Source organism: Micromonospora sp. URMC 107 (assembly GCF_051386315.1).
Taxonomy (GTDB): Bacteria; Actinomycetota; Actinomycetes; order Mycobacteriales; family Micromonosporaceae; genus Micromonospora.
Genome location: NZ_JBPQTK010000004.1, coordinates 1 through 55,826 on the forward strand (window position 1 = coordinate 1; position 55,826 = coordinate 55,826).

General features: G+C 73.3%; 51 protein-coding genes, 1 tRNA gene and 1 pseudogene. 22 read left to right on the plus strand and 31 right to left on the minus strand.

Going from position 1 to position 55,826, the window contains the following annotated elements; genetic code table 11:
* Positions 1–59: 59 nt before the first annotated feature.
* Together ACSNN9_RS01320 and ACSNN9_RS01325 are read right to left on the minus strand one after the other, a co-directional pair.
* Entirely contained in the window at positions 60–671 is a 612-nt protein-coding gene (locus tag ACSNN9_RS01320; protein WP_436670784.1) for a DedA family protein, read from the minus strand.
* A gap of 98 nt (positions 672–769) precedes the next feature.
* Positions 770–1,453 carry a class I SAM-dependent methyltransferase gene (locus tag ACSNN9_RS01325; protein WP_436670785.1) on the minus strand — a complete coding sequence of 228 codons (684 nt, stop codon included), beginning with the start codon at positions 1,451–1,453 and terminating at the stop codon, positions 770–772.
* A 186-nt stretch (positions 1,454–1,639) separates the two neighbouring features.
* Here ACSNN9_RS01325 and ACSNN9_RS01330 point away from each other — a divergent pair, with 186 nt between their 5' ends.
* Positions 1,640–1,843, plus strand: coding sequence for a cold-shock protein (locus ACSNN9_RS01330; RefSeq protein WP_088961229.1), 204 nt, complete (start codon positions 1,640–1,642; stop codon positions 1,841–1,843).
* A gap of 51 nt (positions 1,844–1,894) precedes the next feature.
* Here the strand turns inward: ACSNN9_RS01330 and ACSNN9_RS01335 are convergent, their stop codons facing one another.
* From ACSNN9_RS01335 to ACSNN9_RS01355, 5 genes are all read right to left on the minus strand, one after another.
* Positions 1,895–3,274, minus strand: a complete 1,380-nt coding sequence (locus ACSNN9_RS01335; RefSeq protein ID WP_436670786.1) for an MFS transporter — start codon at positions 3,272–3,274, stop codon at positions 1,895–1,897.
* Positions 3,271–3,846, minus strand: coding sequence for an ArsR/SmtB family transcription factor (locus ACSNN9_RS01340; protein WP_436670787.1), 576 nt, complete (start codon positions 3,844–3,846; stop codon positions 3,271–3,273). The genes ACSNN9_RS01335 and ACSNN9_RS01340 overlap by 4 nt, the downstream gene beginning before the upstream one ends.
* Positions 3,847–3,975: 129 nt before the next feature.
* Positions 3,976–4,884 carry a hypothetical protein gene (locus ACSNN9_RS01345; protein WP_436670788.1) on the minus strand — a complete coding sequence of 303 codons (909 nt, stop codon included), beginning with the start codon at positions 4,882–4,884 and terminating at the stop codon, positions 3,976–3,978.
* Between the two features lie 147 nt (positions 4,885–5,031).
* Positions 5,032–6,726, minus strand: a complete 1,695-nt coding sequence (locus ACSNN9_RS01350; protein ID WP_436670789.1) for a CocE/NonD family hydrolase — start codon at positions 6,724–6,726, stop codon at positions 5,032–5,034.
* Positions 6,727–6,730: 4 nt separating this feature from the next.
* Positions 6,731–7,246: a MarR family winged helix-turn-helix transcriptional regulator gene (locus tag ACSNN9_RS01355; protein WP_436670790.1), complete on the minus strand. Its 516-nt coding sequence runs from the start codon at positions 7,244–7,246 to the stop codon at positions 6,731–6,733.
* Between the two features lie 170 nt (positions 7,247–7,416).
* On the opposite strand from ACSNN9_RS01355, the gene ACSNN9_RS01360 reads away from it, so the two are divergent.
* Positions 7,417–9,552: an MMPL family transporter gene (locus tag ACSNN9_RS01360; protein WP_436670791.1), complete on the plus strand. Its 2,136-nt coding sequence runs from the start codon at positions 7,417–7,419 to the stop codon at positions 9,550–9,552.
* A 186-nt stretch (positions 9,553–9,738) separates the two neighbouring features.
* Here ACSNN9_RS01360 and ACSNN9_RS01365 read toward each other — a convergent pair whose 3' ends face one another.
* Positions 9,739–11,136, minus strand: a complete 1,398-nt coding sequence (locus ACSNN9_RS01365) for a DedA family protein (protein ID WP_436670792.1) — start codon at positions 11,134–11,136, stop codon at positions 9,739–9,741.
* A 135-nt stretch (positions 11,137–11,271) separates the two neighbouring features.
* Here ACSNN9_RS01365 and typA point away from each other — a divergent pair, with 135 nt between their 5' ends.
* Positions 11,272–13,140 (plus strand): translational GTPase TypA, encoded by a 1,869-nt coding sequence (typA, locus tag ACSNN9_RS01370; protein WP_436670793.1) that lies wholly within the window; start codon positions 11,272–11,274, stop codon positions 13,138–13,140.
* A 79-nt stretch (positions 13,141–13,219) separates the two neighbouring features.
* Here the strand turns inward: typA and ACSNN9_RS01375 are convergent, their stop codons facing one another.
* The gene (locus ACSNN9_RS01375) at positions 13,220–13,885 is read right to left on the minus strand and encodes a class I SAM-dependent methyltransferase (RefSeq protein ID WP_436670794.1); all 666 of its coding nucleotides are present in this window, start codon (positions 13,883–13,885) and stop codon (positions 13,220–13,222) included.
* 65 nt (positions 13,886–13,950) lie between these two features.
* Between ACSNN9_RS01375 and ACSNN9_RS01380 the strand changes: the two genes are divergently transcribed.
* On the plus strand, positions 13,951–14,808 hold the full coding sequence (locus tag ACSNN9_RS01380) for a serine hydrolase (protein ID WP_436670795.1): 858 nt from the start codon (positions 13,951–13,953) through the stop codon (positions 14,806–14,808).
* A gap of 10 nt (positions 14,809–14,818) precedes the next feature.
* On the opposite strand, the gene ACSNN9_RS01385 is transcribed toward ACSNN9_RS01380, so the two are convergent.
* Positions 14,819–15,616, minus strand: a complete 798-nt coding sequence (locus ACSNN9_RS01385) for a tyrosine-protein phosphatase (protein ID WP_436670796.1) — start codon at positions 15,614–15,616, stop codon at positions 14,819–14,821.
* A gap of 114 nt (positions 15,617–15,730) precedes the next feature.
* Here ACSNN9_RS01385 and ACSNN9_RS01390 point away from each other — a divergent pair, with 114 nt between their 5' ends.
* Both ACSNN9_RS01390 and ACSNN9_RS01395 read left to right on the plus strand, forming a co-directional pair.
* Positions 15,731–16,828 carry a mandelate racemase/muconate lactonizing enzyme family protein gene (locus tag ACSNN9_RS01390; protein ID WP_436670797.1) on the plus strand — a complete coding sequence of 366 codons (1,098 nt, stop codon included), beginning with the start codon at positions 15,731–15,733 and terminating at the stop codon, positions 16,826–16,828.
* A gap of 58 nt (positions 16,829–16,886) precedes the next feature.
* Entirely contained in the window at positions 16,887–17,804 is a 918-nt protein-coding gene (locus ACSNN9_RS01395) for an NlpC/P60 family protein (protein WP_436670798.1), read from the plus strand.
* Between the two features lie 66 nt (positions 17,805–17,870).
* Here ACSNN9_RS01395 and ACSNN9_RS01400 read toward each other — a convergent pair whose 3' ends face one another.
* Both ACSNN9_RS01400 and ACSNN9_RS01405 read right to left on the minus strand, forming a co-directional pair.
* Positions 17,871–18,872: a TerC family protein gene (locus ACSNN9_RS01400; protein ID WP_436670799.1), complete on the minus strand. Its 1,002-nt coding sequence runs from the start codon at positions 18,870–18,872 to the stop codon at positions 17,871–17,873.
* Between the two features lie 338 nt (positions 18,873–19,210).
* Positions 19,211–19,456 carry a hypothetical protein gene (locus ACSNN9_RS01405; protein ID WP_436670800.1) on the minus strand — a complete coding sequence of 82 codons (246 nt, stop codon included), beginning with the start codon at positions 19,454–19,456 and terminating at the stop codon, positions 19,211–19,213.
* A gap of 100 nt (positions 19,457–19,556) precedes the next feature.
* On the opposite strand from ACSNN9_RS01405, the gene ACSNN9_RS01410 reads away from it, so the two are divergent.
* Both ACSNN9_RS01410 and ACSNN9_RS01415 read left to right on the plus strand, forming a co-directional pair.
* Complete coding sequence (locus tag ACSNN9_RS01410; protein WP_436670801.1) at positions 19,557–19,850, plus strand: antibiotic biosynthesis monooxygenase family protein; 294 nt, start codon at positions 19,557–19,559, stop codon at positions 19,848–19,850.
* A gap of 137 nt (positions 19,851–19,987) precedes the next feature.
* Entirely contained in the window at positions 19,988–20,746 is a 759-nt protein-coding gene (locus ACSNN9_RS01415; RefSeq protein WP_436670802.1) for an SDR family oxidoreductase, read from the plus strand.
* 6 nt (positions 20,747–20,752) lie between these two features.
* Here the strand turns inward: ACSNN9_RS01415 and ACSNN9_RS01420 are convergent, their stop codons facing one another.
* Positions 20,753–21,613: a helix-turn-helix domain-containing protein gene (locus ACSNN9_RS01420; protein WP_436670803.1), complete on the minus strand. Its 861-nt coding sequence runs from the start codon at positions 21,611–21,613 to the stop codon at positions 20,753–20,755.
* A gap of 135 nt (positions 21,614–21,748) precedes the next feature.
* Positions 21,749–23,857 carry an excinuclease ABC subunit UvrB gene (gene uvrB, locus ACSNN9_RS01425; protein WP_436670804.1) on the minus strand — a complete coding sequence of 703 codons (2,109 nt, stop codon included), beginning with the start codon at positions 23,855–23,857 and terminating at the stop codon, positions 21,749–21,751.
* 299 nt (positions 23,858–24,156) lie between these two features.
* Between uvrB and ACSNN9_RS01430 the strand changes: the two genes are divergently transcribed.
* Entirely contained in the window at positions 24,157–25,617 is a 1,461-nt protein-coding gene (locus ACSNN9_RS01430; RefSeq protein ID WP_436670805.1) for a hypothetical protein, read from the plus strand.
* A gap of 4 nt (positions 25,618–25,621) precedes the next feature.
* On the opposite strand, the gene coaE is transcribed toward ACSNN9_RS01430, so the two are convergent.
* Positions 25,622–26,803, minus strand: coding sequence for a dephospho-CoA kinase (gene coaE, locus ACSNN9_RS01435; protein ID WP_436670864.1), 1,182 nt, complete (start codon positions 26,801–26,803; stop codon positions 25,622–25,624).
* A 129-nt stretch (positions 26,804–26,932) separates the two neighbouring features.
* Here coaE and ACSNN9_RS01440 point away from each other — a divergent pair, with 129 nt between their 5' ends.
* Together ACSNN9_RS01440 and ACSNN9_RS01445 are read left to right on the plus strand one after the other, a co-directional pair.
* Positions 26,933–27,466 carry a PadR family transcriptional regulator gene (locus tag ACSNN9_RS01440; RefSeq protein ID WP_436670806.1) on the plus strand — a complete coding sequence of 178 codons (534 nt, stop codon included), beginning with the start codon at positions 26,933–26,935 and terminating at the stop codon, positions 27,464–27,466.
* Positions 27,450–28,076, plus strand: a complete 627-nt coding sequence (locus ACSNN9_RS01445; RefSeq protein WP_436670807.1) for a GyrI-like domain-containing protein — start codon at positions 27,450–27,452, stop codon at positions 28,074–28,076. Before ACSNN9_RS01440 ends, ACSNN9_RS01445 begins: the two co-directional genes overlap by 17 nt.
* Before the next feature lie 181 nt (positions 28,077–28,257).
* Here the strand turns inward: ACSNN9_RS01445 and rpsA are convergent, their stop codons facing one another.
* Positions 28,258–29,853: a 30S ribosomal protein S1 gene (gene rpsA / locus ACSNN9_RS01450; protein ID WP_088999324.1), complete on the minus strand. Its 1,596-nt coding sequence runs from the start codon at positions 29,851–29,853 to the stop codon at positions 28,258–28,260.
* 296 nt (positions 29,854–30,149) lie between these two features.
* Between rpsA and ACSNN9_RS01455 the strand changes: the two genes are divergently transcribed.
* The 6 genes and pseudogenes from ACSNN9_RS01455 to ACSNN9_RS01480 all read left to right on the plus strand — a co-directional run.
* Positions 30,150–30,953 carry a class I SAM-dependent methyltransferase gene (locus ACSNN9_RS01455; RefSeq protein ID WP_436670808.1) on the plus strand — a complete coding sequence of 268 codons (804 nt, stop codon included), beginning with the start codon at positions 30,150–30,152 and terminating at the stop codon, positions 30,951–30,953.
* A gap of 56 nt (positions 30,954–31,009) precedes the next feature.
* Positions 31,010–31,375, plus strand: coding sequence for a Uma2 family endonuclease (locus tag ACSNN9_RS01460; protein ID WP_436670809.1), 366 nt, complete (start codon positions 31,010–31,012; stop codon positions 31,373–31,375).
* 47 nt (positions 31,376–31,422) lie between these two features.
* The gene (locus ACSNN9_RS01465) at positions 31,423–31,644 is read left to right on the plus strand and encodes a DUF2945 domain-containing protein (RefSeq protein WP_121400637.1); all 222 of its coding nucleotides are present in this window, start codon (positions 31,423–31,425) and stop codon (positions 31,642–31,644) included.
* Entirely contained in the window at positions 31,631–31,981 is a 351-nt protein-coding gene (locus tag ACSNN9_RS01470) for a DUF3140 domain-containing protein (protein ID WP_436670810.1), read from the plus strand. Before ACSNN9_RS01465 ends, ACSNN9_RS01470 begins: the two co-directional genes overlap by 14 nt.
* A 50-nt stretch (positions 31,982–32,031) precedes the next feature.
* Positions 32,032–32,781 carry an SDR family NAD(P)-dependent oxidoreductase gene (locus ACSNN9_RS01475; RefSeq protein ID WP_436670811.1) on the plus strand — a complete coding sequence of 250 codons (750 nt, stop codon included), beginning with the start codon at positions 32,032–32,034 and terminating at the stop codon, positions 32,779–32,781.
* A gap of 49 nt (positions 32,782–32,830) precedes the next feature.
* Positions 32,831–33,145: pseudogene (locus tag ACSNN9_RS01480) on the plus strand (MerR family transcriptional regulator); the annotation flags it as partial.
* 50 nt (positions 33,146–33,195) lie between these two features.
* On the opposite strand, the gene polA reads toward ACSNN9_RS01480, so the two are convergent.
* From polA to ACSNN9_RS01535, 11 genes are all read right to left on the minus strand, one after another.
* Positions 33,196–35,895, minus strand: a complete 2,700-nt coding sequence (gene polA, locus ACSNN9_RS01485; RefSeq protein ID WP_436670812.1) for a DNA polymerase I — start codon at positions 35,893–35,895, stop codon at positions 33,196–33,198.
* A 10-nt stretch (positions 35,896–35,905) separates the two neighbouring features.
* Positions 35,906–36,718 (minus strand): amino acid ABC transporter ATP-binding protein, encoded by an 813-nt coding sequence (locus ACSNN9_RS01490; protein WP_436670813.1) that lies wholly within the window; start codon positions 36,716–36,718, stop codon positions 35,906–35,908.
* Positions 36,715–37,695 carry an amino acid ABC transporter permease gene (locus tag ACSNN9_RS01495; RefSeq protein WP_436670814.1) on the minus strand — a complete coding sequence of 327 codons (981 nt, stop codon included), beginning with the start codon at positions 37,693–37,695 and terminating at the stop codon, positions 36,715–36,717. The genes ACSNN9_RS01490 and ACSNN9_RS01495 overlap by 4 nt, the downstream gene beginning before the upstream one ends.
* A 2-nt stretch (positions 37,696–37,697) precedes the next feature.
* Complete coding sequence (locus ACSNN9_RS01500; protein WP_436670815.1) at positions 37,698–38,612, minus strand: ABC transporter substrate-binding protein; 915 nt, start codon at positions 38,610–38,612, stop codon at positions 37,698–37,700.
* Positions 38,613–38,645: 33 nt separating this feature from the next.
* Positions 38,646–39,356: an ABC transporter ATP-binding protein gene (locus ACSNN9_RS01505; protein ID WP_393002382.1), complete on the minus strand. Its 711-nt coding sequence runs from the start codon at positions 39,354–39,356 to the stop codon at positions 38,646–38,648.
* The gene (locus ACSNN9_RS01510; RefSeq protein WP_436670816.1) at positions 39,346–40,191 is read right to left on the minus strand and encodes an ABC transporter ATP-binding protein; all 846 of its coding nucleotides are present in this window, start codon (positions 40,189–40,191) and stop codon (positions 39,346–39,348) included. The genes ACSNN9_RS01505 and ACSNN9_RS01510 overlap by 11 nt, the downstream gene beginning before the upstream one ends.
* Positions 40,184–41,293, minus strand: a complete 1,110-nt coding sequence (locus ACSNN9_RS01515) for a branched-chain amino acid ABC transporter permease (RefSeq protein WP_357868571.1) — start codon at positions 41,291–41,293, stop codon at positions 40,184–40,186. The genes ACSNN9_RS01510 and ACSNN9_RS01515 overlap by 8 nt, the downstream gene beginning before the upstream one ends.
* On the minus strand, positions 41,290–42,240 hold the full coding sequence (locus ACSNN9_RS01520; RefSeq protein WP_436670817.1) for a branched-chain amino acid ABC transporter permease: 951 nt from the start codon (positions 42,238–42,240) through the stop codon (positions 41,290–41,292). Before ACSNN9_RS01520 ends, ACSNN9_RS01515 begins: the two co-directional genes overlap by 4 nt.
* Positions 42,241–42,347: 107 nt before the next feature.
* Positions 42,348–43,508 (minus strand): branched-chain amino acid ABC transporter substrate-binding protein, encoded by a 1,161-nt coding sequence (locus ACSNN9_RS01525; protein WP_436670818.1) that lies wholly within the window; start codon positions 43,506–43,508, stop codon positions 42,348–42,350.
* A 259-nt stretch (positions 43,509–43,767) separates the two neighbouring features.
* Positions 43,768–44,934 carry a hypothetical protein gene (locus ACSNN9_RS01530; protein WP_436670819.1) on the minus strand — a complete coding sequence of 389 codons (1,167 nt, stop codon included), beginning with the start codon at positions 44,932–44,934 and terminating at the stop codon, positions 43,768–43,770.
* Positions 44,935–45,005: 71 nt separating this feature from the next.
* Positions 45,006–45,626: an ANTAR domain-containing response regulator gene (locus tag ACSNN9_RS01535; protein WP_357868559.1), complete on the minus strand. Its 621-nt coding sequence runs from the start codon at positions 45,624–45,626 to the stop codon at positions 45,006–45,008.
* 95 nt (positions 45,627–45,721) lie between these two features.
* On the opposite strand from ACSNN9_RS01535, the gene ACSNN9_RS01540 reads away from it, so the two are divergent.
* Both ACSNN9_RS01540 and ACSNN9_RS01545 read left to right on the plus strand, forming a co-directional pair.
* A tRNA-Leu gene (locus tag ACSNN9_RS01540) sits at positions 45,722–45,805 on the plus strand.
* Positions 45,806–45,837: 32 nt separating this feature from the next.
* The gene (locus ACSNN9_RS01545; RefSeq protein ID WP_436670820.1) at positions 45,838–46,587 is read left to right on the plus strand and encodes a transcriptional regulator; all 750 of its coding nucleotides are present in this window, start codon (positions 45,838–45,840) and stop codon (positions 46,585–46,587) included.
* Between the two features lie 58 nt (positions 46,588–46,645).
* On the opposite strand, the gene ACSNN9_RS01550 is transcribed toward ACSNN9_RS01545, so the two are convergent.
* On the minus strand, positions 46,646–47,824 hold the full coding sequence (locus tag ACSNN9_RS01550; RefSeq protein ID WP_436670821.1) for a trans-sulfuration enzyme family protein: 1,179 nt from the start codon (positions 47,822–47,824) through the stop codon (positions 46,646–46,648).
* 83 nt (positions 47,825–47,907) lie between these two features.
* On the opposite strand from ACSNN9_RS01550, the gene ACSNN9_RS01555 reads away from it, so the two are divergent.
* Together ACSNN9_RS01555 and ACSNN9_RS01560 are read left to right on the plus strand one after the other, a co-directional pair.
* Entirely contained in the window at positions 47,908–48,387 is a 480-nt protein-coding gene (locus ACSNN9_RS01555) for an Lrp/AsnC family transcriptional regulator (RefSeq protein ID WP_088999305.1), read from the plus strand.
* A gap of 83 nt (positions 48,388–48,470) precedes the next feature.
* Entirely contained in the window at positions 48,471–49,481 is a 1,011-nt protein-coding gene (locus ACSNN9_RS01560) for an LLM class flavin-dependent oxidoreductase (protein WP_436670865.1), read from the plus strand.
* A gap of 221 nt (positions 49,482–49,702) precedes the next feature.
* Here ACSNN9_RS01560 and ACSNN9_RS01565 read toward each other — a convergent pair whose 3' ends face one another.
* Positions 49,703–51,949: a cellulose binding domain-containing protein gene (locus ACSNN9_RS01565; RefSeq protein WP_436670822.1), complete on the minus strand. Its 2,247-nt coding sequence runs from the start codon at positions 51,947–51,949 to the stop codon at positions 49,703–49,705.
* 326 nt (positions 51,950–52,275) lie between these two features.
* Here ACSNN9_RS01565 and ACSNN9_RS01570 point away from each other — a divergent pair, with 326 nt between their 5' ends.
* Positions 52,276–53,709 (plus strand): pyridoxal phosphate-dependent decarboxylase family protein, encoded by a 1,434-nt coding sequence (locus ACSNN9_RS01570; RefSeq protein WP_436670823.1) that lies wholly within the window; start codon positions 52,276–52,278, stop codon positions 53,707–53,709.
* 141 nt (positions 53,710–53,850) lie between these two features.
* Here the strand turns inward: ACSNN9_RS01570 and ACSNN9_RS01575 are convergent, their stop codons facing one another.
* Positions 53,851–54,960 (minus strand): sulfite exporter TauE/SafE family protein, encoded by a 1,110-nt coding sequence (locus ACSNN9_RS01575; protein ID WP_436670824.1) that lies wholly within the window; start codon positions 54,958–54,960, stop codon positions 53,851–53,853.
* A gap of 320 nt (positions 54,961–55,280) precedes the next feature.
* Positions 55,281–55,751 carry an RrF2 family transcriptional regulator gene (locus ACSNN9_RS01580; RefSeq protein WP_436670825.1) on the minus strand — a complete coding sequence of 157 codons (471 nt, stop codon included), beginning with the start codon at positions 55,749–55,751 and terminating at the stop codon, positions 55,281–55,283.
* Between the last annotated feature and the right edge of the window lie 75 nt (positions 55,752–55,826).

Here is a 55,826-nt window from a genome sequence, read left to right on the forward strand (position 1 = left end):
CCGCTCCCCCGTGGGTCCCCCCGGTCTGCCCGGCGGCTTCCGCTCCCCCGTCGGCGGGGTCAGGCCCCGGTGACCGCGCGCAGTCGACGCCGCGTGCCCATCAGCACCGCACCCGCCAGCAGCAGGCCGACCGCCATGGTCACGAGCATGGGGCTGGACTCCCCCGGCAGCAGCCCGGCGAGCGACCGTGAGGCGGTGCCCAGGGCCAGGTAGAGACCGGCCCAGGCCGCCGCGCCGAGCGTCGCGCAGCCGAGGAAGCGCGGGTACGACATCCGCAGCCCGCCCGCCGCCAGCGGCAGCAGCGCGTTGAACACCGGCAGGAAGGGCGCGATGAGCACCATCCGGCCGCCCCCGCGCTGGAGGATCCCCTCCGCCGCCGCCCAGCGCGCCTCCCCGATCCAGTCGCCGAGGCGGCTGCGCCGCAGGCGGTCGCCGTACCGGCGGCCGGCGAGGAAGCTCAGCGACCAGCCGGCGAGACAGCCGGCCACGACGACGCCGAAGGTGGCGGCCCCGGTGGTCGGGCCACCCACCCCCATCGCGGCCAGGATCGCCACGTCGCCGGGGACCAGCACCCCGAGCAGCGGTACGGCGTCGAAGAGCATCACCACCCCGAGCACCCCCATGAGCAGGGTGGTGGGGAGCTCTCCGAGCTGGGTCAGCCAATCCGCCATGCCCCGTACGCTATGGCCGCCCGACCACCCGGGACATCGGGTCCGATCCCCCACCGCCCCCTGGTATCGGGCTCGGGGTCGACCCTGAGGCCCCGGGCTCACCGGGGACGCAGCACCTGCACCCGGCGCACGGGCGAGTCCACGGCGGGCTCGGTGGTCGGCACGGGATAGCTGGCCACCGTCGCCAGCACGCCCGCCGGCAGGTGGCCCCGCCCGGGGTCGCCGACCAGCACGTCGGCGCCCCTGGCGGCGGCCCGGCGCAGGAAGGGCAGTACCCGCGCCGCCATCGCCGCGTCGTAGAGCACGTCCCCGGCCACCAGCAGGTCCACCCCGTCGAGGTCGGAGTCGAGCAGGTCGCCGCCGGTGGCCGCGACCGTCACGTGGTTGGCCCGGGCGTTGACGGTGACGGCCGCGACCGCCCAGGGGTCGATGTCGTTCGCGACCACCCGCTCGGCGCCGGCGAGCGCGGCGGCGATCGCCACCAGGCCGGACCCGGCCGCGAGGTCGAGCACCCGGCGGCCGGCCGCGAGGTGGGGGTGGTCCAGCAGGTGGCGGGCGAGGGCCTGGCCCCCGGCCCAGACCGAGGCCCAGTACGGCGGGGGCAGGGCATGCCCGGCCTGCGCCTCCATCCGGGCCCACCAGACGATGGCGTCCTCGGCGAGGTGCAGCCGGACCTCCGGCACGAACGGGATGCGTACCAGCCGGAGCCGGTCCAGCCCGCCGCCGGGAGCGTCGATCTCCCGCTCAAGCTCTGTCAGCGCGTCGGCTGTGGCACCCCTCATCGGGGCAAGCATGCCCCAGCCGACCGGGCGCCGCGCGGCTTTCACATCGCCCGCCTCGAGAGTTCACCGCATTCCCTGCGGCACTTCGGCCAGCGAATCCGGGTCCGGGCGGTTACTCTCGGGGGAGTACCGGGCGATCATCGGTCGACGACCGAGGTTCACCCGCTTTGGAACAGGGAGAGATGCATGGCAACCGGCACGGTTAAGTGGTTCAACTCGGAAAAGGGCTTCGGCTTCATCGAGCAGGATGGCGGAGGGCCGGACGTGTTCGTCCACTACTCGGCCATCGCGTCGAGCGGTTACCGGGAGCTGAACGAGGGCCAGAAGGTCGAGTTCGAGGTGACCCAGGGTCAGAAGGGTCCGCAGGCGGACAACGTCCGTCCGCTGTAGATCCCGTGCCGGTGGCGGCGGCCGGCTGACGGCCGCCGCCGCAGCGCGTTTTCAGGGCCGCTTCGGCGCGGCGGGCAGGTCCCGTCGCCGCCGTAGCGGCCCGATCAGCAGGATCGCCGGGGTGAGCGCGAGCCAGCCCGTCATCACCGCGATCGCGGTGCCGGCCCCGTGGGCCGCGCCGACCGCCCCGGCCAGCACCGCCGCCAGCGGAATCGTGCCGTAGTTGAGCATCTGCATGCTCACGGTGACGCGGCCCAGCAGATGGTGCGGCGTGTAGGTCTGCCGGAAGCTGCCCTTGAGCACGTTGCCCACCGCCACCCCGAGGCTGACCAGCATCCCGCCGACCGCCGGCAGGGCGAGTCGGCCGCCGGGCCCGGCGAGCGGGATCAGCAACGCCGGCGGCCCGGTGAACGCCGCCGCCAGGAGCATGGCCCGGGCGGTGCCGAGCCGACGGCCGAGCAGGGTCGCCGACAGCGCGCCGACGATGCCGCCGAGACTCATCGCCGCGACCAGCACGCCCACCGGGGCCGGCGCGAGGCGCGCCTCCCGGACCAGGAAGACCACCAGGACCGCCTGGTAGCCGACCAGGCCGACGTTGCTGGCCGCCCCGAAGGCGGTCAGCACCCGCAGGTACGGGTCGCGGGCGACGAACCGGATCCCCTCGCCGATCTCCCGCCGCAACGACCGCGAGGGCCCGACGCGCTCGGGACGCCGCTCGACGGTGCGGATGCGCAGCAGGCAGGCGGCGGAGAACAGGAAGCTCAGCGCGTCGAGCAGCAGCGCGGTGACGGCGCCGGCGACCTGTGCGACCACGCCGGCGAGACCGGGGCCGAGCACGTAGCTCGCGGTCTGGGTGGCCTGGAGCTTGGCGTTGCCCTCCGGCACCTGCTCGGGGCGCAGCAGCACGGGCAGGTAGACCTGGTCGGCCGTCTCGAAGAAGACCCGGGCCAGGCCGGCGCCCAACGCCACCACCAGCAGCTGCGGCACGGTCAGCACGCCGAGCACGGCGGCGACGGGGACGCTGAGGAACAGCAGCGCGGAGACCAGGTCGCAGGCGATCATCACGGGTCGGCGCGGCAGCCGGTCCACCCAGGCGCCGGCCGGCAGGCCGACGAGCAGCCACGGCAGCCAGGCGGCGGCGGTGAGCACCGCGACGCCGAAGGTGCTGGCGTCGAGCACGGTCACCGCGACCAGGGGCAGCGCCACGGCGGTGACGTTGCTGCCGACGGCGCTGGCCGTCTGCCCGGCCCAGAGCAGCCGGAAGTCCCGGTGCCGCAGCAGTCCTCCACGGGGCGACGCGGCCGTTGCCGCCGGCTGACCGGCGGGCCGGTCGTTCCCGGGCCCCGCGACCGGACGGCGCGCGGTCGCGGGCGACGGGGCCGTGCCGCCGGCGGCACGGGTCGGCGGGGTGGCGCTGGCCGGCGGCGTCACGGCGTGGCCGGGATCCCGTAGGCGAAGAGGAAGACCGGCTCGCGTCTCTGCCCGTCGTCGGGCACGTCCCGGTCGCCCCACCGGGCGAGCAGTTCGTTCAGCTCGCCGGCCAGCTGGGCGAGCTCGGCGTCGGTCAGGTGCAGCCAGCGGTCGGTGGAGAACGGCCCCTCCGGCCAGGCGGCCTGGCTGGCCTCGTCGGCGGCGTGCCAGGCGCGGGCGAGGGCGACGTGCCGGTCCAGGTTGAGCGAGGTGGCGGCGTCGGCGACGGCCCGGCCGGCGGGGTCGGCGTCGAAGTCCGACTGGGACCAGCGCACGCCCCTGGTGACCAGGCGCCACCAGCGCTCCCGCCGGTCGCGGGCCAGCTCGGGGGCCTCCTCGACCAGTTCGGCGCCGGCCAGCACCTTGAGGTGGTGGCTGACGTTGGCCGGCGCCTGAGCGGTCCGCTCGGCGAGCAGGCCGACGGTGGCCGGGCCGTGCACCTTGAGCACGTCCATCAACCGGCGGCGCAGCGGATGGGACAACGCGGCGAGCACCCGCGAGTCGGTCACGTGGCGTACGTCCGGGTTCGTCATGCCGCCAGCCTGGCATCAGCAACGATGGTTGCGCAACAGTTATTGCGCAACCATCGTTGCTGAATTCGTCGGCTCGCAGTCGCTTCCGGCCTGGCCGCGTCCGCCGGAGGGCCGGCGGACGCGGCGGGGTCAGGCCGCCAGGCGACGGGCCAGCTCGTCGGTGACCTGCTGGGCGATGGTGGGCGGGATCGCCTCCGCGATCTGCTCCGGCGAGAGACCGGCGAGCACACCGGTGACGATCGCCTGCTCGTCGCTGAAGTCGCCCTCGGACAGGGCCTTGACCTGGGCGACCAGGGCCGGGTAGGCCCGCGCCATCGCGAGCAGGAGCATCAACGGCGACTCCGCCAGCGGCGGGGACAGCAGACCCGTCGTCCCGACGGGCGAGATCAGCCAGTTGCGCAGGTTCTCCAGGTCGGCGAGGACCTGGCCGACCGTACGGGTGGGCACTCCGGTGTTGTAGGCGAGCTTGTCGGTCTGTTCCATGTCGGACTCCTCTGCTGGCGGTGCGATCAATCCGATGGTCGTCAGGTAGCGGCGGAACAGCGGGGTCTGGTCCCGGTTCGCCTTGATCGAGTCGCGGAAGAAGCTGAAGTGGGTGTGCCACAGGTGGGAGCTGTCCCCGCTGGTCCGTTTGCGTAGGCGATCCCAACGTCGGACGACCTTGCCGTCCGGGGAGTAGATGATCTCGCGGATGTCCCGGCTGTCCGGGGTGCCGTCGGCGCACTGCGCGACGCACCAGGTGGAGAAGCTGCGCAGGTTGTGCGTACGGCCGCCGGCGCGGACCTCGAAGAGGCCGACGTCGAGCGCCGCCGCGTCGAGGGTCAGGCCGGCGGAGTCCCGGGGCGATTCGACGACGGAGTAGTCCCTGGTCACCACCCGGTCGGAGCCGCAGTGGTAGCCGCCCCGGTGGGCGGGGTCGCCGACGATGCCGACCTCGGCGGGTTCGAGGTCCTGACCGCGGACGGTGTCGGGGTCCACGTTGAGGTGGTCGAGCAGCAGGCGGCGGACGGCCAACAGGTTTTGCGGTGCCCGCGTCATGGGTCCCCCTTGCGGATGAGTCGGGGGCCGGACACGACAGTGACACCGCGTAGGCGGTGTGGGAGCCTCACGCGCGGGCCCGACCGAGTGGTGCACAGCGTCGGGCAGTGGCCCAACCATAGCCCCATCGATTGATGAATGCCCAGCTCAGGACGGCTTTTTTCCGCTGGGAGAAAGCTGTGGGGCCGGCGGCAAGATCGGCAGGACCACTGCGGACGGGCACTGTGGATCGTGCAGGATCTCCCGCCACCCGGCACGCAGTGTGACCGCCGTGCCGAGGGGCTCCCCGGTGCCGGGGTTGCGCGCGTAGCGGGGATGGGCGCCGCCGGAGACCTGCACCCGCAGCCGGTGCCCCGGCGCGAACCGGTGCGCCGTGGGCCAGAGCTCCACCGGCACGCGCACCACGCCCGCCGCGTCGGCGGGAAACCGGCCGGGCGCGACCCGGACCAGCCCGTCGCAGACGTTCCAGGACCGGCCGCGCCGGTCCACGTCGCACAGTCGCACGAAGACGTCCAGGTGGGACAGCTCGCTGCGCAGGTGGATCTCGGCGTGGACCGGGCCGATCACCTCGACGGGCGCGTCGAGCGGGGCGCTGGTGAAGGTGAGCACGTCGGGCCGGGCCTCGACCGGGCGGTTGTCCACCGGCCCGGCCCGCTGCGCGACGAGCAGCGGGCCGCCGAGCGAGGGCGTCGGGTCGGCCGGGTCGTAGTGGAAGCCGTCCGGCGCCGACGGGACCGGTGCGGCGGCGCCCAGCCCGCCCGCCGGGTGCAGGTGCCACCGTGTCGGCACCGCCGGGGGCGGCCAGTCGGGCAGGTCCCGCCACCCGCCACCGGCGCCACCGACGTGCACCCGCACGGGGGCGGTCGCACCGGCACCGGTCGACGCCCGCGGCAGCCGCCCGGCGAGGTGGACGTCCAGGTGGTCCAGCCCGTCGCGCAGCGCGGCGAGGAAGAGCCCGGGGCTGCCGTGGGTCCACGGCCCGACGGTCAGCCGGGGACGGGCGCCGGCCGCGCGCAGCGCCGCGAAGTCGCGCAACTGGGCCGGCAGGAAGATGTCGTGCCAGCCGCTCACCATCGCCACCGGCGCGTCGACCTCGGCGATCCGGTCGCCGAAGACGCGCGCCCGCCAGTAGTCGGCGTCCGGGGTGTGGTGGCGCAGCCACTCCTGGAAGAACGGCACGGTGACGCCGGTCGCCACCCGGTCCGCCTCGGCCAGTGGCAGATGGGCCAGCGCCGCGACCAGCCGGGGCTGGCCGCGCTTGAGTTCCCACTGCCGGGCCAGCCACGGCACAGTCTGCGCCTGGAGCAGCTCGGCCCAGGTGAGGACGGTGTCCAGGGCGAAGGACTCCCCGGCGTACGTCGAGTCGCGGGTGCCCGAGGCGGTCACCACCGCGACCATCGCGCGCAGTTCCTCCCCGGCGTCGGCGGCGAGGGCCCACTGCACGAAGCCCTGGTAACTGGCGCCGAACATGCCGAACGCGCCGGACCACCAGGGCTGGCGGCGCAGCCAGTCGAGGGTGTCGAGCCCGTCCTCGCGCTCGTGCACGAGCGGGGCGAAGGTGCCACCGGAGCCGAACGTGCCGCGGCAGGACTGGATCACCACGTGGAAGCCGCGTTCGGCGGCGAGCCGGCCGAGCAGCCGCATGGGGCCGCCCCGCCCGTACGGGGTGCGGATCAGCACGGTCGGCGCGCCGGGCAGGGCCGGGGCGTAGTGGTCGGTGCGCAGCGGCACCCCGTCGCGGACCCGCACCGGGATGCCCCGGGTGAGGGTGACCCGACGGGTGCGCGCGGGCGGCAACCGCAGCGCGGCGGTGGCGAGGCGGGTTGCCAGCCGGTCGAGCACGACGTCAGCCGTTCGCGCGCCGGGGCGGCTCGTCGCGGGCCGCGCGCACCGCGTCACGGTGCTCCCCCATCGAGGTGGTCATCGCGGTCATGAACCGGTGCACCACCTCCAGCTCGTCGTCGCTGAAGCCGGCCATCACGTCGTCGGTGCGCCGGCCCAGGGGGCGGAAGAAGTCCATCGCCAGCGCCGCGCCCCGCTCGGCGTAGTGCAGGAAGACCTTGCGCCGGTCGGCGGTGTCGCGGTCGCGGCGGATGTGCCCGGCGCGCTCCAGCCGGTCGATCAGGGCGGTGACCGAGCCGGACGAGAGGTTGAGGTGCTCGCCGAGGCGGCCGGGGGTGATCGGCCGGCCGGTCAGCTCGGCGTCCATCACCGCGATCAGCGCCTGCAGGTCGGTGGCGTTGAGCCCGTGCAGGCCGGCGAAGGCGTGCCCGATGTGCTGCGCGTCGACCGAGTAGCGCCGCAGCTCGGCCGAGATCTCGGCGACCAGCCGTTCGCGGCGCGTGTCGCGCCGTCGGTACATGCCGTGACCTGCCACGTCGGTCGCCGCCTCCTGCCGTCCGTTCCGGTTGCAGCATAGCTCAGCAGTCGATAATCTCGTTTATCAAGATACTCGGCTCTCGGCATTTTGCGTCGTGCGTGAAGTGCCGAGCGTCTAGGGAAGTTCCGTCGAGAGACCGTGAGGGCAGCCGAATGTCAGTGTTCACCCGCGTGGCCCGCGGACGCCTCGCCGCGTGGCTCACCGTCGTCGCCGCGATCGTCTTCGGGGCGGCGATCTTCGGGCTGCCCAAACCCGACAATCCGGCGCCCGCCTCGTCCACCGGCCTCTCCGTGCAGTGGCAGTCGACCCAGGTGGAGCGCCTCCAGGACCAGCTGCCGTCCCGCGACGTACAGGCCGCGATCGTCGTCGTCAGCCGCACCGACGGCGGTCCGCTCACCGACGCCGACCGTGGAGCCCTCACCGGCCAGTCCGGTGACCTCGGTCGGTTCGCCGTCGGCGGTCGCGTCAGCCCGCCGCAGGTCTCCCCCGACGGCACCGTCGCGCTCGTCGCCGTGCCGCTGTCCACCGCCGGCGGGCAGGAGGAGATCGCGGGCCGGATCGACCAGCTCCGCGCGTCCCTGGACGACGTGCCCGACGCGCTCAGCGTCGAGGTGACCGGCGGTCCCGCGTTCACCACCGACCTGACGAAGGTCTTCGAGGGCGCCGACACCACGCTGCTCGCCGTCACCGCCGCCGTCGTGGCGCTGCTGCTGCTCATCACCTACCGCAGCCCGTTCCTGTGGATCGTGCCGCTCGTCGTCGTCGCGGCGACGGAGCAGCTCACGCTGCGCGCCCTCGACACGGTCGTCCCGGCCTTCGGCCTCAACCTGCCCGGCGGCGCCGTCACCGGCATCGCCAGCGTCCTCGTCTTCGGCGCCGCCACCGACTACGCGCTGCTGCTCATCGCCCGCTACCGCGAGGAACTGCGCCGCGAGGAGGACCGCTTCGTGGCGATGCGCGCCGCGCTGCGCCGCACCGCCGAGCCCATCCTCGCCAGCGGCTCCACCGTCGTCCTCGGCGTGCTCACCCTGCTGCTCTCCGAGCAGGAGCTCAACCGCGCCCTCGCCGTGGCCTGCGCGACGGGCGTCGTCCTCGCCATGCTCTCGGCGCTGTTCGTCCTCCCGGCGGCACTGGTGATCTTCGGCCGGGGCCTGTTCTGGCCGTTCGTGCCCCGGGTCGGCGGGGAGGTCCGCGAGGGCCGGCTCTGGGGCCGGCTCGGCGCCGCCGTCGAGCGCCGTCCCGCACCGGTCGCGCTGCTCGCGACGCTGCTGCTCGCCGGGCTCGCCCTCGGCGGGCTCGGCATCCGCACCGGCCTTTCGGAGACCGAGCAGTTCCGGGTCAAGCCGGAGGCGGTCGCCGGCGCGGAGACCCTCGCGCGGTCCTTCCCCGCCGGGACGACCCAGCCGGTCGCCGTACTCACCACGCCCGCGGCCGTACGGGCCGTCACGGACGCCGCCGCCGGGACCCCCGGCGTCGCCTCCGCGCGCCCCGGCGAGGCCGGCGCCCAGGTCGCCCAGGTCGACGTCGTGCTGGAGGCCGAGCCCGGCACCGCCGCCGCGAACCGGGCCGTCGAGGCGCTGCGGGACGCGGTCGCGGCGGTTCCCGGTTCCGCCCCGCCCGCGGTCGAGGGCGCACCCGCCTTCGACGGCGCGGTGGTGGGTGGCGCCGTCGCGGCCACCTACGACGAGAACGAGGCCAACGGCAAGGACCTGCGGCTGATCCTGCCGATCATCCTGCTGCTCGTCGGCGCGGTGCTGGTGCTGCTCCTGCGCGGGCTGATCGCCCCGCTGCTGCTGGTGCTCACCGTGATCGCGTCGTTCTTCGCCAGCATCGGCGCGTCGTGGCTGCTCTTCGACCACGTGCTCGACATGCCGGCGCTCGACAGCGGTGTCCTGCTGCTCGCCTTCGTGTTCCTGGTGGCGCTCGGCGTGGACTACAACATCTTCCTCGTCACCCGGGCCCGCGAGGACGCCCGGCGCACCGGCACCCGCGACGGCATGCTCTCGGCCCTGCGGGTCACCGGCGGCGTCATCACGAGCGCCGGCATCCTGCTCGCCGCGGTCTTCGCCGTCCTCGGCGTCCTGCCGCTGATCCTGCTGACCCAGATCGGGATCATCGTCTGCATCGGCGTCCTGCTGGACACCCTGCTCGTGCGGACGGTCCTGGTGCCGGCGCTGGCGTTCACGCTCGGCGACCGCTTCTGGTGGCCGGGGCGGGTCGCGCGCGAGCCCGCCGAGGACGAGGACGACGCGTCGGCGGAACGTGGGTCGGTGCCCACCCGGGACTGACCGGTCCGCCGGAACACGGGGGTCGTGGCGGTGACCCGCCACGGCCCCCGCCGCTTCCGGCGGGGTTGGCGCCGACGGACCCGTGGGCGCGGACCGGTGGGCGCGGCGGGGACTCGACAGACCCGTGGGCGCGGCGGTCTGCCCCGGAGGCGCGGCGGACCGGTGCTCCGGTCGCCCGGGGTCGGCTCACGCGTCGGTGCGCACCGCCACCGGATCGGGCTCCGCCGCGTCGTCGCCCACCGCCCTGTCGCGGGTGGCCCAGGCGACCACGAACAACGCCGTCCAGGCGACCCCGAGCAGCACCGCCGTGGCGCTGCCGCTGGCCGTGCTCAGCCCCAGGTAGAGGCGGGCGCCGACGATGCCGACCACCCCGGCCGCCGCGGCGGTCCAGGCGGCCACCCCCACCGGCCAGCGCGCCCCCCGCGACAGCAGCCAGGCCAGGGTGCAGAGGCTGGCCGCCACCACGGCGTTCTGGGTCGGGAACGGGGCGGCGTCCCGGCCGTCCGGTCCGCCCGCCGCCGGCCCGGCCAGGTCGACCACCACGGCCAGCACCACCAGCGGCACGAACGCCCCGACCGTGCCCACCACGCTGAGCAGGTCCGCCCGCCAGGGCCGGTTCCGCCAGGCCAGCACCGCCGCGACGACGGCCACCAGCACGATCAGCGCCGATCCGCGCAGCGCCGAGACGACCGCGAGCGTGACGTCGACCGCCCCGGGCGTACGCCGGTCGGCGAACCAGTCGGCGATCGCGCCGTCGAGCACCGCCAGGCCGCTGTGCCGGACCACGGCCCCGAGCACCCAGGCGATGACGAGCCCGGCCACGAAGAGCAGCAGCAGGCCGGCGACCAGGTTGATCAGCAGCGTCCAGGCCGGCCCGACGTGCATGGCGAGCAGGAAGAACAGCACCCCGTACCGGCCGCTGAGCCAGCGCACCGGCCGCAGCCCCGCGGCCCGTGACGCCAGCGCCCGGGCCGGGTCCGGGTTGCGGCCCAGCCACCGCCCCGCCAGCACCACCGCGACCAGCGCGGCCACCAGCACCAGCACCGCCCCGGTGGCCCGCCCGAGCAGCCGGGAGACCGTCTCGTACGACTCCCCCGCCAGGTTGCCGACGAGCACCGAGCCGCCCACCCAGGTCACCGCACCGGCCAGGTTCCACGGCGCGAAGCGCCGGTACGGCATCCCGGCCGCCCCGGCCAGCCGGGGCACCAGGGTGCGGGCGAAGGCCACCCAGCGGGCGGTGAGCACCCCGCGCCCGCCCAGCCGGCCGAGCATCGCGTCCGCCCGGCTCCACCGTTCGTGACCCACCCGGGCACCGAGCCGGCCCGCGCGCAGCCGGGGCCCGTGCCGCCGGCCCGCCCGGTACGCGAGTGTGTCGCCGATCACGGCTGCAAGGATCATCACCAGCAGTGCCGGTACGAGTCGCAGCGTCCCCGCGTACGCTAGGAAGCCGACCAGCAACAGGGTCGCCTCGCCCGGCACCAGCAGACCGAAGATCACTGCGGTCTCCCCCGCGACGATCATCGCGGCGATCACATAGATCAGCAGGGGCGGCAGGCCCTGCAGCGAGGTCAGCAGGTCGTGCATCGGGCCCCCATTCCCACGGGGGTCAGCATGCCAGGCGCTGAAACGGTCGGAACATCAGTTTCGGCAGAGATCCGGGCCATCTGGGGGGAGACCCCGACGCGTGCCCCGGCAACCGCAGACAGGAGTATGGAGGGTATGCAGCTTCGCACCGACCTCCGCAACGTCGCCATCATCGCCCACGTCGACCACGGCAAGACGACCCTGGTCGACGCCATGTTGCGGCAGGCCGGCGCCTACGGCGCCCGCGGCGAGGTAACCGAGCGGGTCATGGACTCGATGGACCTCGAACGGGAAAAGGGCATCACCATCCTGGCCAAGAACACCGGCGTGCGGTACATGCCGGCCGACGGCTCCGACCCGGTGACCATCAACATCATCGACACCCCCGGCCACGCCGACTTCGGCGGCGAGGTCGAACGCGGCCTGACCATGGTCGACGGCGTGGTGCTGCTGGTGGACGCCAGCGAGGGCCCCCTGCCGCAGACCCGGTTCGTGCTCCGCAAGGCGCTCAAGGCCCGCATGCCGATCATCCTGGTGATCAACAAGGTGGACCGTCCCGACGCCCGGATCAAGGAGGTCGTGGACGACACCTACGAGCTCTTCCTCGATCTGGACGCCGACGAGGAGCAGATCGACTTCCCGATCGTCTACGCCTGCGCCCGCGACGGCATCGCCTCGCTGACCCAGCCCGCCGACGGCGCGGTCCCCGACGACAGCACCAGCCTGGAGCCGCTGTTCCGCACCCTGCTGGACACCATCCCGCCGCCCGCGTACGAGGAGGGAGCGCCGCTCCAGGCGCACGTCACCAACCTCGACGCCTCCCCGTTCCTCGGCCGGCTGGCGCTGTGCCGGGTGCGGCAGGGCACCATCAGCAAGGGTCAGACGGTGGCCTGGTGCCGCACCGACGGCAGCACCCAGCGGGTCCGCATCTCCGAGCTGCTGATGACCGAGGGCCTGGAGCGCAAGCCGGCCGACTCGGCGGGCCCGGGCGACATCATCGCGGTCGCCGGCATCCCCGAGATCATGATCGGTGAGACGCTGGCCGACGCGGAGGACCCGCGCCCGCTGCCGCTGATCACCGTCGACGAGCCGGCCATCTCGATGACCATCGGCACCAACACCTCGCCGCTGGTCGGCCGGGTCAAGGGCGCCAAGGTCACCGCCCGGATGGTCAAGGACCGGCTCGACAAGGAGCTGGTCGGCAACGTGTCGTTGCGGGTGCTGCCCACCGAGCGCCCCGACGCGTGGGAGGTGCAGGGCCGTGGCGAGCTGGCGCTGGCCATCCTGGTCGAGCAGATGCGCCGCGAGTCGTTCGAGCTGACCGTCGGCAAGCCGCAGGTCGTCACCAAGGAGATCGACGGCAAGACCTGCGAGCCGGTCGAGCGGCTCACCATCGACGCCCCCGAGGAGTACCTCGGCGCGATCACCCAGCTGCTGGCGACCCGCAAGGGCCGGATGGAGCAGCTGGTCAACCACGGCACGGGCTGGATCCGGATGGAGTGGCTGGTCCCGGCCCGGGGCCTGATCGGCTTCCGCACCGAGTTCCTCACCGACACCCGGGGCACCGGCATCCTGCACCACGTCTTCGAGTCGTACGAGCCGTGGTTCGGCGAGCTGCGCACCCGCAACAACGGTTCCCTGGTCGCGGACCGGGCCGGCGCCGTCACGTCGTTCGCGATGATCAACCTTCAGGAGCGCGGCCAGCTCTTCGTCGAGCCGACCACCGAGGTGTACGAGGGCATGATCGTCGGGGAGAACTCCCGCTCCGACGACATGGACGTCAACATCACCAAGGAGAAGAAGCTCACCAACATGCGCGCGTCGACCTCCGACGAGACCGAGAAGCTGATCCCGCCGCGCAAGCTGTCGCTGGAGCAGGCCCTCGAGTTCTGCCGCGAGGACGAGTGCGTCGAGGTGACCCCGGCCGCCATCCGGATCCGCAAGGTGGTGCTCGACCAGCAGCTCCGCGGTCGGGCCGCCGCCCGCCGCAAGCACGCCGGCTGACGTACGACGGCAGCCACCTCCGGAGCCCGGACCGCCCCGCGCGGTCCGGGCTCCGCCCGTTCCGGCCGGCCGCGGAAGCTTAGGCGGGACGGATGGCGAGGAAGGCGAACAGGTCGGGCACCGGGCCCGAGCCGGCCTCGGCCGTGCGGACCAGGGTCAGGCCGGCGCCGGTGACCGCGTTGAGCAGGTCGGCCAGCGGGACGTGCCACGCGCCGACGCGCACCCGCACCCCGTGCGGCGTCCAGGCCCGGAAGCTGCGCTCCCGCTCGGCGTAGCCGCCGTCGATCACGATCCGCTCCGGGTCGGAGCGGTCGGCGAACGCCCCGGTGAAGCACGGGTGCACTCCGACGTGGACGAACCGCCCGCCGGGCGCCAGCACCCGCGCGACCTCGGCGATCACCGCCGCGTAGTCGGGGACGTCGGTGTGGGCCAGCACGCACGCCACCGCCGGCACCGAGGCGTCGGCGAGCGGCAGCGCCGCCGCGTCGGCACGGGCCACCGGCAGGCGCGGCCGGGCGTGCCGCAGCTGCCCGGCGGACAGGTCGACCCCGACCGGCTCCCAGCCCAGCCCGCGCAGCTCCGCCGCCTGGAGGCCGGTGCCGCAGCACAGGTCGAGGCAGCGGCCGGGGCCGGGGCCGAGCAGGTCGCGGAGCCGGCCGCGGACCCGGGTCATGTAGTCGCTGGACGTGTCGGTGGCGAACGCCTCGTACCAGTCGGCGTGCGCGTCGTAGGCGGCAACCGTCATCCCCGCACGGTACGACCGATCGCCCCGCCCCGCCGCCCCGTCCGCGATCCGTTACGGTCAGCCGCATGACCTGGGACGAGCTCGACGCCCATCTGGACGGGGTGCCCGGCACCGTGTCGGCGTACGTGGGGCGGGTCGGCGCCGCCCCCGCCTGGACCCGGCACGCCGACGCGACCCACTACGCGGCCAGCACGATGAAGGCGGCGGTGCTCGTCGCGCTGCACCGCGCCGCCGAGGCCGGCACCCTCGACCTGGACGCCCCGGTGCCGGTACGCAACGAGTTCGACTCGGCGCTGCCCGGCGTGCCCCGGTTCTCCTGCGCCCGGCACTACGACAACGACGAGGCCGTGTGGGAGCGGGTCGGCGCGAGCGCGCCGCTGCGCTGGCTCGCCCACCGGATGATCGTCCGCTCCAGCAACCTCGCCACCAACCTGGTCATCGGCCACGTCGGACTGCCGGCCGTGGCCCGGGTGTGGAACCTCGCCGGGGCGCGGCACAGCGTCACCGGCCGGGGCATCGAGGACTTCGCGGCCCGCGAGGCGGGCGTCACCAACCTGGTCACCGCCGCGGACCTGGCCGCGCTGCTCGGTGCGCTGGCCGCCGGCGCGGACACCCCGGGTCCGCTCGCCTCGCCGGCCGGCTGCGCGGCCATGCTCGACGTGCTGTTCGCCCAGGAACACCGTGAGGACCTGGCCGCCGGGCTGCCCGATGGCACCCGCATCGCGCACAAGAACGGCTGGGTGCGCGGCGTGCGGCACGGCGCGGGGGTGGTCTTCCCCGACGACGCGCCGCCGTACGCCATCGTCGTCTGCACCACCACCGACCTCGCCGACGGCGGCCCCACGGGCGAGGACGAGGACGACGCCTGCCGGCTCATCGCGCGGGTGTCCGCCGCCGCCTGGGACGCCCGGCGCGACCTGTGACCCTGACGCCTCACCCCAGCAGGTGCGCCCGCAGCGCCGCCACGACGTCGTCGGTCACCCCGAGGCCGTCGCGCAGGTACGCCCCGAACGACCCGTGCACCCGGCGCACCTCCGCGTACGCGGCGTCCAGGTACTCCTCGCGCACCTCCAGCACCGGGCGCACCGCCTCGACGTCGAGCGCCGGCAGCCGGCGGCGCATCGCCTCCAGGATCACCTCCCGCAGGCTCTCGGTCAGCCGGTTGTTCGCCAGGTAGTCCGCCCGGATCGCGGCCTCGTCCACACCGAGCGCGCTGAGCAGCAACACCGTCAACCAGCCGGTCCGGTCCTTCCCCGCCGAGCAGTGGTAGACCAGCGGCAGGTTCTCCGCCCGGGCCGCCAGCCGCACCGCCGCACCGAAGTTCGCCCGCGCCGACTCCCCGCTGACGAACCAGCGGTAGATCGCCGCCATCGCCGCCGGAGTGCCCTGCTCCGCCAGGGCCTCGTACGCGCCCAGGTCGTGCCCGAGCAGCACCGCCGAGACGTACGTGAAGACGGGGTGCTCGGCGTCGTGCACCGGCAGGTGCACCACCCGCGGCTCGCCGGGCAGCCGGTCCGGCGGGGCGACCGCCGTCTCCGAGTGGTCGCGCAGGTCGACCACGCAGGCCGGGCCGAGCTTGGCCAGCACCGGCAGGTCCTCGTCGGTCAGCCGCCCCAGCGCCGGGGTGCGGATCAGTACCCCCGGACGCACCTTCCGGCCGTCGGCGCCGACCAGGCCGCCGAGGTCCCGCGCGTTCGGCGCGCCCACGAGGTCCAGGTCCCGCTCTCTCATGCCGGCACTCCACTCCGCTGCGTGCCGCCATCAGCCATCCGCACCGCTCCGATGATTCGCTCGCTCATGCTCGGCCTCCCCTTCGCCTGCCCGTGCCCATATAGGGTGCCGCACATGACGATCGCCGCGGTACGCACCCATCGGCTCTCCGCCCCCTTACACACTCCGTTCGTCACCGCGCTGCGCCGCACCACGACCGTGGAGACCCTGGTGGTGGAGGTCGTCGACGCCGACGGCCGGTCCGGCTACGGCGAGGCGCCGCAGGTGTGGCAGGTGACGGGTGCGTCGGTCGCCGGTTCCGAGGCGTGCGTCCGCGAGCTGATCGGCCCGGCGCTCACCGGTCGCGACGCCGACGACCTGGTGGCCCGCTGCACCGAGGTGCAGCGGGTGGTCGTCGGCAACGAGGCGGCCAAGGCGGCCGTCGACGTCGCGCTGCACGACCTGGCCGCGCGGCGGCTCGGCGTACCGCTGGTGCGGCTGCTCGGGGGCACGGCCCTGCGGGTGCCCACGGACGTCACGCTCGCCGCGGGCGACGCGGTGGACCTGGCGGCGGCGGCCCGGCAGCGGCGGGCAGAGGGCTTCGGCGTGCTCAAGTTGAAGGTCGGCACCGACGCCGCCGGTGACCTGGAGCGGGTCCGCGCGGTGCGCTCCGCCGTCGGCGACGGGGTCCGCATCCGGCTCGACGCCAACCAGGGCTGGACCCCGCGCGAGGCGGTCCGGGTGATCCGTGGCGTGGAGGACGCCGGGCTGGACGTGGAACTGGTCGAGCAGCCGGTCCCCCGCTGGGACCTGGACGGGTTGGCCTGGGTCAGCGACCGGGTGGACGTGCCGATCCTCGCCGACGAGTCGGTCTTCGGGGTCCGCGACCTCGTCGAGGTGATCCGCCGCCGGGCCGCCGACATGGTCAACGTCAAGCTCGCCAAGTGCGGCGGCCTGCACCCGGCCCGGACCCTGCTCGACCTGGCCGCCGCGCACGGCCTCGGCACCGTCGTCGGGTCGATGATGGAGAGCCAGGTGGGCATCGGCGCCGCCGCGAGCCTGGTCGGCGCCTACGGCACCACCGCCGTGGCCGACCTGGACGCCGCCTGGTGGCTGGCCTGGTCCCCGGTGCGCGGCGGTCTACGGTACGACGGCGCGACCGTCGTGCTGCCGGACGCGCCGGGCCTCGGCATCAGCTCCGTCACTGAAGCAAAGATGCAGACTGGTAGTTGATGCCTGTCGAAAACTTTCATATGGTCGCAAAGACATTGGGCGCGAGCTGGGGGTGGACGTGGAGCTGCAACCGGGCCGGGAGGCCGTGGTCCGGGTCGCGGTCGCGACCCTCTGGAGCTGCCCCGAGGCGGTGCGACCCGTCGACGGTCCCGCCCTGGCCCCGCGTACCGACATCGCGGCCTGGATCTCGGGCATGGACAGCGACCAGCAGGTCGGCGACTGCGTGCTGAGCCAGTTGCTGCTCGGCGAGCGGGTGCTCGTCACCGAGCTGCGCCCGGACGGTTGGGCCCACGTGGTGGCGGTCGAGCAGCCGGCCCCCCGGCTGCACCCGCGCGGCTACCCCGGCTGGCTGCCCACCGAGCAGCTCGCCCCGGTCGCCGCCACCGCCGACGCCGACCCGCTCGTGGTCGACGCCACCGTCACCGCGCTGCGCGACGCGCCGGGCGGCGCCGAGGTGCTCCCCGGGATCGTCCTGGGCACCCGGCTGGTCCCGGCCGGGCCGGCGGTCGACGGCTGGCAACCGGTGCACGCGCCGGGTCACGCCGCGCCGCTCTGGCTGCCGGGCGGCGACGCGGTGCCGGTGCCGACCACGCCCCCGTCGGCCGAGGAGGTGCTGGCCGTCGCCCAGCGACTCGTCGACGTCGTCTACATCTGGGGCGGGGTGTCGGCGTACGGCATCGACTGCTCCGGCCTGGTCCACCTGGCCTGGCGGCGGCTCGGCGTGCTGCTGCCGCGCGACGCCGACGACCAGGCGGCGGCGACCACGCCGGTGCCGATGGGCGCGGAACGCCCCGGCGACCTCTACTTCTTCGCCCGGCCCGGGCGCCGGATCCACCACATCGGCATCGTCACCGCCGACCCGCGCCCCGGCGACGACCGGCGGATGCTGCACGCCTGCTACGTCCAGCGCCGGGTGCTGGAGGAGCGGCTGCCCGACGAGCGCACCGCCACCCTGGTCGGCGTGCACCGGGTCTGACCCGCGTACGACGCGACGAAGGGGCGCTCCCGGTCGGGAGCGCCCCTTCGTCGCGTCGGGTACGCCTCAGTGGCGGGCGTCGGTGAGCACCCGCCGCCGGTCCCGGGAGGACTTGACCAGGCTGGCCACGGTGGCCACCGCGAGGGTGCCGAGGATGATCGTCAGCGAGAGCCAGATCGGGATGTGCGGGGCCCAGGAGACGTGCTCGCCGCCGTTGATGAACGGCAGCTTGTTGTCGGCGAGGGCCTCCAGCACCAGCTTGACGCCGATGAAGCCGAGCACCACGGCCAGGCCGTAGCTGAGGTAGATCAGGCGGTTGAGCAGGCCACCGAGCAGGAAGTAGAGCTGCCGCAGACCCATCAGCGCGAAGACGTTGGCGGTGAAGACCAGGTACGGCTCCTGCGTGATGCCGAAGATCGCCGGAATCGAGTCGAGCGCGAAGATCAGGTCCGTGGTGCCGATGGCGATCATGACGATCAGCATCGGGGTGAAGATCCGCTTGCCCTTCACCGTGTGGGTGGTCAGCTTGGCGCCGTCGTAGTCCCGGGAGATCGGCAGCGCCTTGCGGCTCCACCGGATCAGCAGGTTCTCGGAGAACTCGTCCTCGTCGGGCTCGCCCTGCCGGGCGAGGTTGATCGCCGTGTAGATCAGGAACGCGCCGAAGATGTAGAACACGAAGGAGAACTGGGAGATCAGCGCCGCGCCGGCCGCGATGAAACCGCCCCGCATGACCAGCGCCAGCACGATGCCGATGAGCAGCACCTTCTGCTGGTACTGCCGGGGCACCCCGAACCGGGCCATGATGATCACGAAGACGAACAGGTTGTCGACCGAGAGGCTGTACTCGGTCAGCCAGCCGGTGTAGAACTGCCCAGCCGCGCTGGCCCCGGAGGTCAGCCAGAGGCCGGCGCCGAAGATGAGGGCCAGGGCGACGTAGAAGCCGACCCAGAGGCTCGACTCACGCACGCTGGGCTCGTGCGGCCGCCGACCGACGATCAGCAGATCCACGAGCAGGATCCCGGTCAGGGCGACGAGCGTCCCCGCCCAGACCAGTCCGGACACGTCCAAGGTTCATTCCTCCGGCAGACACGCAACGACGGGCACACCGTACGCCCTCGGTGGGCACGGTGTGCCGGCGACGCTGACACTGGTGGCTGTCGGAGGTCTCTTCCGTCGCCGCCCGCGAGGGGCGGCGACCGACGGGCCGGGTCGCGCATCCAGGATCGGCGCTCAACCGTGCTGACGACTCCGTCGCGGGGGAATACTCCCCTCCTACGCCCGTCATTGTTGCCCATCGCGTCGAGCGACCGCAGCCCGGGCGGGCGGTGTCCTTTCCCACTCGCGAGCATCTATCGCGAACGGCGTGACGGGGTACACCCCCCGTAAGTATCCTAGGAGGCTAGGTGCTAGACGGCGTCGCTTGCCGGCTCCTGGCCCGGCGCCACCACGGGTCGGCCAGCGACCAGCCCGGCGCCACCAACGGGTCGGCCAGCGACCAGCCCGCCGCGAGCATCGCGTCGGCCAGCGACCAGCCCGCCCGCGAGCATCGCGTCGCAGGCGGCCCGCCGCCCGGTGGCGAAGCCCAGCAGCTCCGCCCGGGTGGTGCCGGTGCCCGCCACGGAGAACGCCGTGCCGGTGAGCCAGTCGACCATCCGCCTTCCCTTTCCGCGCGCCCACCCTGGATCCGCCCGGCCTGCGGGAACAGGCCCCCGCGGCGTCCGGCCCGCGTGGCGGCGTGAAAGGCTTCCGGGCATGGTGCTTGAGGTCGCGCTCATCGACGTACTGCCGGGACACGAGGACGAGTTCGCCGCCGCGTACGCCAAGGGGCATCCGGTGCTCGCCGGCACGCCCGGCTGCCGGTCGGTGCGGATGACCCGGGGGGTCGAGTCCCCGAGCCGGTTCGTGCTGCTGGTCGAGTGGGACTCGGTCGAGGCGCACACCGACAACTTCCGCGCCACCGAGCGCTTCGCGCAGTGGCGGGCGCTGATCGGCCCGCACTTCGCCAACCCGCCGCTGGTCGAGCACTTCGTGGACGTGCCGGTCTGAGCTGTCGCACCCCTGCCCTAGGGTGCGCCGTGCACGCGCCGGCCGCCGGTCCCGACGGGCTCGGGGGCGCCGGGCCCGGTTGCCGCGCGGCGATAACCGCTGGACCCCGGGCGCCAGGCCCCGGTTGACTGGTCCCCATGACGCAACGGGTGGCCCTCGTGACGGGCGTGAGTCGGCGCATCGGCATCGGCGCGGCGGTCGCCCGCACCCTCGCCGCGGACGGCTGGCGGCTGCTGCTCACCGGCCTGCCGGAGTTCGACGACGCCCAGCCCTACGGCGGTGATCCCGAGGGCGTGCCGGCCCTGCTGGGCGAGTTGGGCGACGCCGCACACGTGCGCGCCGACCTGCTCGACCCAGCGGCACCCGCCGACCTGGTCGGCGAGGCACTGCGCCGGCACGGCCGGCTCGACGCGGTGGTCGCCGTGCACGCGTACTGCACCGACACCCCGTTCGGCGCGCTGGACGCGGCCGAGATCGACCGGCACCTGCTGGTCAACGTGCGGGCCACGTTGTTGCTCGCCGAGGCGTTCGCCGAGGCCTTCACCGCCGGCGGGGGCGGCCGGCTGGTGCTCTTCTCCAGCGGCCAGCGCCTCGGCCCGATGCCACGGACCCTCGCCTACGCGGTCAGCAAGGCGGCGGTGGAGAACGCGACCTTCCAGCTCTCGCCGCTGCTGATGCCACGGGGCATCACCGTCAACTGCGTCCACCCCGGCCCGACGGACACCGGGTACGCCTCCCCCGAGGCGTACGCCGAGGTCGCGAAGCTCTTCCCGGGCGGGCGCTGGGGCACCCCGCAGGACGCCGCCCGGCTGGTGCGGTTCCTCTGCTCGCCCGACGCCGACTGGATCACCGGTCAGGTGATCGACTCGGAGGGCGGCTTCCGCCGCCACACGTGAGCGGGCTCAGTCGGCGGCGAGCCGGTCCAGCGCCGCGACCGTCTCCTGCGGGCCGAGGGCCGCGTCCAGCAGCCAACCGGTGAGCTGCTCGTAGCGGTCGACGTCGGCCGCCGTCACCAGGCGCACGTCGGTGGTCAGCGTCTCCAACATGACGGTGCGCGGGTCGGCCGGGTCGGGGAACGAGTAGCAGGAGTACGGAGTCAGCGGCTGCGCCCCGCCCCGCGCGGCGACGCCCCGGGGCAGCAGCCGGATCGTCACGTGCGGCAGGGCGGCCAGGTCGACCAGGTGCCGCAACTGCTCCCGCCACACCTGCGGCGGGGTGTCGCCGGCCTCGCAGGCGTCCTCGGCGAGCAGCGCCGTGTAACGGGGCGGGTCCGCCCGCCGCAGCACCTCGTGCCGCAGCGCCCGGGCGCGCACGTCGGCGTCCACGTCGAGGGCGGGGTCGAGCAGCTGGCCGGCGGCGAGCCGCAGCCGGGCGTACGCCGGGGTCTGGAGCAGCCCCGGCACGATCGCGGGCTGCCAGTCCACGATGCTCGCCGCGCCGGCCTCCAGCTCGGCGTAGGTGCGCTGCCGCTCGCCCATCTCCCCCAGCGCCTTCCACCAGCCCCGGCTGGTGGCGGCGTCGCGGGCGATGACGATGAGCGCGTCGCGCTGCGGCGGCGGCACCTCGTAGACGTCGAGCAGGTCGAGCACGTCGGCCAGGTCCGGCCGGCTCTGCCCCAGCTCGATGCGGGACAGCTTGGAGGTGGAGGCCCAACCCAGCCGGTCGCAGACCTGTTCCAGGGTCAGCGCCTCCCGTCGTCGCAGCTGACGCAACTCGGCGCCCAGCCGGGCGCGACGAATGACCGGACTCGTTGGCAACGGCATCCCCAGCCTCCCCACCGAGGGAGAGTAGCCAGGACGATCACTGAGCGCAATAGTCCGCTCGCGTACCGCAATCAGAGACCCGTCGCGTGTGCCGGCCGGCCCTCGTCGCCCCGGCGGGGCGCGGGCTCGGGGCGCCTACTTCACGCCCGTGGCGTCCATGCCGCGCAGCTCCTTCTTGAGGTCGGCCACCTCGTCGCGGATCCGGGCGGCCAGCTCGAACTGGAGCTCCCGGGCCGCGGCCAGCATCTGGTCGTTGAGTTCCTGGATGAGCTGGGCCAGCTCGGCCCGGGCCATGCCCTCCCGCGCGGGCCCGGCACCGCCGGACCGGCTCCGGCTGCGGGTCTCCTTGACCGGCGCCTTGCCCCGGGAGAGCTGCCGCACGGCTCCGCCGACGCGGCTGTTCTCGGTGTCCTCCGCCTCGCGGTAGATGTCGTCGAGGATGTCGTGGATCTTCTTGCGCAGCGGCTCGGGACTGATGCCGTGCGCCTCGTTGTGCGCGATCTGCTTGTCCCGCCGCCGGTTGGTCTCCCCGATCGCCTCGGCCATCGACGGGGTGATCTTGTCGGCGTACATGTGCACCTGACCGGAGACGTTCCGCGCCGCCCGGCCGATGGTCTGGATCAGCGACCGGCCGCTGCGCAGGAAGCCCTCCTTGTCGGCGTCGAGGATGGCGACCAGCGACACCTCCGGCAGGTCGAGACCCTCCCGGAGCAGGTTGATGCCGACCAGCACGTCGTAGTCGCCCTTGCGCAGCTCCCGCAGCAGCTCCACCCGGCGCAGCGTGTCGACCTCGGAGTGCAGGTAGCGCACCCGGATGCCGTTCTCCAGGAGGTAGTCGGACAGGTCCTCGGCCATCTTCTTGGTCAGCGTGGTGACCAGCACCCGCTCGTCGCGCTCGGTGCGCAGCTTGATCTCGTGCATCAGGTCGTCGATCTGGCCCTTGGTCGGCTTGACCACGACCTCCGGGTCGATCAGACCGGTGGGCCGGATCACCTGCTCGACGAACTCGCCCTGGGCCTGCTCCAGCTCCCACGGGCCGGGCGTGGCGGAGAGGAAGACCATCTGGCCCACCCGCTCCAGGAACTCGTCGAAGCGCAGCGGCCGGTTGTCGGCGGCGCTGGGCAGCCGGAAGCCGTGGTCGATCAGCATCCGCTTGCGCGACGCGTCGCCCTCGTACATGCCGCCGATCTGCGGGATGGTCACGTGCGACTCGTCGACGACCGTGAGGAAGTCGTCGGGGAAGTAGTCGAGCAGGCAGTGCGGCGGGCTGCCCGGCAGCCGGCCGTCCATGTGCATCGAGTAGTTCTCGATGCCGGAGCAGAACCCGACCTGCCGCATCATCTCGATGTCGTAGGTGGTGCGCATCCGCAGCCGCTGCGCCTCCAGCAGCTTGCCCTGCCGCTCCAGCTCGGCCAGCCGCTCGGCCAGCTCGGCCTCGATGTCGCGGATCGCCCGCTCCATCCGCTCCGGGCCGGCCGCGTAGTGGGTGGCCGGGAAGATCACCAGCCCGTCGACCTCCTTGACCACGTCGCCGGTGAGCGGGTTGAGGTAGTAGAGCTTCTCCACCTCGTCGCCGAAGAGCTCAATGCGGACCGCCAGCTCCTCGTAGGCCGGGATGATCTCCAGCGTGTCGCCGCGGACCCGGAAGGTGCCCCGGTTGAAGGCCATGTCGTTGCGCGTGTACTGGATGTCGACCAGCCGGCGCAGCAGCTGGTCGCGGTCGAACTCCTGCCCGACCGCGACCCGCACCGCGCGGTCGAGGTATTCCTCCGGGGTGCCCAGCCCGTAGATCGCCGAGACGGTCGCCACCACGATCACGTCGCGGCGGGTGAGCAGCGACATGGTCGCCGAGTGCCGCAGCCGCTCGACCTCCTCGTTGATCGAGGAGTCCTTCTCGATGTAGGTGTCGGTCTGCGGGATGTAGGCCTCGGGCTGGTAGTAGTCGTAGTAGGAGACGAAGTATTCGACCGCGTTGTGCGGCAGCAGCTCGCTGAACTCCTTGGCCAGCTGCGCGCAGAGCGTCTTGTTGGGCGCCAGCACCAGCGTCGGCCGTTGCACCCGCTCGATCAGCCACGCGGTGGTGGCGCTCTTGCCGGTGCCGGTCGCGCCGAGCAGCACGGTGTTGCGGTCGCCGCGGCGGACCCGACGCTCCAGGTCGTCAATCGCCGCCGGCTGGTCGCCGGCCGGCTGGAACTCGCTGATGACCTGGAAGCGGCCGTCGAGCCGGGGAATGTCGAGCGCCATGACCACCACGGTACGCCGGGGGTCCGACACCGCGACGCGACTACGCCCGGTCCGTGATCGGCTTCAATATTCGCATTGTGTGGCGCATCTCACCGGACTACGCTCTCCGTGTAGGCCGCTCGCGGCGGCCGACCGGGCAGGTGGCCAGGCCGTCACGGCCGGCCCGCCCCCGGCACAGGGGTCGCAGCACCCGGCATGCCCGGCGTGCGCACCCGACGTGGTCGCGCGTGAGGCGCTGACCGGCCGCCGCGAGCGCCCCTGCTCGTCACCCCACGGGGGCGAATCCCGTTCAACCTCCCGTGGAGAACTCCGCCGCCCGGACCGGCCCGACACCGCCGCCGGGCCCCCCGCCGCACGACGACGCCCACACCGGGGGCATCCCACGGGTGGTGACCGGCCGGCGGCGTACCGTCCTGCTGGTGCTCGCGGCCGTGGCCGTGCTCTCCGCCGCCGCGCTGGTCGTGGGGCTGCTCACCTGGGTGCCCGACCGCGCGGAGCGGCCGCGGGCGCTGACCGGCGCCGAGCGCGAGCGGCTGGCCGCAATGCGGGTCACCAACTACCGCGACCTGCGCGCCGGGGTGCGCCTGACGGCGGGCGCCGGCGCGGCGCGCACCGAACTGGTCGGCTGGGTCGACTGGTCCCGGCCGCTGGCCTACCTCGACGTCGGCGGGCCCGGCGCGGGCGCCGAACGCGGGCTGCTCCAGGCCACCCCGACGATGGTCCTGCTGCGTCCCGACCCGACGGCGGTGCCGACCCCCGCGCCACCCCCGCTGGTGCCGCCGGCGGACCGCTGGCGGCTGCACGACCCGCCCGCCGGGCGGGGGCTGGCCGCCGTGCTCGACCTGATCTTCCGCCTCGCCGCGGACCGCCCGGAGCCGCCGGCCGACGCCGCGCGCCGGATCGGCGGTGCCATGGTCGGGACGACCCCGGTCGACATCCTCCAGGCGCCGCCGCCCGGTCCGGGCGCGTCGGCCCCACCCTCGCCGCCGGACGGGCAGCCGCGCTACTGGCTCGACCACGACGCCCGGCTGCACCGGCTGGAAACCGCACTGGCCGGCGTCGGGCCGGTGACCGTACAGCTGAACCGGACCGACCGGCCCACGCTGCGGCCGGTCGACGCCCTCGGCGGCCGTCCCGGGCAGCCCCGCGCCCTGACCACCGCCGAGCGGGGCCGGCTGGACCGGTTGCCCGCCCGGCTCCGCGCCCGCGGCGGCGCCGCCGTGACCCTGACCGCGCCCCTCGCCGCCGCCACGAACCTGCGCGGGTCCGGCTGGATGAGCTGGAGCGGGCGGGCCGCGTACGTGACCGTCGCCGACCTCGACGTGCCGGACCGCCGGACGCTGCTGCGCGCCGACGGCACCGGCGTACGCCGGGTGGAGGTGCCGGCCGCCACGGTCCCGGGCGCCGTGGAGTCGCCGGGCCGGCCGCCGCTGCCGCCGCCCACCCGGGGCTGGCGCGCCGACCCGCAGCGCGCGGGCGAGCTGGGCGTGCTGCTCGACGCGGCGCTGCGGGCCGCCGCATCGACCGGCGGGCGGGGCGCGGCCCTGCGGGTGCGCGGCGACACCGTCGCCGGGAAGACCGTCGACGTGGTGGAGCTGCGCACTCCCCGGGGGCTGCTGCGCTACTGGATCGACCGGGCCGGCGCACTGCGCCGCCTGGAGCTGCGCACCCGCGCCGGCGCCTGGGCCCAGCTCGACCTGACGCCCGCCACGGTGCCCCGGCTCGCCCCGGCGCCCCGTACCCCGGCCGGGGGCCGCTGACCGGTCAGGGACGCCAGCCCGTCTGCGCCGCCCACTGCTCGGCGCGCAGGTGCTCCTCGTCGAACCACGGGTCCTTCGCCGTGGTCCAGGTGACGCTGTCCGGGGCGGAGGCCGCCAGCTCCCGCTTCAGCACCAGGTAGGCCGCCCGCTGGTCCGGGTCGGCACGCAGGTGGTCGCGCATCAGCAGCGCGTACCGCCAGCCGGGCGAGTCGACCGGGCGGACGTGCAGGTGCACGGGGCGGCCCGGGTCGGCGCTGCCGTGCAGGCGCTTCTCCCACCGGCCGCTGCCCGGCGGACGGGGGTTGTCCCACCACTCGCCGGGCAGGCGCGGGAATCCCGCCGCCGCGAGCCGTTCGGCCAGCGGCCCGTCCGCGTCGGCGAGGGTCGGGACGGTGAGCTGGATGTCGATCACGTCCTTGGCGGCGAGCCCCGGGACCGCGGTCGAGCCGATGTGGTCGATGCGCAGGTCGGCGGGGGCGACCGCGTGCCGGATCCGGGCGGCCAGCCGCGCGTACTGCTGCGGCCAGGTCGGGTCGGCCTCCGCCAGCACGACGCGGTCCGACCGGGCCGGCCGCCGCTCGCGCAGGTTCGCCTCGTAGGGCCGCAGCCGCTCGCGCCACAGCGCGTCGACCGCCGCGTGCAGGTCGGCGAGGCTGCCGTCGTTGGTCAGCAGCACGTCCGCCGCGGCCCGGCGCCGGGCATCGTCGGCCTGCGCGGCGATCCGCCGCTCGGCCTCCGCCCGGTCCATCCCCCGGTCGCGGGCCAGCCGCGCCAACCGGGTGGCCACCTCCGTCTGCACGACGACCACCAGGTGGTACGTGGGCGCGAGCCCCACCTCCACCAGCAGCGGCACGTCGTTGACGACGATCGCGTCGGGTTCCGCCGCGGCGGCGAGTTCGGCGGAGCGGGCCCGTACGCGGGGGTGGGTGATCGCCTCCAGCCGGCGGCGCGCCGTCTCGTCGGCGAAGACCAGCGCGCCCAGCGCGGCCCGGTCCAGGGCGCCGTCGGCGTCGAGGACCCGGTCGGAGAAGGCCGCGACGATCTCGGCCAGCCCCTCCGTGCCCGGCGCGACCACCTCCCGGGCCACCCGGTCGGAGTCGATCACCACCGCGCCGCACTCGGCCAGTCGCCTCGCCACGGCGCTCTTGCCGGACCCGATTCCCCCGGTCAGTCCCACCTTCAGCACGACACCAGTCAACCGGATCACCGTCGCGCCGCCGGCACCGGGGCACCTCGTCCGCGCACCCGCGGTGACTTACCGAACCCCCGGCGGCGTCCTCCCGCCGGAGTCCTATCCTAGTAATAGGATATGACCGTGGAGCTGACCCCCGCCGAGCTGACCGTGCTGGGCCTGATCATCGAACGCGCCCGGCACGGCTACGACCTGGAGCAGGTGATCGAGCGGCGCGGCATCCGACAGTGGTCCGACGTCGGGTTCTCCTCCATCTACTACCTGCTCGCCAAGCTGGAGAGGCGCGGCCTCGTCCACGTGCCCGAGGCCCCCGCCGCCCCGAAGTCCCGCCGGGTGTTCCACGCCACCGCCGAGGGCCGGGACGTCGCGGCGCGCACCGCGCTGGCCCTCATCGAGGATCCGCAGCCGGCCCGGCACCCGCTTCTCGTCGGGATCGCCAACCTGCCCCTGCTCTCCGACCGGGAGTACGCACGGGCGCTGCGCACCCGGTTGGCGCGGGTCGAGGCCCGCATCGGGGCGGTCCAGATGGCGCGGCAGGCGCAGGCCCCCCTCCCGCGACCGGCGCGCGAGGTGTTCTCGTACGCACTGAGCCTCCTGGAGGCAGAAAGGCAGTGGCTCGCCACCCGAGCCCAGGTGCCGCATGACGGAGAAGACTGACTTCAAGAGGGCCGCCGACGCCTACCAGGCCAGACGAGGCGAGTTCCGGCTCGTGGACGTGCCCGACATGCGGTACCTCATGGTCGACGGCCACGGCGACCCGAACACCTCACCGGCGTTCACCGCCGCCGTCGAAGCCCTCTACCCGGTGGCGTACAGGCTGAAGTTCGCCAGCAGGCGGGACCTCGGACGCGACTACGTCGTGCCGCCCCTGGAGGGCCTGTGGTGGGCCGAGGACATGGCCTCCTTCACCACGCAACGCGACAAGTCACGGTGGGACTGGACGCTGATGATCATGGTCCCGGACTGGGTCGGCCGGGACATGTTCACCGCCGCCGTGGAGCAGGCCGGGGCCCGCAACCGCCCGTCGCGGCTCGACGACATCCGGCTGGAGACGCTGTCCGAGGGGCGGTGCGTGCAGACGCTGCACGTCGGTTCGTTCGACGACGAGGCCGGGGTGCTGGCGCGGCTGCACGGGGAGTTCGTGCCGGGCAACGGGTTGCGGATGGTGGGCAGACACCACGAGATCTACCTCAGCGACCGCCGCCGGGTCGCACCCGAGCGGCAACGCACCATCCTGAGGCAACCGGTCGCCGCCGCGGTCCCGTAGGCGCCACGGCGGCCAACCCCCACCCGCGCGCTCCTCCCCGCCGCCCCGGCCGGCGTGGCGGGCCACCCGCCACGACCGCGAGCGCCCCGGAGGGCGGGCGACGCGGGGCGGGCAACGGCGACGGGCCCCGCCCCCGGCGATCTCGCGATCGCGGGGACGGGGCCCGTCGTCGTTCAGCGGGTCACTTGCCGCCGGCGAGCTTCTCCCGCAGAGCGGCGAGCGCCTCGTCGGTGGCCAGGGTGCCGGCCGGCTCCTCGGCCTGGCGGCTCGGGGCCGCGCTGGTCGAGGTGGTGGTGCCCCCACCGGTGACGGCCGGAGCCGGGTTGGCAGCGGCCTCGGCGTCGGCGGCCCGGGAGGTCTGCACCTGCTTGGTGTGGGCCTCCCAGCGCTGACGCGCCTCGGCGTACTGGTTCTCCCAGGTCTCGCGCTGCTTGTCGTACCCCTCGAGCCACTCGCCCGTCTCCGGGTCGAAGCCCTCCGGGTAGATGTAGTTGCCCTCGGCGTCGTAGGTCGCGGCCATGCCGTAGAGGGTCGGGTCGAAGTGCTCCTCGCCCTCGACGAAGCCCTCGTTGGCCTGCTTGAGCGACAGCGAGATCCGGCGGCGCTCCAGGTCGATGTCGATGACCTTGACCATGACCTCGGAGCCGACCTGGACGACCTGCTCCGGGATCTCCACGTGGCGCTCGGCCAGCTCGGAGATGTGGACCAGGCCCTCGATGCCGTCGTCCACCCGGACGAAGGCGCCGAACGGCACCAGCTTGGTGACCTTACCCGGCACGATCTGCTGGATCGCGTGGGTGCGGGCGAACTGACGCCACGGGTCCTCCTGCGTCGCCTTCAGCGACAGCGAGACGCGCTCGCGGTCCAGGTCGACGTCCAGGACCTCGACCTCGACCTCCTGGCCCACCTCGACGACCTCGGACGGGTGGTCGATGTGCTTCCAGGACAGCTCGGAGACGTGCACCAGGCCGTCCACGCCGCCCAGGTCGACGAACGCGCCGAAGTTGACGATCGAGGACACGACGCCCTTGCGGACCTGGCCCTTCTGCAGCTTGTTGAGGAACTCGGTGCGCACCTCGGACTGCGTCTGCTCCAGCCAGGCCCGGCGGGACAGGACCACGTTGTTGCGGTTCTTGTCCAGCTCGATGATCTTGGCCTCGAGCTCGCGCCCGACGTACGGCTGCAGGTCACGCACCCGACGCATCTCGACCAGGGAGGCGGGCAGGAAGCCACGCAGCCCGATGTCGAGGATGAGGCCACCCTTGACCACCTCGATGACCGAGCCGCGGACGACGCCGTCCTCGTCCTTGATCTTCTCGATGGTGCCCCAGGCCCGCTCGTACTGCGCCCGCTTCTTGGAGAGGATCAGACGACCCTCCTTGTCCTCCTTCTGGAGGACCAGGGCCTCGATGTGGTCACCAACCGAAACGACCTCGGCCGGGTCCACGTCGTGCTTGATCGACAACTCCCGAGAGGGGATGACACCCTCGGTCTTGTAGCCGATGTCGAGCAGGACCTCGTCCCGATCGACCTTGACGACGGTGCCTTCGACAATGTCGCCGTCGTTGAAGTACTTGATGGTCTCGTCGATCGCGGCGAGGAAAGCCTCCTCGGAACCGAGATCGTCGTGGGTGACCCGGGTGGCGCTCGAGGGGGCCTCGATGCTGCTCGTCATGTGGGCGGTTGCTCCGGTCGGATGGTGTGTCACAGCAGGCTGGTGTGTCGCGGTGACCTGTTCGCGCCAGCGGATCCGTCGCCGGGCACACCGAAAGATCATCGCGTGAGATCATGGATGTGGCTCCGCCAGTGGTCCCGGAGACCGCGCACCTGCTCCCTGCCGAGGCACACGATCCGCGAGCGCATCGTCTAGCCTACCCGCTGCATTACCACAGCGTGCAAGGCCTCCCGTCCTCTCGCCGCCTCGTCAGCTGCGAAAGCGGAGATATCGGGAGAAAGGCGTCGCAGGTGTCGCGTCCGTCACAGGGGCATCAGGGTGAACGGTAGCGCCGGGCGCCACGCCCTGCACCGCGGGGGTCGCCCGGCCCGCGGGGCCGCCGGGGCTAGCGTGAGCGCGTGGATGACGACAGCCGGGTGACCCGGCGCCGGGTCGGCAACGCCGAGGCCCGCCGGGCGAACCGCCGCTGGTGGGACGCCGACGCCGACGACTACCAGGCCGAGCACGGCCGCTTCCTCGGCGACCTGGACTTCGTCTGGTGCCCGGAGGGCGTGCGGGAGGCCGACGTACGGCTGCTGGGTGAGCTGGCCGGGCGGCGGGTGCTGGAACTCGGCTGCGGGGCCGCCGCCGCCGCGCGGTGGCTCGCCACCCGGGGTGCCCGGCCGGTCGCCCTGGACCTGTCCGCCGGCATGCTGCGGCACGCCGCGCTGGCGGCCGCGCGCACCGGCGTACGCGTGCCGCTGGTGCAGGCCGACGCCCTGGCGCTGCCCTTCGCCGACGCCGCGTTCGACACGGCCTGCACGGCCTTCGGGGCGGTCCCGTTCGTGGCCGACTCGGCGGCGGTCATGCGCGAGGTGTTCCGGGTGCTGCGTCCCGGCGGCCGGTGGGTGTTCTCGGTGACCCACCCGATGCGGTGGATCTTCCTCGACGACCCCGGCGAGGGCGGGCTGACGGCCGTGCACTCGTACTTCGACCGCTCCCCCTACGTGGAGCAGGACGAGGCCGGCGACGCCACCTACGTCGAGCAGCACCGCACGCTCGGCGACCGGGTCCGCGAGCTCGTGGGTGCCGGGTTCCGCCTGGTCGACCTGGTGGAGCCGGAGTGGCCCGAGGGACACGAGGGCGTCTGGGGGCAGTGGAGCCCGCTGCGCGGCCGCCTGTTCCCCGGCACCGCCATCTTCGTCGCGGAGAAGCCCGCCTGAGCGAGCCGGACAGTCGGTGCGACGTCCGCGACGGCCGGCGGGGTTACGCTGAGCCGGTGAGCGCCGGGCCGATCGCGACACCACCTGGCCCCTGGTGTCCGGACCCGATCCGGCAGCAGCGTGCCGACTACACGCTGGAGGACCTGCTCATGCCGGACGACGTCATCCTCGCGGTCGAGGTGGTGTCGCCCGGCACCCGCCGCACCGACCGGTTCGCCAAGCCCGGCGAGTACGCCGCCGCAGGCATCCCGTTCTACTGGCGGATCGAGCAGGACCCCGTCCACCTCTACGCCTACCGCCGGGGCGATCGGCTCGGGCCGGGCGGCGAGCGACAGTACGAACTGATCGCCAACAGCGCCGAACTGATCGAGCTGGCCGAACCGTTCGAGATCAAGCTGCCGGTCGCCGACATCACGCCGTAGCCCGCGGGTCGTCGTTTCGGCCCGTCGACGCCGGGTACGCGCGTCGCATGGCCGAGCAGAGCGAGTTCCGCAGAGGCGACCACGTCTCCTGGGCCAGCCACAGCGGCCGGGCGTACGGCGTGGTCAAGGAGAAGATCACCGAACGCACGCACGTACGCGGGCACGCCGTAAACGCGTCCCCGGACGACCCCCAGTACCGGATCCGCAACGACGACTCGGGGCGCGACGTCGCGCACCGGCCGGAGGTGCTGCGCCATGAGCAGGGGTGACGAGGACCGGGACACCTACCGGGAGTTCACCGAGGCGGTGAACATGAAGCCGGCCGAGCTGTCGAAGTGGCTGGAGACCGACGAGTCGAAGCAGGTCGGCTGGCACAAGGGTGGGCGCTCCGGCGGCGGCGAGTCGGTCGGGCACGAGTCCGGCCGGAAGATCATCAACCTGCTGCGGCGCAAGCGTGCCGAGCTCTCCGAGGGCGACTACCGGCACATGCGCAAGGTCGTCGGCTACGTCCGCCGGCACATGGCGCAGCGCCCCTCCGGCGACGTCCGCGACACGAAGTGGCGCTGGTCGCTGATGAACTGGGGCCACGACCCGCTCAAGCGCTGAGCTCGCCCGCTTGACCCTGCCACTGACGTCAGGGTCCGACGATCCGCACCATGAGTCGTGCGCAGCGCAGGATCGTCGTCGTCACCGGTGCGGGTACCGGCATCGGACGGGCCACCGCCCGTGAGTTCAGCGCCCAGGGCGCGCACGTCGTCGCGGTCGGCCGACGGGACGCGCCCCTGGCGGAGACCGCCGCCGGTGCCCCCGGCATCGAGCCGCTGGTCGCCGACGTCACCGCCCCCGGCGCCGCGGAGCTGATCGTCGACACCGTCACGCGGCGGCACGGCCGCCTCGACGTCCTGGTCAACAACGCGGGCGTCGCCGGCGGCGGCCCGCTCGGCTCCCTCGCCCCCGAGACGGTCGAGCGCCAACTGGCGACGAACCTCGTCGCGCCGCTCCTGCTCGCCCAGGCGGCGGTGCCGGCGCTGACCGACAGCCGGGGCGTCGTCGTCAACGTCACCACGTCGGTCGGGTCACGCGCCTGGCCGGGCAGTTCGCTGTACGCGGCGGGCAAGGCCGCCCTGGACTCGCTGACCCGCAGCTGGGCGGTGGAGCTCGCGCCGCGCGGGATCCGGGTGGTGGCGGTCGCGCCCGGCGCCATCGACACCCCGATCGGCGCGCACCAGGGGCTCACGCCGCAGCAGCAGGCCGAGGTGCGCCGGTGGCAGCTGGAGCGGACGCCGCTGGGACGCGTCGGCCGCCCCGAGGAGGTGGCGTGGGCGATCCTGCGCCTCGCCGACCCGGCGGCCGGCTTCGTCACCGGCGTCGTGCTGCCGGTGGACGGCGGCGCCGTGATCGCGTAGACGGCGTCGGCTGCCGGCCTGGTAGAAACGGTGCCCGGAGGTGCGGACCATGCTGATCGGCGAGCTGGCGGAAGCCACCGGCACCACCCCACGCGCGCTGCGGCACTACGAGCGGCACGGACTGCTCGATTCCCGGCGGGCCCACAACGGCTACCGGGTCTACGACGCGCGGTCGGTGGCCCGGGTGCGCAACATCCGCCACCTGCTGGCCGCCGGCCTGACGCTGGACGACGTGCGGACGTTCCTGCCCTGCCTGGACGGGGACGTCACCGCCGCCCCGCCCGCGCCGGCCGGCGTCCGGGTCGGGCTGGACCGGCTCGCGGTGCTCGACGCCCGCATCGCCGCACAGATCGAGATCCGCGACCGGCTGGCGGCGGCCCTGCGCGCGCCGTCAGCGGGGCGGGACGACGCCGGTCAGTGGTCGGCGCTGTTCCAGTCGCGTCCCTCGCCCACCGAGACCTCCAGCGGCACCGAGAGCGGGTGCGCCGCCCCCATCTCCCGCCGCACCAGCGCCTCCAGGGTCTCCCGTTCGCCCGGGGCGACCTCGAAGACCAACTCGTCGTGCACCTGGAGCAGCATCCGCGAGCGCAGGCCCGCCTCGCGCAGCGCCGTGTCGACGTGCAGCATGGCGACCTTGATGATGTCGGCCGCCGAGCCCTGGATGGGGGCGTTGAGCGCCATCCGCTCGGCCATCTCCCGGCGCTGCCGGTTGTCGCTGACCAGGTCGGGCAGGTAGCGGCGGCGGCCCAGGATGGTGGAGGTGTAGCCGTCGTGCCGGGCGCGGGCGACGACTTCCTGGAGGTAGTCGCGCACCCCGCCGAACCCGGCGAAGTAGTTCTCCATCAGCCCGCGCGCCTCCTCGGCGGTGATCCCGAGCTGCTGGGAGAGGCCGAACGCGCTCAGCCCGTACGCCAGGCCGTAGTTCATCGCCTTGATCTTGCGCCGCTGGTCGGCGGTGACCTCGTCGACCGGCACCCCGAAGACCGACGAGGCGGTGGCGGCGTGGAAGTCGGCGCCGGAGTTGAACGCCTCGATGAGCGCGTCGTCCGACGACAGGTGCGCCATGATCCGCATCTCGATCTGGCTGTAGTCGGCGGTGAGCAGGCACTCGTAGCCCTCCCCCACCACGAAGGCGCGACGGATCCGTCGCCCCTCCTCGGTGCGGATCGGGATGTTCTGCAGGTTGGGCTCGGTCGAGGAGAGCCGGCCGGTGGCGGCCACCGTCTGGTTGAAGGTGGTGTGGATGCGGCCGTCGTCGGAGACCGACTTGAGCAGCCCGTCGACGGTCGTCTTGAGCTTCGCCACGTCCCGGTGGCGCAGCAGGTGGGCCAGCACCGGGTGCGGGTTCTGCGCGTGGAGCCACTGGAGGGCGTCGGCGTCGGTGGTGTAGCCGGTCTTGATCTTCTTGGTCTTGGGCAGGCCCAGCTCGCCGAAGAGGATCTCCTGCAACTGCTTCGGCGAGCCGAGGTTGAACTCCCGGCCGACCGCCTCGTACGCCCCCTGGGCGGCGGCCTTCACCTCGGCGGCGAAGTGCGCCTCCAGCTCGGAGAGGTAGTGCGTGTCGGCGGCGATGCCGGTGCGCTCCATGCCGGCGAGCACCCGCATCAGCGGCAGCTCCACCCCGGCCATCAGCCGCGCCGACTGTTCGCCGTCGCGGGACAGCTCGGCGTCGATCGCGTCGGCCAGGTCGAGGGTGGCGCGGGCCTGGAGCATGAGGTTCTGCTCCGCCTCGCCGTCGTTGCCGAGCCCCTCCAGGGTGAGCTGGCCGGTCTCCGGGGCGTCGACCCGCAGCTCGCGGTGCAGGTAGCGCAGGGCCAGGTCGGTGAGGTCGTAGGAGCGCTGGTCGGGGCGGGCCAGGTAGGCGGCGATCTGGGTGTCGCGGAGGATGCCCTCCAGGCTCCAGCCGTGCGCGGCGAACGCCAGCACCGCCGGCTTGCTGTCGTGCAGCACCTTGGGCCGCCCGGCGTCGGCCAGCCAGGCCGCCAGGGCCGCCTCGTCGGTCGGCTCCAGGGTGGCGGGATCGCACCAGGCCGCCGCGCCGCCGGCGGTGGCCAGCGCCAGCCCGGTCACCGAGGCGGTGTGCCGGCGGTTGGGGCCCGTGTCGAGCTTCGCCGCCACGCCCACCGGGGTGTCGGCCGGCGCGTGCGTCTCCAGCCATCCGGCGAGCGCCCCGGGCTCGGTGAGCACCTCGCCGGTCAGGTCGAACCCGGACTCGGCCTCCGGCTCCACCGCCTCCAGGTACTGGTAGAGCCGGTCGCGCAGGATGCGGAACTCGAGGGTGTCGAAGACCTGGTGGACGGCCTCGCGGTCCCAGCCCTCCCAGCGCGCGTCCTCGGGACGCAGCGGCAGTTCCAGGTCGGAGACGAGACAGTTGATCTCGTAGTTGCGGATCACGTCGGCGAGCCGCTCGCGCAGGCTGTCGCCGGCCTTGCCCTTGATCTCGTCGGCCCGCGCGACGACCCCGTCGACCCCGCCGTACGTGGTGATCCACTTCGCGGCGGTCTTCGGGCCGACACCGGGCACGCCGGGCAGGTTGTCGCTGGTCTCGCCGACCAGGGCGGCCAGGTCGCGGTAGCGCTCCGGGGGGACGCCGTACTTCGCCTCGATCGCCGCCGGGTCCATCCGGGCCAGGTCGGAGACGCCCTTGCGCGGGTAGAGCACCGTGATCCGGTCGCCGACGAGCTGGAACGCGTCGCGGTCGCCGCTGCTGATCAGGACCGACATGCCCTGGTCGCGGGCCTGGCAGGCGAGGGTGGCGATGATGTCGTCGGCCTCGAAGCCCTCCTTCTCCACCACCGGGATGCGCAGCGCCGCGAGGACCTCCTTGACCAGGCTCACCTGGCCCTTGAAGTCGGTCGGGGTCTCGCTGCGGCCGGCCTTGTACTCCGCGTACTTCTCCGTGCGGAAGGAGCGGCGGGAGACGTCGAAGGCGACCACGATGTGCGTCGGCTGCTCGTCGCGCAGCACGTTGATCAGCATGGACGTGAAGCCGTAGACCGCGTTGGTCGGCTGCCCCGTCGTGGTGGAGAAGTTCTCCACCGGCAGGGCGAAGAACGCCCGGTATGCCATGGAATGTCCGTCGACGAGAAGCAGGCGCGGCGTCGTAGCTGTCACGGCAGCGACTCTAGCCGCCCGATCCGACACTCCGGGACACCGGCACGGGCGCGACCGCGACGGACGTCACCCGGCACGGTACGCCGGACTCGACCACGACGCCGCCGTCCATGAAGACCAGCGAGTCGCCGACCTCGCGGGCGAAGCCGATCTCGTGGGTGACCACGATCATCGTCATGCCGTCGCGCGCCAGGTCCTTCATCACGTCGAGCACCTCGCCGACCAGCTCCGGGTCGAGGGCGCTGGTGGGCTCGTCGAAGAGCATCAGCTTCGGCTGCATCGCCAGCGCCCGGGCGATCGCCACCCGCTGCTGCTGGCCGCCGGAGAGCTGGCCCGGGTAGTTGCCGAGCTTGTCGCCCAGCCCCACCCGCTCCAGCAGCGCGGCGGCCCGGTCCCGGGCGGCGGCCTTGGACTCCCGGCCCAGCAGCACCGGCGCCTCGGCGACGTTCTGCAGGGCGGTCATGTGCGGGAAGAGGTTGAACCGCTGGAACACCATGCCGATCGCCCGGCGCTGGGCGGCGACCTCGGACTCCCGCATCTCGTGCAGCTTCCCGCCGCGCTCGCGGTAGCCGATCAGGTCGCCGTCGACCCAGATCCGGCCGGCGTTGATCTTCTCGAGGTGGTTGATGCAGCGCAGGAACGTCGACTTGCCGGAGCCGGAGGGGCCCAGCAGGCAGCAGACCTCCCCGCTGCGGACCTCCAGGTCGATGCCCTTGAGCACCTCGATCGGCCCGAACGACTTGTGCACCTGCTCGGCCCGGACCATCGGCCCGGACTCCACCGCCGGCCCGCCGGCCTGCGCCGGCACCGTCAGCCCGGTCATGCGCCGTCCACCTTCCCCGTCGTGCCGCCGCTCTCCGCCGCGAGGCCCCGCAGCTTGGTCCTCGCCCGCCCGGTGCGCCCGACGCCCTTGGAGAAGTGCCGCTCCAGGTAGTACTGCCCGACCAGCAGCACGCTGGTCAGCAGCAGATACCAGATGGTCGCCGCGACCAGCATCGGGAAGACCTGGAAGGTCCGGCTACCGACGGCCCTGAGCTGGAAGAACAGCTCGGTGGAGACCGGTACGAAGGCCACCAGCGAGGTGTCCTTCAGCATCGCGATGGTCTCGTTGCCGGTCGGCGGGACGATCACCCGCATGGCCTGCGGCAGCACGATGCGGCGCAGGATCTGCCCGCGCCGCATGCCCAGCGCCTGGGCGGCCTCGGTCTGCCCCTCGTCCACCGACTGGATGCCGGCCCGGACGATCTCCGCCATGTAGGCGGCCTCGGAGAGGCCCAGCGCCAGCATGCCGGCGACGAAGCCGGTCAGGATCTCCACGGCGGAGAAGCCGAACAGCCGCGCCTCGAAGTCGTCGACCCCGAAGAGGGCGCCGATCTGCCGGTCGAAGGGCAGCCCGAACTCGATGCGCGCCCACAGGATGCCGAGGTTGCCGAAGAGGATCGCCAGCACCAGCCGGGGCACCGCCCGGAAGAACCAGGTGTACGCCCAGGCGACGCCGCGCAGGATCGGGTTCTCCGACAGCCGCATGATGGCGAGGACGACGCCCAGCCCGATGCCGATCAGCATGGAGGTCAGGAGCAGCGCGATGCTTCCGCGCACCCCCTCGATGATCGGCGGCCGGAACATCTCGTCGACCATGAACGACCAGTTGAACGCCTTGTTCGTCACCAGCAGGTGGACGAACATGGCCACCAGCACCCCGATCACGGCGACGGCGACCCACCGCCCGGGATGCCGCACGGGCACGGCGCGGATGGGTTCCGGCCGTGCCCGTTCGGGTGTGTCAGTCTCGACCGGCATGGTCAGCTGGTCGGGTTCAGCGCCGGGGTCGTGATGGCGCCGCCCTCGACGCCCCACTTCTTCAGCGCGGTCTCGTACGTGCCGTCGGCGATGACCGCCGCGACGGCCTCCTTCAGCACCTCGGCGAACGCGGCCTGGTCCTTCTTCACCGCGTAGCCGTACGGGGCCGACTCGTAGATGTCGCCGAGCAGCTCCAGCTGGCCGTTGCTCTGCTTCACCGCGTACGCGCCGACCGGGGAGTCCGCCAGCATGGCGTCGTCCTTGCCGCTGACCACCGCGGCGGTGGCGTCGCTCTGCGCCTGGTACTGGTCGATCGTGATCGCCGGCTTGCCGGCGTCGGTGCACTTCTTCGACCGGGCGGTGATGTCGTCGAGCTGCACGGTGCCGACCTGCACGGCGATCTTCTTGCCGCAGGCGTTCTCGCTGTCGACCTTGGCCGGGTTGCCGGCCTTGGTCGCCCACTGGGTGCCGGCGGAGAAGTAGCTGACCATGTTGACGGTCTTCATCCGCTCGGCGTTGATGGTGAACGAGGAGACGCCGACCTCGTACTTGCCCGAGTCCACGCCGGGCAGGATCGAGTCGAACGGGGCCGACTCGTACTCGGCCTTGAGGCCGAGCTTCTGCGCGACGGCGTTGAACAGCTCGATGTCGAAGCCGACGACCGTCTTTCCGTCGGCGTCGAGGAACTCCGCCGGGGCGTACGTCGAGTCGGTGCCGACCTTGAGCACGCCGTCGGCCTTGACGGCGTCGGGCACCTTCGCGGCCAGCGCCGAGTCGGCGGCGGCGGTGACGGTGGGGCCGGCGCCGGGCTGCTCGGTGCTGCTTTCCTTCTCGCCGCAGCCGGCCAGTGAGATGGCCAGCAGCGCGGCGCCGGTGACGCCGAGAACGGCCCGGCGGCCACCACTGATGAGGAACATGGGGTACTCCTTGCGATGAGGGGTGACGGCCGGTCAGGCCACGCCGAGGTAGGCCTCTTTGACCGCCGGGTCGTGCAGCAGCTCGGCGCCGGTGCCGCTCTTGACGATCCGGCCGGTCTCCAGCACGTACGCCCGGTGGGCCCGGGCCAGCGCCTGCTGGGCGTTCTGCTCGACCAGCAGGACGGTGGTGCCCTGCTGGTTGATCTCGACGATGATGTCGAAGATCTGCTGGATCAGCATCGGTGCCAGACCCATGGAGGGCTCGTCGAGCAGCAGCAGCTTCGGCCGGCTCATCAGTGCCCGCCCGACGGCCAGCATCTGCTGCTCGCCGCCGGAGAGGGTGCCGCCCTGCTGCTTGCGCCGCTCGGCCAGGCGCGGGAAGAGCCCCAGCACCCGGTCGAGGTCCTGGGCGATGCCGGCGCGGTCGCGCCGGGTGTACGCGCCCATGTCCAGGTTCTCCAGCACCGTCATGCCCGGGAAGATCCCGCGGCCCTCGGGGGCCTGGCACAGCCCTCGCCGGACCCGCAGGTCCGCCCGGAGCTTGGTGATGTCCTCACCGTCGAACCGGATGCTGCCGCTGGCGACCGGCCGGATCCCGGAGATCGCCCGCATCGTGGTCGACTTGCCGGCGCCGTTGGCGCCGATCAGGGCGACGATCTCGCCCTCGTCCACCGTCAGGCTGATGCCGTGCAGCGCCTGGATCCGCCCGTAGAGCAGGCTCACATCGTCGATCTCAAGCAGCATCGTCCGGCACCCCCAGGTACGCCGCGATCACCTTCGGGTTCTCCCGCACCTCGGCGGGCAGCCCCTCGGCGATCTTCTTTCCGAACTCCAGCACCACGATCCGGTCGGTGACCCCCATGACCAGGCGCATGTCGTGCTCGATGAGCAGCACGGTCACGCCGGTGTCCCGGATCTGCCGGATGAGCTGGAGCAGTTCCTCCTTCTCCGCCGGGTTGAAGCCGGCGGCCGGCTCGTCCAGGCAGAGCAGCACCGGGTCGGTGGCCAGCGCACGGGCGATCTCCAGCCGCCGCTGCTCGCCGTAGGAGAGGTTGCGGGCGAACTCGTGCATCCGCTTGCGGATGCCGACGAACTCCAGCAGGCGCTCGGCCTTCTCCCGGCTCGCGCGCTCCTCCTTCCAGTACCGCGGCAGGCGGAACAGCGCGGAGATGACGCTCGTCTTGTTGTGCGCGTCCGCGCCCACCAGGACGTTCTCCAGCGCCGTCATCTCCGGGAAGAGGCGGATGTTCTGGAACGTCCGCGCCATGCCCATCTTGGTGATCTGGTGCCGCTTCTTGCCGCTGATCCGCTGGCCGCGGAACCGGATCTGCCCCTCGGTGGGCTGGTAGATGCCGGTCATGGCGTTGAAGCAGGTGGTCTTGCCGGCGCCGTTCGGGCCGATCAGACCGAGGATCTCGCCCTTGTAGAGGGTGAAGTCCACCTCGTTCAACGCGACCACGCCGCCGAAGCGCAGCGTGACCTTGTCGACCTCCAGCAGCGGCTCCCGGGTGGAAACCGCCTCCACGGCCGGCGCGCCGGCCTGCGCCGGGACGACCGGCGTCTGCTCGGTGTCACTCACCGACGGTCACCTCCTTGCGGCGATCCTTGAACTCCGCCGCACGTCGTCGGTTGGGGATCAGACCCTCCGGCCGGAAGATCATCATGACCACCAGCACCAGGCCGAAGAACAGGAACCGGTACTCGTACAGCTCGACGCCGAACAGCTCGATGCCGCGGAACCGCTCGATCATGTACGCCACCAGGCCACCGCCGACGATCGCGCCGACGATGTTGCCGGAGCCACCGAAGATGACCGCGGCCAGGATGATGATCGAGTTCAGCAGCTCGAAGTTCTGCGAGTTGACGAAGTTCTGCTTGCCCGCGAACAACGCGCCGGCCAGGCCGGCGATCGCGGCGCCCGCGGCGAACGCCCAGAGCTTGAACTTGAACGTCGGCACGCCCATGAGCTGCGCGGCGTCCTCGTCCTCGCGGATGGAGATCCAGGCCCGCCCGACCCGGCTGTGGGTCAGGTTCCGCACGCCGATCACCACCAGGATGATCACCGTGAGCACCAGCCAGTAGTACGGCCGGGCGTCGAGCACGCCGAAGACCGGCTTGCCGTCGGCGTACTGGCCCGGGGGGTGCGGGATCTGGTTGAAGCCCCGCTGGCCCTTGAGGAACTCCGAGCTGACCGCGCCGATGCGGATCATCTCGGCGAAGCCGAGCGTCACCAGCGCCAGGTAGTCGCCCCGCAGCCGCAGGGTCGGCGTACCGAGCATCACGCCGGAGAGCATCGTCAGGGCGATCGCCACCGGCACCGCCAGCAGCCACGGCCACAGCGTCTTGATGTCGCTGCTCGGCGAGGTCAGCACCGCCACGGTGTACGCGCCGACGGCGAAGAAGCCGAAGTAGCCGAGGTCGAGCAGGCCGGCGAAGCCGACCACGATGTTCAGGCCGACGGCCAGCAGCACGTAGATCGAGACGGTGAACATCACCTGGGTGAAGTTCGCACCGGGGGTCGGGATCGGCCCGAGGTACTGGTAGAACTCCTTGTTCGGCAGCGCGTAGAAGAACACGATCACCGCGGCCAGCAGCGCCCAGCGCACCCAGCGCGGCGCGCCGCGCCACCGTTCGCCGGCCGCCTCGCGGCCGGTGCGCACCTTTTCCAAGACGGTCGTCATGCCCGCGCCCTCCCCAGCGACTCACCCAGCAGACCGGTCGGCCGGAACATCAGCAGCACCACCAGCAGCGCGAACGCGGCGAAGTCCTTCCACTCGCTGCCGAAGAGGCCGGAGGCGTAGTTCTCCACCACGCCCAGCAGCAGGCCGCCGAGCAGCGCGCCGCGCAGGTTGCCGATGCCGCCGAGCACCGCGGCGGTGAACGCCTTGAGGCCGAGCAGGAAGCCGACGCTGTAGGTGAGGGTCTGGATCCGTACGTCGTAGAGCAGGCCGGCGACGCCGGCCATCGCGCCACCGGCGATGAAGACCATCAGGATGATCCGGTCCTTGTTCACGCCCATCAGCGCGGCGGTGTTGGCGTCCTGGGCCACCGCCCGGATGCCGCGACCGACCCGACTGCGGTTGATGAACAGGTCCAGCGCGATCATCATCACCAACGCGGCGCCGAGGGTGAGCAGCTGCACCGCGTCGATCGGCACGCCGAAGACGTGGAACAGCGGGTCCTGGCTGACCAGGATGGGGGCGCCCTCCGGGCGGCGCCGGGTCCAGATGCCGAACGCCTCCGAGATGGCGATGGACGCGCCGATCGCCGTGATCAGGAAGGCCAGCGGCGGCGCGTTGCGCTTACGCAACGGCCGGTACGCCACCCGCTCGATCACCGTCGCGGTGCCCGCCGAGGCGATCGCCGCGACGATCATGGCCACCAGCAGGTAGAACAGGATCGACCCGATCCCGCTGACCTGCGAGTTCTGGTCGAGCCCGAAGCCGTTCCAGGTCCAGATCGCCGCGAACGCGCCGGCGATGAAGACCTCGGAGTGGGCGAAGTTGATGAGTCTCAGCACGCCGTAGACCAGCGTGTAGCCGAGCGCGACCAGGGCGTAGATCGCACCCTGCGTCAGGCCGGTCGTCGTGTATGTCCCGAAGTTGGAGAACAGGTCGTCGAAGTTCAATGAAGGGACACTCCATCAGGGTCTGGAGAGAAAAATGGGGTGCGGCCGGGAGCGAGCTCCCGGCCGCACCCGCGATCACCGATCAATCGCTGTAGCAGCGACCGGCGTCAGGACTTCGGGATCTCCTGGTCCGGGACGACCTTGCCGCCGACGACCTTGAAGGCCCAGACCTTCACCTGCGCCGGGTCGAGCTCGCCGCCCTCGACGAACTTGTAGCTCGCCGCGACGCCCTCGCCGCTGTAGCCCTTCACGAACTCCAGCAGGCCCGCACGGGTGGTCTTGCCCGCCTTGATGCCGGCGAGCAGGATGTTCGCCGCGTCGTAGGCCGTGTCGCTGTAGGTGCCCGGGTCGGAGCCGTTGAGCGCCTTGTACTCCTGGACGAAGGTGCCGCGCGCCTCGGCGGCCGGCTGGCACGGGCAGGTGAGGATGGTGCCCTCGGCCGCCGCCGCACCCGCGGAGGTGATGTACGCGGCGTCGTTCACGCCGTCACCGGCGATCAGCGGAGCGGTGATCCCGGCAGCGGTGAGCTGCTTGCGGATCAGGCCGGCCTCCTGGTAGTAGCCGCCGTAGAAGATCGCCTTGACGTTGGCGGCCTTGACCTTGGTGACCACGGCGGAGAACTCGACCTGCTTGCCCTCGCCCTGGACCTTGTCCGAGCCGACGACCGCCGGGCCGAGCAGCTTCTTGACCTCGTCGGCCAGGCCCGCGCCGTACGCGGACTGGTCGTCGATGACGTAGACCTTGTCGGCCTTCAGCACGTTCTTGATGTAGTTGCCGGCCGCCGGGCCCTGGCTGAAGTCGTTGCCGACCGCGCGGAAGAACGTCTTCCAGCCCTGCTCCGCCAGGCTGGGGCGGGTCGCGGAGGGGGTGATGGTCACCAGACCGGCCTCGTTGAAGAGCGGACCAGCGGCCTCCGACTCACCGGAGTAGGCCGGGCCGACGATGCCGAGGATCTTCTCGTCGTCGATGGCCTTCTGCGCCAGCTGCGGCGCCTGGTCCGGGCTGCCCTGCGAGTCCAGGGGAACCAGCTCGACCTTGCAGTCGGCGTTCTCCTTGTTGTACTTGTCGACGGCCAGCTTGACGCCGTTGTTCTCGTTGATGCCGAGCGCCGCCGAGCTGCCGGTCAGCGCGCCGAAGAACGCGATCTTGTTGCCACAGGCGTCGCCACCGGACGCCGTGTCGTCGCTACCGCTGGAGCATGCGGTGCCGCCGGCGACGAGCGCCAGCATGGCGACCCCACCGATAACGCGCGCGAGCTTCTGCCTCAAGGCCCGAACCCTCCTCCGTCCCATGGTCCGAACCACCCGCTGCCGATTGGCCCTTGCGGGGGCGGACGAACCAGACCGTCGTCGCCGGTCTGGGGCCGGACGCTATCCCACCTTTCAGCTGTGACGAAAGCCCCAGGGGAGGGGGTTGACCGAACCGTTACACGGCGTGGCGGATTCGAAACGATCGCTGTAAGAACCGTCGGTCACGAAAGTCCTTCGCCTTCGTTTCTTCGGTAACGGGTCGAACCTCGTCGACCCCCTACCGATCGACCGTCGGCAACCCGACTGACCAGGCACGGGACGTCGTCCCGTCGTCGGCAAGCAACAACAGTCGATCACTGTGCGAGGCCACCGCCACGGCGGTGTTCCCACCATCCGGCACCGCGGCCGGCATGGCCACCGTCCGCCACGAGTCCCCCGCATCGACGGAGAGCCACAGTCCGCGGCCCCCGCCGTCCCCCGTCACCGCGACCAGTTCCCGCCCGGCCGGCACCAGCGCGCCGACCGAGGACACCCCCGGACCGGCGGCGCCGAAACCGCCGACCCGACGCCACTCGCCGCCCGTCAGACGCCAGGCCGCGAACCCGTCGCGCACCGGGCCGACCGTCACCACCGCACCGTCGACCGACGCCACCCGCTGGGCCTGGCCGCGGCCGTCCGGCACCGGCAGCGCCACCCGCCGCCAGGCCCGCCCGTCTGCCGAACTCCAGGCCAGGGGCGCCTGCGCCGTCGCGCCGGGCGGCAGCACCGCCCCGACCACCCACCACCCCGACGACACGGCCACCGCGTCGTACGCGACCGTCCGGCCACGCCCGTCACCGGCGAGCTCCGGCGCACCCTCCCGGATCGTGAACCGCTCGCCGTCCGGCGACGTCCAGACCGCCGCCCCGTCGACCCGCGCCCCCGCGATCAGCCAGCCGGCCGGGCCCGCCGCCAGCCGCGCCACGCTCACCGCACGCGGGCCGGCGTACAGCTCGAAGGGCGCCGCCGCCTCCCGCAGCTCCCCGCCCGGCGACTGCGACCAGGTGCCCGTACGCGGGTTGCCGTGCGCGCCGCCGTTCTTCGCGCCGAGCGCCGCCAGCCGGCCGTCGTGGCACGCGGCCGCGTAGAGCACGTGCTGGCGGCCGTAGTGGCTCGACGGCGACAGCGGCAGCGCCGTCCACGACACGCCGTCGGTGCTGCCCCAGGCCGCCGGCCGGGTCTCCCCCGCCGCGTCGGCCACGCCGCCGACGACGTACCACCGGCCGGCGCAGGCCACGGCGTCGCGCAGCAGCGGCCGGCCGGGGACGCCCGGCGGCGCCGGCAGGGCCAGCGGCTGCCACTGCGGGCGCACGGGCTCGTCGGCGGGCTCCGCCGGGGCCCGGTCGCAGCCCGCCAGCAGCACCACGAGGACACCGAGCACCGCCACCAGCCGCCGGGTCCACATGGATCAGATGCTATCGATCAACCGCTGCGGCGAGGAGCCCCCGGAGCCCTCTCCGGCGTGTCGCGGCCCCGTCAGGAGGCGGGCTGGGCGACCTCGCCGCCGGCGGTCTCGGCGAGGATCCGCTCGGCGACCTCCTTCATGGTCATCCGGTGGTCCATCGCCGTGCGCTGGATCCACTTGAAGGCCTGCGGCTCGGTCATCCCGTAGGTCGTCATCAGCGCGCCCTTGGCGCGCTCGACCGTCTTGCGGATCTCCAGCCGATCGGTCAGCCCCGCGACCTCCGCCTCCAGGGCGGCGACCTCCGAGTAGCGCGACAGCGCGATCTCCACCGCCGGCACCAGGTCGCTCTTCTGGAAGGGCTTCACGAGGTACGCCATCGCGCCGGCCGCCCGGGCCCGCTCCACCAGGTCACGCTGGCTGAACGCGGTCAGGATGATCACCGGGGCGATCCGGGCGCCCGCGATCCGCTCGGCGGCGGCCAGCCCGTCCATGATCGGCATCTTGATGTCGAGGATGACCAGGTCCGGCTTGAGCTCCTCGGCGAGCCGGACGGCGGTCTCCCCGTCACCGGCCTCCCCAACGACCTCGTACCCCTCCTCGACGAGCATCTCGGCGAGGTCCAGCCGGATGAGCGCCTCGTCCTCGGCGATCAGAACGCGCCTGCGCTCGACGTCCGTCTGCGTCTCGGCCACGAGCCACTCCCACCATCGTTCCCGGCACGGCTACCACCCATGCTCCCGTATGAGCCTAGTCGGGTACAGTGGGCCCGACCCCGCGCAGGGGTTAAGCCGGGATGGAGGAATCGGCAGACTCGGATGCCTCAAAAGCATCTGCCCGAGAGGGCGTGCGGGTTCAAGTCCCGCTCCCGGCACTTCTGTCATACGTCTGTTCGACAATTTCCGGGTGCACCCACCCGAGATGCGGGCCCGAGCCCGCGCGCTCCGCGCTCGCGGCAGCAACATCCGGTCGGTAGCCCGGGACCTGTCCCTGCCCTACAGCACCGTCTGGCACTGGCGCGAGGACCGACCCGAGCCGGTCATGGTCGGCACCGCCGCTCGCTGCTTCCGCTGCTTTCCCGATGTCGGCAATCCGACCGACCCGACGGCCTATCCCTACCTGCTGGGCCTCTATCTCGGGGACGGCCACCTGGTCACCACCGACCGCGTTCCCGTCCTGCGCGTTCACTGCGCCGACGCATGGCCTGATCTCATCGACGCCTGCGACGTCGCGATGAAGGCGGTGCTCGCCAACCAGGTCCAGCGGATCCAGCAGCAGGGCTGCGTGGCGGTGCAGAGCACCGGCAAGCACTGGCCGTGCCTGTTCCCGCAGCACTGGCCCGGCAAGAAGCACGAGCGACCGATCGTCCTCACCGACTGGCAGCGGGAGATCGTCACCGCGCACCCCGGCGACTTCCTTCGCGGCCTGTTCCACTCCGACGGCTGCCGGGTGAGCAACCGGGTGACGATGCGCGGCCGCCAGTACGTCTACCCGCGCTACATGTTCGTCAACGAGTCCACCGACATCATGGGCCTCTGCCAGTGGGCGTTGGACCTGCTCGGCATCGCCTGGCGGATGAACCGCCGCGACTCCCTCTCCGTGGCCCGCCGGGAGGCCGTCGCCGCCCTCGACCGCCACGTCGGCCCGAAGTCCTGACCCGACGGCCGAGGGCCAGTCGACCGTCGGCCGGAAGTTCTGACCGGAGGGCCGAGGATCAGCCGAGCTCGGCGAGGGCCCGGGCCAGGTCCGCGCGCAGGTCCTCCGCGTCCTCCAGGCCCACCGAGATGCGCAGCAGACCCCCGCAGGGCCTGGCCTCCCCCTCGACGGGCCGGTGGGTCAGCGAGGCCGGGTGCTGGATGAGGGTGTCCACGCCGCCCAGCGACACCGCGTGGGTGATCAGCCGGCAGGCGTTCGCGACGGCGGCCGCGGCGGGCGCGCCGCCGCGTACCTCGAAGGCGAGGAGGCTGCCGGGGCCGCTCATCTGCCGTCCGACGAGCCCGGCGGGGTCGTGCAGCGACGGGTGGTGCGCCCGCGCGACGGCGGGGTGGCTGGCGAGCCAGGCGGCGAGCTTCTCGGCGCCGGCCTGCTGGGCGCGGACCCGCACCGGCAGGGTCTGCAGGCCGCGGTGCAGCAGGTACGCGCCGAGGGGGTGCAGGACCGCGCCGGTGAGCGCGCGGACCTGGCGCAGCCGGGCGGCCCAGTCGCCGTCGCAGGCGACCACGCCGGCGAGGACGTCGCCGTGTCCGCCGATGCTCTTGGTGGCGCTGTGCAGCACGAGCGCGGCGCCGTGCCGGGTGGGTTGCTGGAGTACGGGGGTGGCGACGGTGTTGTCGACGAGCAGCGGCACGTCGCCTGCGGCCCGGGCGAGGGCGGCGATGTCGACCAGGTCGAGGGTGGGGTTGGCCGGGGTCTCGACGATCACCAGGGCGGTGTCGGGGCGGACGGCGGCGGCGACCTCGCCCGCGCGGGCCCAGGTGACGGTGGTGCCGAGCAGGCCGGTGGCGAGCACGTGGTCGGTGCCCCCGTAGAGGGGCCGGACGGCGACGAGGTGCCGCTTCCCGTCCCGGGTGGCGGCGAGCAGGGTGGCGGTGAGGGCGGCCATGCCGCTGGCGAAGGCGACGGCGTCGGTGGTGCCTTCGAGGTCGGCGAGGGCGGTCTCGAAGCGGGCCACGGTGGGGTTCCACAGGCGCTGGTAGACGGCGCTGCCGCCGGCGGGCAGGGTGCCTCCGGTGGCGAGGGCCTCGTACGCGTCGCCGCCGGCGTCGACCGACGGCAGCGGGTTGGTGGTGGAGAAGTCGATGGGCGGCACGTGGACGCCGAGGGCGGCGAGGTCGTCGCGGCCGGCGTGCACGGCTCTGGTGTCCACGGTCGTCATGCCCGAAGGATCGAACATAGCGTCAGTCGCGGGCAATAGTTCCGAACATGATTCGGTAATTGCCCTTGGAGGGGCGGCAGGATTCGATGGATGATGTCTCCATGCCCCTTGCGACGAATGATGTGCGGCGGTTCGCCGACCTGGACGACACAGACCGGGCGATCCTGTCGGAGCTGGCCGCCGACGGCCGGCTGCCGAACAACGCCCTCGCCGAGCGGGTCGGGGTGGCCCCCTCCACGTGCCTGACCCGCACCCGTGCCCTACGGGAGCGCGGGGCGATCCGCGGGTTCCACGCGGAGGTGGATCCGGCGGCGGTCGGGCTGCCGTTGCAGGCGCTGGTGTCGGTGCGGTTGACCGCGCACGAGCGGGCGGCGGTGGACGCGTTCCGGGCCCGGTCGGTGCGGCTGCCGGGGGTGGTGGCGGTGTTCCACGTGGCGGGCGCGGAGGACTACGTGCTGCACGTGCGGGCGGCCTCGGCGGACGCGCTGCGGGACTTCGTGCTGGACCACCTGGCCGTGGACCCGGCGGTGCTGCACACCCAGACGAGCCTGATCTTCGAGCAGGCGCGCGGCATGGGTTGAGCCCCCGGGGGCGGGCGCGGCGGGCACCGTGAGCCTGGCCGCTCCGGGGAACAAACCCGAGGTCGGCGGGGTTGGCCAACCGTGTGATCAACGTACCGCTCTCTGTTCTCGATCTCGCCCCCGTCGCGGCCGGCGCCACCGCAGGCGCGGCGCTGCGGCACACCACCGAGCTGGCCCGGCGCACGGAGGAACTCGGGTACCGCCGGTTCTGGGTGGCCGAGCACCACAACATGCCGGCGATCGCGAGTTCCGCCCCGGCGGTGCTGCTGGCGCACCTGGCGGCGCACACGTCGACGATCCGGCTGGGCTCGGGCGGGGTGATGCTGCCCAACCACGCGCCGCTGGTGGTGGCCGAGCAGTTCGGCACGCTCGAGGCGCTGCACCCGGGCCGCATCGACCTGGGCATCGGCCGCGCCCCGGGCACCGACCAGGTGACCGCGCTGGCGCTGCGCCGGACGATGGAAGGGCTGTCGGCGGAGGGCTTCCCGCGGGAGCTGGCGGACCTGATGAACTACTTCAGCGGCGAGCGGCCGGGGCAGATCACGGCCACTCCCGGCCTCGGCGAGCAGCCGGCCGTCTGGCTGCTCGGCTCCAGCGGGTTCAGCGCCCAGCTGGCCGGGCTGCTGGGCCTGCCGTTCTCCTTCGCGCACCACTTCAGCGCGCAGAACACGGTGCCCGCGCTGGCGCTGTACCGGCAGCACTTCCGGCCGTCGAGGTGGCTGGCCGAGCCGTACGCGATGGTCGCCGTCAACGCGGTCTGCGCGGACACCGACGAGCGGGCGGAGTGGTTGGCGGGGCCGGCGGCGCTGTCGTTCCTGCGGTTGCGCTCGGGTCGGCCGGAGCCCCTGTCGACGCCGGACGAGGCGGCGGCGTACCCGTACACGGAGGCCGAGCGCGAGTTCGTCCGGCAGCGCCGGGAGGGTCAGGCGACGGGCTCGCCGCAGACCGTACGGCGGCAGCTCGGCGAGCTGCTGGCGCGCACGGGCGCGGACGAGCTGATGCTGACCACGCTGGTCTACGACGTGGCCGACCGGGTGCGCTCGTACGAGCTGATCGCCGAGCAGGTGGCCGGTGGCCTGCGCCGCGAGGGCTGAAACACGATCTTCACGTCGGCGTCACCGGGGCGACGCGTGGCCCGCCTAGGTTTGTCCTCGGTGGTGGTACGGCATTCCCGGTCGGGACGGGTCGGGGATGCCGCGGTGTGGGGCACCGGGCCGGAGCTGTGCGGATTCCGCGGCTGCGGCCCGGTGCCTGCCTCACCCCCTCGTGACCGGCCGACGGGACGTCACGAGGCCCCCGCCGGCCGGGTGCCGGCTCAGCGCAGGTGGATGTCGGGCGCGGGCGGGGCGGCCATCTGGTCGCCGAGGAAGAAGCCCGGGTGCGGGGGCTGGTTGTAGGCGGTGTTCTGCCAGGCGACCGCGACCCGGTACTGCGGGTCGTGCATGAGCGTGTGGATCCGGCTGCCGGCGGGCGTGGGCGTGCTGTATATCCGCAGGGCACGGCTGTCGCTGGTACGCCAGACGACCTCCTCCCGCCAGTCGCCGAACAGATCGGCGGAGAGCGCCGGGTTGGACTTGGTGCCGTTGTTCGCCGCCACGCCGCTGGCGGTCAGCAGGCGGGTGTCGCCGCCGGTGCCGTACTTGTCGATCCGGGTGCCGTCGAGCAGCTCCCGGACGGGGTCGCCGTCCCACCAGACGAGGAAGTTCGCCGAGGACGGCCTGCGCCCGACGACGGCTCCGGTGGCGCTGTAGAGGTCCGTCATGTGGGTGCCGGCGCCCCAGAACTCGGCGCCGGGGCTGCCGGCGTGCACGTCGGCGGCGACGCCCCGGCCGGGGCCCTCGGCTCCCCCGTTGTTCGGCCGCTGCCAGACGACCCGACCGGTGCGGGCGTCGTGCAGGTCGGCCGCCGGCTGGTTGCCGGACTCGTGGATCGTGAAGACCTCCAGGCCGGCCCGGCCGGGGACGAGGTCGCCGACGTGCAGGGCGTCGCCGTGGCCGAACCCGGTCGCGTACATCAGGCGGCCGTCGTCGTCGATGGTGGCCGACCCGTACACGATCTCCTGACGCCCGTCCGCGTCGACGTCGGCGACGGAGAGGTTGTGGTTGCCCTGGCCGAAGGCGGCGCCGTTGCCCGAGGCGTTGGAGTCGAAGGTCCACCGCTTGCGCAGGGTGCCGTCGCGGAAGTCCCAGGCCGCCACGACCGCCCGGGTGTAGTAGCCGCGCGCCATCACCAGAGAGGGGCGCTGCCCGTCGAGGTAGGCGGTGGCGGCGAGGAAGCGGTCGACCCGGTTGCCGTAGCTGTCGCCCCAGGAGGAGACCGTGCCGCGCGGCGGGTCGTAGGTGACGGTGGAGAGGACCGCGCCGGTGCGCCCGTCGAACATGGTCAGGTACTCGGGGCCGGCGAGGACGTACCCGCTGGAGTTGCGGTGGTCGGCGGTGGCGGAGCCGATCACCTGGCCGGTGCCGGAGCGGGTGCCGTCGGCGGTCTTCATGGCCACCTCGGCGCGGCCGTCGCCGTCGTAGTCGTACACCTGGAACTGGGTGTAGTGGGCTCCGGCGCGGATGTTGCGGCCCAGGTCGACGCGCCACAGCCGGGTGCCGGTGAGGGTGTACGCGTCGACGTACACGGTGCCGGTGTAGCCGGACTGGGAGTTGTCCTTGGCGTTGGAGGGCTCCCACTTGACCACGAACTCGTAGTCGCCGTCGCCGTCGAGATCGCCGACGGAGGCGTCGTTGGCGGAGTACGTGTAGCTCTCGCCGCTCGGCGTGCTCGCGCCCGGCGGCACCTGCAACGGCACGTCGAGGTGGCCGGCGGGGAACTGGAGCGCGGTCGCGGAGGCGGCCTGTTCCGTGCCGCCGACCACGGCGCGCACGGTGTAGGTCGCGTCCGCCGCCGCGCCGCTGTCGAGGTAGTTGGTGGCCCCGGTGATCGGGCTGCCGTTGACCCTGGTCGCGCCGCGGTAGAGGTTGAAGGCCACCCCGGTGGTGGTCTCGGTGCCGAGCAGCCGCCAGGAGACCAGGTTGCCGGTGCCGGAGCGGACGCTGACCAACCCCCGGTCGAGGTCCTCCATCTGCACCGCGCCGGCCGGCGGCGGCGTGGTGGGTGGCGGAGTGCTGGGGGGCGGAGTGCTCGGCGGCGGCGTGGTCGGGCCGCCGGTGCAGGCCGTTCCGTTGAGGGCGAAGCTGGTCGGCGACGGGTTGCTCCCGTCCCACGAGCCGGTGAAGCCGAAGGCGGCGCTGGCGCCGGTGGCGATCGTCGCGTTGTACTCGACGTTGCGGGCGGTCACCTGGGCGCCGGACTGGCTGACGACGGCGTTCCACGCCTGGGTGACCTGCTGGCCGGCGGTGTGCGACCAGGTGAGGGTCCAGCCGTTCACCGGGTCACCCAGGTTGGTGACGGTGACGTCGGCGCCGAAGCCGCCGGACCACTGGCTGGTGATCCGGTGGTCGACGCGGCAGCCGGCGGCGGCCGCCGCGGCGGTGAGGGTCGGGAGCGTACCGGCGACGAGCGCGGCCGCGGCGGCCGCGGCGAGCAGCGCGAGGCGGCGGTGGGTGACGGGCATGGGGGGTGTCCTCCGGGGAGGTCGGGCGCGCGGCGACCGTCACCGCCGGCCTGCCCGGGCCGGCGGGAGGACACGCCGCGCTGGCGGCGGGAATCCGACGCCGCCGCTCCGGTGTCGGCACCCCGGCGCCGTCACTGCGGCGTCGGTGTTCCGGCGGGCGGCGTCGAGGGGTGGCTCCGCGCACCTGCGATGCTAGGGCAAGCGCTTTCTGCGGACAATGCGCTCCTCGCTTTCCGGGTCCCGACCCTGTCTGCCGGCCGCTCCCGCGCAGGGGAAGGCCCGGCGCTTCCCTTGCCCCCGGCCCGGATTCTTGATCGACTCAGGGCGTGGCTGAGCACATGACCCCGGACGAGTTCCGCCGCGCCGGGCACGCTGTGGTGGATTGGATCGCCGACTACTGGGCGACGCTGGAGCAGCGCCCGGTGACCTCGCAGGACCCGCCCGGGGCGGTGGCCGCCCGGTTGCCGGCCGGCCCGCCGGAGCACGGCGAGCCGGTGGAGGCCGTCCTCGCCGACCTGGACACCCTGATCATGCCGGGGCTGACCCACTGGCAGCACCCGGGATTCTTCGGTTATTTTCCGGCCAACACGTCCGGGCCCAGCGTGCTGGGCGACCTGGTCAGCGCCGGGCTGGGCGTGCAGGGGATGCTCTGGGCGACCGGGCCGGCGTGCACCGAACTGGAGACGGTGCTGCTGAACTGGCTCGCCGACCTGCTTGACCTGCCGAAGCGGTTCCGCTCCGGCTCCGGTGGCGGCGGGGTGATCCAGGACTCGGCGTCCTCGGCGACGCTCGTGGCGACCCTGGTCGCGCTGCACCGGGCCGGCGGCGGCCGGTGGCGCGAGGCCGGCGTCGACCGCCGTTACCGCGCCTACGCCTCGACCCAGGGCCACTCGTCCATCGAGAAGGCCGCGCGGATCGCCGGGCTGGGCGCCGACGGCGTACGGCCGGTCGAGGTCGACCCGCAGACGCAGGCGATGTCCCCGGCGGCGCTGCGCGCGGCGATCGAGGCGGACGTGGCCGCCGGGATCGTTCCGGCGATCGTGGTGGCCACCGTCGGCACCACCTCCACGACCGCGATCGACCCGCTGCCGGAGATCGGCGCGATCTGCGCCGAGTACGGGGTCTTTCTGCACGTCGACGCCGCGTACGCGGGAGCGGCGGCCGTCTGCCCCGAGCTGCGGTTCGGGCACGTCGGCCTGGAGTACGCCGACTCGTACTGCTTCGACCCGCACAAGTGGCTGCTCACCGGCTTCGACTGCGACGCGTTCTGGGTGGCCGACACGGCCGAGCTGATCGAGGCGCTGAGCGTGCTGCCGGAGTACCTGCGCAACGCCGCCACCGAGTCCGGTGCGGTGATCGACTACCGGGACTGGCAGGTGCCGCTGGGCCGCCGGTTCCGGGCGTTGAAGCTGTGGTTCGTGCTGCGCTGGTACGGCGCCGAGGGGCTGCGGGCACACATCCGCTCCGGCGTGGCGCTCGCCGCCCGGTTCGCCGACCGGGTCCGCGCCGACGAGCGGTTCGTGCTGGTGGGGGCGCACCCGTACTCGCTGGTGTGCTTCCGGCTGGCGGCGGACGACGAGGTCAACGCGGAGCTGCTGGCCCGGGTGAACGCCACGGGCCAGGTGCACCTGACGCACACCCGGGTCAACGGCCGGTACACGCTGCGCCTGGCCGTCGGCTCACCGCAGACCACCGAGGCCCACGTCGACGAGGCGTGGACCCTCCTCGCCGACGCCGCGACCGCCCTCCTCCCCCACTGAGACCCCGACCCACCGGGCGGCGGCGCCCCGGGGGCCGAGGTCACGGGGCACCGGCCACCCGTGCCGACCGTGCCGACCGCGCCGGCCGCGCCGACCGCGCCGGGAGATCTTGGTCAGAAACGGCCCTGCAGGGGCGCTTTCCTACCAAGATCTCGGCGATGGGCCGCTCCGGACGCCAGTGGTTGCCGGCTCGGGGGCGACCAGGTGGTCCGGCGTGCGCAGTGGCGCCACCGTCGGCGCGGCCGTCAAGGCCGGGAAGCCGTCGGCGGCCGCCGTGGCCGCCGGGGGAAGGGCCGTCGAGGTCGGGAAGCGGTCGGTGGTTGCGGTGGTCGCCGCCGAGGGGGTGCCGGTCGGGGTACCGGCCGCGAGGGCGGTCGCGGCGACGGTCCGCTCGCGGCGGGTGCGCAGCAGCGCCCGGACGGCCAGGGCGAGGGCGGCGGCCCAGGCGACGGCCAGCAGCGCGTAGACGGCCGGTCGGGCCGGGCCGTCGAGGTCGGCCGAGCGCATCAGCGTACGGGCGTTGGTCAGCACGATCACGCCGCCGATCGTCGCGCCGAGCAGCTGGGCGGGGACGATGCGCACGAGCCAGGCCGCGATCGGCGCGGCGATCAGGCCGCCGATGAGCAGCGCGGCCACCATGGGCAGCAGGAAGCCCTCGGAGCCGAGCCCGATCAGGAAGCCGAGGCTCGCGGCGCCGGCGACCACGAACTCGGACGTGTCCACCGAGCCGATCACCTTGCGCGGTTCCATCCGCCCGCTGACCAGCAGGGCCGGCGTGGCGACCGGGCCCCACCCGCCGCCGCCGGTGGCGTCGACGAAGCCGGCGACCAGGCCGAGCGGGCCGAGGAAGCGGCCGCGCAGCCGGCCGCCGCGCCGGTCGGTGCGCAGCGGCCGGGAGAAGCGCACCAGCAGGTACGCGCCGAGGGTGAACAGGATGCCGGCCATCCACGGGGCGGCCGAGGCGGTGGAGATCGAGCTGAGGAAGGTCGCGCCGGCGAACGCGCCCACGGCGCCGGGGAAAGCGATCCGGGCGACGACGCGCCAGTCGACGTTGCCGAACCGCCAGTGCGCCACCCCGGCGGCGAGCGTGGTGCCGATCTCGGCCAGGTGCACGGAGGCCGACGCGGCGGCCGGCGCCACCCCCACGAGCAGCAGCAGCGTGGAGGAGGTCAGCCCGTACGCCATGCCGAGCGCGCCGTCGACGAGTTGCGCGGCGAGCCCGACCAGCGCGAGGACCAGCAGCTTGCGCACGAGCGCCCCCTGACTTTTCGGCATCTCCTATCGACTTGGTCGACAATGCGGCACGGGGCGCGCCGCGGTCAAGCCTTCAACCGGTCAGTGAGACGACAGACCCCAGGGCGACGCCACCCGGCGGGCCACCAGGGCGGGACCGGCGCGAGACGGCGCGAGCCGACGCGGACCCACGCGACCGGGATGGGCCTGCGCCCTGCGCCGGCTACCGGCAGGGCACGGGCGACGGACCGGAGCGGGGCCGGGGTGGGCCTGCGCCCGCGCCGGCTACCGGCAGGGCACCCGGGCCACGGACCGGAGCGGTGCGCGCCGGGCGGGGATCAGGTCCAGGCGCGGGGGTCGGCGGCCAGCTCGACGACCCGGTCCGGCAGGGTGCCGCCGGCCACGTCGGCGACGGTGACCAGTTCCAGGATCTCGCGCTCGCTGGCCCGCAGGGCGATCCAGACCTCCTGGAGGGCCCGGGCCGCCCCGTGGTAGCCGAGTTCCTCGGGCCGGTGCCCGCGCACGTGCGCGAGCGGGCCGTCGATCACCCGGATCACCTCGGCCAGCGAGATCTCCCCGGCCGGTCGGGCCAGCCAGTAGCCGCCCTCCGGGCCGCGCTGGGCCTGCACGATGCCGCCCCGGCGCAGCTGCAGCAGGATGCTCTCCAGGAACTTCGGCGGGATCTCCTGGGCGCGGGCGATCTGGTCGGCGGTCACGGGCCGGCTTCGCCCGGGCCCGGCGTCGCCGGTCACCGAGGCGAGCTCGGCGACCGCGCGGAGGGCGTAGTCGACCCGGGCGGAGAGGCGCATGCGGCAAGGTTAGTCGCCTGGCCGCCCCGCCCGGAGGATCACCCCTCGGCCGATCGGCCGACGGCGATGTGCCGC

Excerpts from the sequence above, each read along its gene's own strand:
- ACSNN9_RS01320 (WP_436670784.1), bottom strand. The coding sequence starts at position 671 with ATGGCGGATTGGCTGACCCAGCTCGGAGAGCTCCCCACCACCCTGCTC.
- ACSNN9_RS01325 (WP_436670785.1), bottom strand. The coding sequence starts at position 1,453 with ATGAGGGGTGCCACAGCCGACGCGCTGACAGAGCTTGAGCGGGAGATC.
- ACSNN9_RS01330 (WP_088961229.1), top strand. The coding sequence starts at position 1,640 with ATGGCAACCGGCACGGTTAAGTGGTTCAACTCGGAAAAGGGCTTCGGC.
- ACSNN9_RS01340 (WP_436670787.1), bottom strand. The coding sequence starts at position 3,846 with ATGACGAACCCGGACGTACGCCACGTGACCGACTCGCGGGTGCTCGCC.
- ACSNN9_RS01345 (WP_436670788.1), bottom strand. The coding sequence starts at position 4,884 with ATGACGCGGGCACCGCAAAACCTGTTGGCCGTCCGCCGCCTGCTGCTC.
- ACSNN9_RS01355 (WP_436670790.1), bottom strand. The coding sequence starts at position 7,246 with ATGTACCGACGGCGCGACACGCGCCGCGAACGGCTGGTCGCCGAGATC.
- ACSNN9_RS01360 (WP_436670791.1), top strand. The coding sequence starts at position 7,417 with ATGTCAGTGTTCACCCGCGTGGCCCGCGGACGCCTCGCCGCGTGGCTC.
- ACSNN9_RS01365 (WP_436670792.1), bottom strand. The coding sequence starts at position 11,136 with ATGCACGACCTGCTGACCTCGCTGCAGGGCCTGCCGCCCCTGCTGATC.
- typA (WP_436670793.1), top strand. The coding sequence starts at position 11,272 with ATGCAGCTTCGCACCGACCTCCGCAACGTCGCCATCATCGCCCACGTC.
- ACSNN9_RS01375 (WP_436670794.1), bottom strand. The coding sequence starts at position 13,885 with ATGACGGTTGCCGCCTACGACGCGCACGCCGACTGGTACGAGGCGTTC.
- ACSNN9_RS01380 (WP_436670795.1), top strand. The coding sequence starts at position 13,951 with ATGACCTGGGACGAGCTCGACGCCCATCTGGACGGGGTGCCCGGCACC.
- ACSNN9_RS01385 (WP_436670796.1), bottom strand. The coding sequence starts at position 15,616 with ATGAGAGAGCGGGACCTGGACCTCGTGGGCGCGCCGAACGCGCGGGAC.
- ACSNN9_RS01390 (WP_436670797.1), top strand. The coding sequence starts at position 15,731 with ATGACGATCGCCGCGGTACGCACCCATCGGCTCTCCGCCCCCTTACAC.
- ACSNN9_RS01405 (WP_436670800.1), bottom strand. The coding sequence starts at position 19,456 with ATGGTCGACTGGCTCACCGGCACGGCGTTCTCCGTGGCGGGCACCGGC.
- ACSNN9_RS01410 (WP_436670801.1), top strand. The coding sequence starts at position 19,557 with ATGGTGCTTGAGGTCGCGCTCATCGACGTACTGCCGGGACACGAGGAC.
- ACSNN9_RS01415 (WP_436670802.1), top strand. The coding sequence starts at position 19,988 with ATGACGCAACGGGTGGCCCTCGTGACGGGCGTGAGTCGGCGCATCGGC.
- ACSNN9_RS01420 (WP_436670803.1), bottom strand. The coding sequence starts at position 21,613 with ATGCCGTTGCCAACGAGTCCGGTCATTCGTCGCGCCCGGCTGGGCGCC.
- uvrB (WP_436670804.1), bottom strand. The coding sequence starts at position 23,857 with ATGGCGCTCGACATTCCCCGGCTCGACGGCCGCTTCCAGGTCATCAGC.
- ACSNN9_RS01445 (WP_436670807.1), top strand. The coding sequence starts at position 27,450 with ATGACGGAGAAGACTGACTTCAAGAGGGCCGCCGACGCCTACCAGGCC.
- rpsA (WP_088999324.1), bottom strand. The coding sequence starts at position 29,853 with ATGATCTTTCGGTGTGCCCGGCGACGGATCCGCTGGCGCGAACAGGTC.
- ACSNN9_RS01465 (WP_121400637.1), top strand. The coding sequence starts at position 31,423 with ATGGCCGAGCAGAGCGAGTTCCGCAGAGGCGACCACGTCTCCTGGGCC.
- ACSNN9_RS01470 (WP_436670810.1), top strand. The coding sequence starts at position 31,631 with ATGAGCAGGGGTGACGAGGACCGGGACACCTACCGGGAGTTCACCGAG.
- ACSNN9_RS01475 (WP_436670811.1), top strand. The coding sequence starts at position 32,032 with ATGAGTCGTGCGCAGCGCAGGATCGTCGTCGTCACCGGTGCGGGTACC.
- ACSNN9_RS01490 (WP_436670813.1), bottom strand. The coding sequence starts at position 36,718 with ATGACCGGGCTGACGGTGCCGGCGCAGGCCGGCGGGCCGGCGGTGGAG.
- ACSNN9_RS01495 (WP_436670814.1), bottom strand. The coding sequence starts at position 37,695 with ATGCCGGTCGAGACTGACACACCCGAACGGGCACGGCCGGAACCCATC.
- ACSNN9_RS01500 (WP_436670815.1), bottom strand. The coding sequence starts at position 38,612 with ATGTTCCTCATCAGTGGTGGCCGCCGGGCCGTTCTCGGCGTCACCGGC.
- ACSNN9_RS01505 (WP_393002382.1), bottom strand. The coding sequence starts at position 39,356 with ATGCTGCTTGAGATCGACGATGTGAGCCTGCTCTACGGGCGGATCCAG.
- ACSNN9_RS01515 (WP_357868571.1), bottom strand. The coding sequence starts at position 41,293 with ATGACGACCGTCTTGGAAAAGGTGCGCACCGGCCGCGAGGCGGCCGGC.
- ACSNN9_RS01530 (WP_436670819.1), bottom strand. The coding sequence starts at position 44,934 with ATGTGGACCCGGCGGCTGGTGGCGGTGCTCGGTGTCCTCGTGGTGCTG.
- ACSNN9_RS01550 (WP_436670821.1), bottom strand. The coding sequence starts at position 47,824 with ATGTTCGATCCTTCGGGCATGACGACCGTGGACACCAGAGCCGTGCAC.
- ACSNN9_RS01555 (WP_088999305.1), top strand. The coding sequence starts at position 47,908 with ATGCCCCTTGCGACGAATGATGTGCGGCGGTTCGCCGACCTGGACGAC.
- ACSNN9_RS01565 (WP_436670822.1), bottom strand. The coding sequence starts at position 51,949 with ATGCCCGTCACCCACCGCCGCCTCGCGCTGCTCGCCGCGGCCGCCGCG.
- ACSNN9_RS01580 (WP_436670825.1), bottom strand. The coding sequence starts at position 55,751 with ATGCGCCTCTCCGCCCGGGTCGACTACGCCCTCCGCGCGGTCGCCGAG.